A 57523-nucleotide genomic window follows, 5' to 3' on the forward strand; every position below is an offset into this window, starting at 1 on the left:
GAGAAGAAGTCGTGGTTCTCGTCGGCGTTGGGGCTCAATGCCGACAGGATCGCCGGGTTGACGTCGGTCTCGTCCTTGGGGAAAAGCGCCTCGTACCCGAGGTTCATCAGGGCCTTGTTCGCGTTGTACCGCAGGAACTTCTTGACGTCCTCGGTCAGGCCAACCTCGTCGTAGAGGTCCTGGGTGTATTCGACCTCGTTATCGTAGAGCTCGAACAGCAACTCGTACGTGTAGTCCTTCATCTCGGCCTTGCGGGCCTCGTCCGCCTGCGCCAGACCCTTCTGGAACTTGTAGCCGATGTAGTAGCCGTGCACGGCCTCGTCGCGGATGATCAGCCGGATCATGTCGGCGGTGTTGGTGAGCTTGGCGCGGCTGCTCCAGTACATCGGCAGGTAGAAGCCCGAGTAGAACAGGAAGCTCTCCAGCAGCGTCGAGGCCACCTTGCGCTTCAGCGGATCGTCACCCTTGTAGAAGTTCATGACGATCTCGGCCTTGCGCTGCAGGTTGGGGTTCTCCTCCGACCAGCGGAACGCCTCGTCGATCTCCACGGTCGAGCACAGCGTGGAGAAGATGTTGCTGTAGCTCTTGGCGTGCACCGACTCCATGAACGCGATGTTGGTGTACACCGCCTCCTCGTGCGGCGTGATCGCATCCGGGATCAGGCTGACGGCGCCGACGGTGCCCTGGATGGTGTCCAGAAGCGTCAGGCCGGTGAAGACCCGCATGGTCAGCTGCTTCTCGTGGGCGTTCAGCGTGCCCCAGGACGGAATGTCGTTGGACACCGGCACCTTCTCCGGCAACCAGAAGTTGCCGGTCAGACGCTCCCAGACCTCGGCGTCCTTCTCGTCGTGAATGCGGTTCCAGTTGATGGCCGAGACTCGGTCGATCAGCTTCATTCCCTCGGACACCTTTGACCCCAATTCAGAACGTGACGAGTATCTGCTCTGACACTACAACTGGGGTACGACGACGCGCTGCAACACAACAACTTGTGTTGGCGTGTCGTGTCGCCGACACCCTCACCGACCGCTGAACTCGTACTCATCGGCCTTGAATCGGCGGGTCGCCAACCAGTACTGCCAGGTCATGCCGCCCCACAGGACCCGGTTGACGCCGTGGGAGTCCATGTACCAGCTCCGGCAACCTCCGGTGTTCCACACCGTCTTGGCGAGATCGTCCTGCAGCTCGCCGTTGAAGTCGGCCTGTGCGCTGCGGGTGGGCGCCACCGCCTGGGCGCGCGCCTTGTCGACGGCGGCGATCGCCTGCGCCACGTACCGGATCTGAGACTCGATCATGAACACCACCGAGTTGTGGCCGAGGCCGGTGTTCGGACCGAGCAGGAAGAACAGGTTGGGCATGTCGGCGACGGCGACGCCCCGGTGCGCCTCGACGCCGTTGCGGTTCCAACGGTCCACGAGATCCTCTCCACCGGAACCCTTGATGTCGACGTAGGAGTACGAATCGGTGACGTGGAACCCCGTCGCGAACACCACCACGTCGACCGGATGCTCAACACCGTCGCCGGTGACGATGCCGTCGCGCGTCATCCGCACGATGGGTTCGGTGATCACCTGGGTCTTGGGGTTCGCGATGCCGCGATAGTAGGTGTCGGAGTTGAGGATTCGCTTGCAGCCGGCCCGATAGTTCGGCGTCAGCTTGCGGCGCAACGCCTTGTCCTTGACGGCGCGGCGGATGTTCCACTTGCCCAGCCAGGCACCGACTCTGAGCAACTCGGGCTGCTTCGTCATCCCGAAGCCCACCACCTCGTGCATCCAGTAGATGCCCACCCGCATCGCGGCCCTGGTGCCGGGCACGTCGGTGAACGTCCGCCGGACCCACTTTGGCAGCGCGTTGTTCGGCCGCGGCATCACCCACGGTGGCGTGCGTTGGTACACCTGAAGTTCGGCGACGTCCTTGACGATCTCGGGCACCAACTGGATGGCGCTGGCACCGGTGCCGATGACGGCGACCCGCTTGCCGGTGATGTCCAGGGAGTGGTCCCACTGCGCCGAGTGGAAGGACGCGCCGGCGAAGTCGTCGCGCCCCTCGATGTCGGGGATCAGCGGGATGTGCAGTGCGCCGGCACCCGAGATGAGGAACTGCGTGACGTACTCCTGCCCGCCCTCGGTGAAGACGTGCCACCGCATCTCCGCGTCGTCCCAGTACGCGCGGTTGACGTGCGAGTTGAAGCGGACGTACCGACGCAGTCCGTACTTTTCGGTGACGCCCTTCAAGTAGTCGAAGATCTCGGGTTGGAGTGACCACATGTGGCTCCAGTCGGGCTTCGGCTCGAAGGAGAACGAGTACATGTGCGAGGGGATGTCGCAGGCGCAGCCGGGGTAGGTGTTGTCACGCCAGGTGCCGCCGATCTCGTCGGCCTTCTCGAGGATCACGAAGTCGACGCCCTGCTTCTGCAGCGCGATGCCCATGCCGAGGCCGGAGAATCCGGTACCGATGATGACGGCGCGGGTGCGGACGGGGTTCTTCTGCGCCGACACGGCGCCTGCCTCTTCGGCAATGGTCATGGCGACAACGATACCTGGGAACGCGGGTACCGGATATCAGGCCACGGATTCGCGGCGGCGAACCCCCTCGTGGAGGGGCAGTTCGGGGTCGATCTTGATGCCCAGCAGCTCACAGGTGCCGTTGATCGCGCCCAACATGATCGTCGTCATGTGCGCGATGAACTCCTCCGGCGGCATCCGCCGGGGGCTGTCGGCGCCGGGGCCGAGCCACCATTCCGTGGCAGCCGCGGCGGAACCGAACGTCGTGAACGCGGCCAGCTCGATCGCCGCGCCGTCGAGTTCCATCTCGCGGAGCTCGTCGTTGAACATGGCGGCCATCGCCAGCGTGATGTCACGCCCCTCGTTGAGTGCCCGCATCGTCGACTCGCTCTGTTCGGCGAAGCGGCCCTGAATCAGGAACCGGCACACGTTGGGATGTTCGTCGACCATGTACACGTACTGCTCGACGCTGCGCCGGATCACCTCGCGAGCGGGGTCGGCCGACACGTTGATGGCCGGGAAGATGGCCGCCCACAGCATGTCTCGCAGCCGTTCGCCGATCGCCTGGAACAGGTCGGACTTGTCGGTGAAGTGCCGGTAGATCTTCGGCTTCGCCGTGCCCGCCTCCTCGGCGATCTCACGAAGGGAGAGCTCGGGGCCGAGGTGGTCGATGGCGCGGAAGGCGGCGTCGACGATCTCGGCGCGCACCTTCTTGCGATGCTCGCGCCAACGCTCGCTGCGCGCATCGACCTTCACGCCGGGTTGGGTCCCCGGATGGGGCCGAGACGGTCTGCGCACGGACTCACTGTACCGGCTGAGAGGTGCTGACCTGCCAAGACCGCGCCGGGACCGCCGAGCCGACGGCCCAGCCGAGTAGGACATTCGTCACCGTGCTCGACAGAGGCCCTCATCGGGCGCGGGTACCATTTCCTCCGGATATACCCCAGCTACACGAGACGAGACTCATGACGCAGCGTTACGACCTGGTGATTGCCGGCGGAGGGCCTTCCGGCGCCGCCGCAGCATGGCAGGCAGCGCTGACGGGCGCCAAGGTAGTCGTCCTGGACAAGGCCGAGTTCCCCCGCGACAAGCCGTGCGGCGACGGACTGACGGCCCGTGCGGTCAGCTACCTGCAGAAGATGGGCCTCGCCGAAGAGGTCGACAAGTTCCACCGGGTCAACCGGGTGACGGTGTACAGCCCCTCGCAGTGGGAGTTGTCCTTTCCGACCCGCCCCGGGATGCCGAACCACGGGTACGTCGCACCCCGCCCCCAGCTGGACACCCTGCTGCTCAAGCACGCCGAGGCCGCAGGTGCCGAGATCCGGCAGTCGTGCGAGGTGACGGGCCCCGAACTCGACGCCAACGGTCGCGTCGTCGGCGTCGTCCTCAAGAGCGGCGAGAAGGTCCTCGGTGACGCCGTCATCGCGGCCGACGGGGCGTACTCCCCCATCAAGCGGGCCTTGAAGATCGACTCGGAGTACAACGGCTACTCGGCGATCGCGATTCGCGCGGAGATGCCCGCCAACAAGCCGGACTCCGACTCGCTGGACATCTACCTCAACCTGAAGTTCCAGGGCGACCAGCTGCCGGGCTACGCGTGGGTGTTCCCGTTCGGTGGCGGGCGCATCAACATCGGCCTGGGTTACGTCAACAGCTACAAGAACTGGCAGCAGATCAACGCAACCCAGTTCATGGGCGAGTTCATGCGTACGCTGCCGCGCGAATGGGACCTGCCGCCCATCGAGGAGTTGAAGAAGGACAAGCTGGTGCGGGCCTGGCGGTTGCCGATGGGCTTCACCGCGTGGCCGCCGTGGCGTCCCGGTGTGCTCTTCACCGGTGACTCGCTCGGCGCGGGCAAGCCGGCGTCGGGCGCGGGCATCTCCAAGGCGCTCGAGTCGGGCCTCGCCGCTGGCGAGTGCGCGATCGCGGCGCTGCTCAATGGCGGGCCGGACGACTTCACCAACTACGCCCAGCGCATGGAAGCCGCCTGGGGTAAGGAGTACCGGCGCGGCCGCTACTTCCACAAGCTCGCGGGCATCCCCGCCGTGGCGAACAGCGGCATCAAGTTGATCGACAACGCGTTCTTCCGGGACCGCATGCTCAAGGCGCTGTACAAGAAGGAACAGGGTCCGCAGCACAAGGTGAAATAGGTCGCCCGAACCCACCGCCACGCCCACTGTCTTACCCGCTGTGCGATTTCGTTCGCGACTCGCCGCTAAGAGCGTATGAGAACGCATGACCACCACGCGTTGGCGTGACGATGTGCCAGCGTTTCTTCGCAGAATGTTCGGCGTCGGCAAGCTGCCCGAAGAACTGCGCTCTCAACTCGAATCCGAGGGCGTGACGATCTCGGCGTGAATCTCGCGGTGATCCGCCGATTCAGCGGGTCGGTCCCCGGCTTGCACTCCAGCGCCTCTATCTCGCGAACGTCCGGGGCCGCTTGTCTTCACCTCGCAGCGCGTCGTGGCGACATTGGGAATTCGGTCCGATCCGGCGGCCCGGGCCGTCGACTGCCGCTGGGACGCCACCGAACCCAGGCCGATGAAGATCGACATAGGTGCTGACGGCCTGACACTCGACCTGGACGTCCATTGGGTGGACCGCAGCTTTCAAGGTCAACTGTCACTGCACTACAAGCACGACATCCCGGCCGAATTCGTCTGCCGCGCGCTCGGAGTCCGCGTGCCGAAGACGCCAAGACAGTAGTGCCGGGCGCAACCAGTCCGCAGAAAAGTGTCGTGTCTGGCCGCTTCGATCACTCCTACCCGTGAACGCCCCGCACCGAGAGGCGACACACGTAGGAGGACGCCATGTCCATCGTTCGACTCACCCACCGGATCCTGGCCTCGACCGCCATTGCGGCAGGACTCGCGCTCGGCCTCGCCGCCGGCGCCACTGCACAGCCCGTCTCCAGTAACGACGAGGACGACTTTCTGCAATGCGTCGTCGACCATCAAGACACCGACGGAATCGGTATCTGCTGCGTCGTCTACGGCGGGGATTACGACGAGCAGTCCGGCGAGTGCTTCATCGGCCCGGCTACGCCGGCTCCGACGTCGACGACCACCCGCCCTGCCAAGAAGCCCGTGCTGACGAACGTCTCGCGGCCGTTTCCTGTGGCAGTCGGCCGCCGGGCCTAGCCGTCACCCGGCGAACGCGTGCTGCACACTCTCGGCGACGGGCTCGAAGCCGATTCTCCGGTAGATACGGTTCGACACCGGGTTGGCGTTGTCGGCGAACAACACCACGTCGCGAGCGCCGTTGCGCTGGGCGTGCCGCACCGCCTCGGCGGTCACCGCTGCGCCGTAGCCGTGGCCTCTGCTCTCGGGCGGTGTGTAGACCGGACCGATCCGCGACATCCCGAGCAGACAGCCGTGGACCCGCGCCATCGCGACCGGTGTTCCGTCCACGGTCCACAGCACGACGTGCCCGCCGGCGTCGGCGATGCCGGTGACCAGTCCCCGGCTCGCCTCGGGGTTCGACGCGGACTCGAACGCCTCGACGAAGAACGCGTCGAGCCACCCGACGAGCAACTCGGAGTCCTCGTCTTGGGCAAGCCCCGGTTCGCCGACGACTCCACTGGGCGGGACCAGCTCGCCGAGGCGGTACAGCGTCTCCTCGAACGACGTCGAGGTGTTCGCACCCGTGGCCTCGGTCCATGCTCGACTGAAAGTCTCTGCGGTAGCAGGTGTTCCGCGCACGGCGGGCAGGTCGGCCCGCACCGGCGCGAGCGCTGCCGCCACTTCCTTCGCCAACGTGGGTGGCAGCCCGTTGACCAGAAGCACCGCATCCCGCATCTGCAGCGCCGCGCCGACGGCGCCATCGCAATCGAAGGCCGCCAACAGGAGTTGATCGGTGGGCCACCGCGAGGTGCGCAAAGTGGTGAGTTCGGTGGTGAACCGCACCGGATCCCGGCGGTAGACCCAGCGTGCAACCGGGCCGAAGCCATCAGGCGACGCGTATAGGTGAACGTTCACGCCTTCGAGACTGAACGACCCGGCCGCCGAATTCCACTGATTTTCCGGCGGCCGGACGTGGCGCTACTGGCGAGTCCCCGTTACTGAGTCCAGTCCGTTTTAGAGTGTTTTAGAGTCGGGTTGTTTGGTTTCGGATTCAGTTGATCTGGCAGGGCCGAATGCCGGTGGTGGCGGTGGCTGCGCTCGTGTTTGAAGTCCCTGATGACCACCCGAGCCTCGAAAAGCTCTGTGCTGCAACCTAATATGTATCTAACTCCGAACGATCAGCTCGCACCCTCGGCGCCATTGGGAAGCCGGCTCATCCGGCGATCCCGGCGCCATGTGTTCCGCATCGGTTCGGGCCTACCGCCTGCCCAGGCGGGCCCAGGCAGGCTCGAGGTCTGAGCGGCGTTGGCCGCGGCCTGTACCGAGGTGTTGTCGCGGCTGAGGTGCACGCGCAGATCCGGGCCGGCGCCGCCAGTGCGGTCACACGATGTGCAGACGCGGGTCGGGGCCGTCGTCGTCTCGGATAGGTGCCTTACGCTTCTGGCCTTCGTCCGTCACTTTCTCCGCGCTGGCGATCGTCCACTCCAGCCGACGCCGGGGCGTCGACGCTAAGCGGCGAGCGGGCTACCGGTTGCGGAACGCGTCGACCGCGGTGGGCAGGGTCGCGAAGATCCGGTCCTCGCCCACCCGGCCAAGGAATCCCGCAACCTCCAGATCATCCCGCAGGTCTTGTTTGACCCGCGCCATCGCGAACACGATTCCGCGCCGGTTCAGATCGCGGCGCAACTGCTCCAGGGCATCGACGGCGGTCAGATCGGGGTCGACATTGGCTTCGGCGTTGAGCACGAACCATTCGACCGGGCCGGGACTCTGATCGACGGCCGCGATCGCCCGCTCACGGAAGTTCTCGGCGTTGGCGAAGAACAACGGTGCGTCGTAGCGGTACACGACAAGTCCCGGCACCGGCACCGCGTCCGAGTAGTCGTCGACGTCGTGCATGCCCGCCAATCCCGGGACGTAGCCGAGCACGCCGTCATGCGGACGGGCCACGCGGCGCAACAGGTCGAGAATCGACAGCGCTATCGCCACTAGAACCCCGTAAAGCACGCCGATGCCCAGTACCGCCGCGGTGGTGGCCAACGCCAGAAGCAGCTCGCTTCGGCGGAAACGGGCCAGGCGGGCGAACTCACCGATGTCGATGAGCCGCCACGCGGCATAGATGACCAGCGCCCCCAGCGCCGGCATCGGAAAGTGCTCCAGCACTCCGCGTCCGCCGAACATGATCAGCACCACGGAGGCCAGCATGACCAGCGAATACACCTGGGTGCGGCTGCCAACGGTGTCACCGAGTGCGGTGCGGCTGCCGCTGGAACTGACCGGAAAACCCTGTGTGACGCCGGCAGTCAGGTTGCACAGGCCCAGCGCCCGCAGTTCGGCGTTGACGTCGATGTTCTGACGCTTGCGCGCGGCGAAGGTACGCGCCGTCAGCGTGTTGTCGGAGAACGCCACCATGGCCACCCCGACCGCGGGAATCAGCAGGGCGGTCAGGTCGGCCCCGCTGACTCCCGGCAGCCCGGGCGCCGGCAACCCGGCCGGGATGTCGCCGACGACGCGAATCCCCTTCTCATCCAGCGCAAACAGCGCCACCGCCGCGGCCGCCGCCAGGACCGCGAACAGCGCACCCGGGAAGCGCGGAAACAGCCGGTTGGCCACGAGCAACAGCGTCAGCACCCCGGCCGACAGCGCGAGGGTCGGCGGGTGCCACTCCCTGACGTGCGCGGCGAAGGAGCGCACCTGCTCGACGAACTCCTCACCGCTGACCGGCACGCCGGTGACCTTGCCGAGCTGGCCACCGATCATGATGACCGCCACGCCGGTCATATAGCCGACCAGGACGGGACGGGACAACAGGTCGGCTAGAAATCCCAACCGGCACAGGCCGGCGACCAGGCAGATCCCGCCGACCAGCAGCGCCAGCACGGCGGCCATCGCCGCGTAGCGGCCGGGATCCCCGACGACCAGCGGGGCCAGGGCGCTCGCCGTCATCAGCGCGGTGGTGGACTCGGGTCCGACCGAAAGCTGCCTCGACGAGCCCAGCAGCGCGTACACCGCCATCGGCGCCAGCGACGCCCACAACCCGGCCACCGGCGGTAGACCGGCAACGGTGGCATAGGCCATCACCTGGGGCACCAGGTAGGCGGCCACGGTGATTCCGGCCATCACGTCGCCGCCCAGCCACCGGCGGCGGTAGTGCCGCAGCGTGACCAGGCCGGGAGTCCACGCCGACGCGATCGATGTCATCACCGGTGATTGTGCACCGGACATGCAGAGCCCTCGTCACCCGGGCGTCGTGATGATGGCGCGCCGACGTCGCCGCCAGGCCCGGATCACCGCTGTGCCCACGGCAAACACACCCAGGGTCAGCACCCATGGCCACGCGCTGAGTGACGACAATCGTCAGCAAATGGCTTTCGGGTAGGCGTTTCGCACGCCCACGTGATACGGGCAACTCTCAACCTGTGGTTGAGATTTGTGACTCTGAACTGCAGTTGTTCTGAGCCGATGACGGGAATCGAACCCGCGTATTCAGCTTGGGAAAAGTAATGTCTTGTTCACTACGGGCCAACCGGCTCAACTGGAGCGCCTCTCAGGCGCCGATCCGCTCGTATGCATCCACGAGTCGACCTTGTCTGAGCGAGTCCTAGCCAAGGGATGCGGTCATGAGTACCACCCTTATCGGCGGAAAGCCGGAAACCAACGACCACCGGAGCGGCGAGATCGACGCGATCGTCGACACCGCCGCGATCGCGGACGGAGAGTTTCGCAGGCTCAACCAGGAGCAGGTCGACCGGATCGTCGAGGCGATGGTGCGCGCCGGGGTCCGCGCGGCGGCCGAGCTGGCGAGCGTGGCGATCGAGGAGACCGGTTTCGGTGTTTTCGAGTGGCGAGTCCCCGTTACTGAGTCCACCCGGAGTTAGAGTTGAATTAGAGTCGGGTTCGTTGTACCGGATTCAGTTGATCTCGCAGGCCACCGGGGTGTGGGTGTGCCGGCATCCGGCAGCGTACTCGGCCGGCGTTCGGCCCAGCGCTGAATGCCGGTGTCGGTGATTATGTTCGTGCTTGAAATCACCGATCACCACCCGGGCTTCGAGCAGGGTGTTCCAGTGGTTGCGGTTGAGGCACTCCTTCCGTAGCCGGTTGTTAAACGATTCGATGTACCCGTTATTCCACGGCGTAACGGGCGGGATGTAGGACGTGCCGACCTTGCCGTCGCAAAACTGTTGCAGCGCTTGAGAAATGAACTCCGGACCATAATCCATCCGCAGCACCTTCGGCGGACCGCCAGCAGCGGCGAACACCGTGTCAAGCTCGGTCACGAGCCGTTCGGCGGTGATCGATCTCTCGACCATGTGCAGCAGTGACTCGCGAGTGTGTTCGTCGATCACCGAGGCGGTCTTGATCGCTTTGCCATCGATGGTGGAGTCGAACTGGAAGTCGATCGCCCACACCACGTTCGGGGCGTCGGCCTCCATCGGCGGGATCGACGACACCCCGGCCCGCTTCCGAGGCGAGACAACCTTCACCTGGAGTCCTTCTTCGCGCCACAGCCGGTGGATCTTGTTGACCTCGCGGCGCTCGTCGTAGCGCAACGCCGCCCAGGCACGCCGGAACCCATGACACGGGTGTTTGGTGGCATAGGAGCGCAGCCAGGCCCGCATGTCGGCATCGGGATCGGCCGGGGTCTGTGCGAGCGGGAGGCGTCGGTGGTGAAGCGGGTAAGCCCAACCGCCATGCACGCCAACCGTTCCGACATGCTCAACGTGTCCTTGAGCATGTCCACGGCGCGGCGCTTGGCGGCTGGGCTCAGAATTTTTCCCTTCGCTACCTCCCGCAGCGCGTCTTTGACCAGTTCGGCCTCGGCCAGCAGCCGTTTGAGGCGGGCGTTCTGCTCGCGCAGCTCCTTGAGTTCTTCGGCGGCGTCGGTGTCCATCCCGCCGTAAGCGCGGCGCCAGTTGTACAGCGTGGCCGCCGAGACACCGAGTTCGGCGGCGATCTCCTCACCGGTCTTACCTGCCGCGGTCAGCTCATCGGCACGCCGCAGCTTGCGCACGATGTCCTCCGCGGAATGCCGCTTCCGGCCAGCCATCTATTCATCGTCCCTTCCAGCCCGACATCGGGCCACGAGACTCCAAATCAAGCTGGACTCATTCAGCGGGAACACGTCACTACAGCATGCAGCTGACGCAGCCCTCGACTTCTGTTCCCTCCAAGGCCATTTGGCGCAGGCGGATGTAGTACAGCGTCTTGATGCCCTTGCGCCACGCGTAGATCTGCGCCTTGTTGACGTCACGCGTGCTGGCGGTGTCCTTGAAGAACAGCGTCAGGCTCAACCCCTGATCCACGTGCTGGGTGGCCGCGGCGTAGGTGTCGATGATCTTCTCGTAACCGATCTCGTACGCGTCCTGGTAGTACTCCAGGTTCTCGTTCGTCAGGTACGGCGCCGGGTAGTAGACGCGGCCGATCTTGCCTTCCTTGCGGATCTCGATCTTGCTGGCCACCGGGTGGATCGAGCTGGTCGAGTAGTTGATGTAGGAGATCGACCCCGTCGGCGGGACGGCCTGCAGGTTCTGGTTATAGATCCCGTGCGTCTGCACCGAGTCCTTCAACCGCACCCAATCCTCCTGGGTCGGAATGCGAATTCCCGCCTCGGAGAACAGCTCGCGGACCCGCGCGGTAGCAGGCTCCCACGGCTGCTCGGTGTACTTGTCGAAGAACTCGCCCGACTTGTACTTCGAGCGTTCGAAGCCCCCGAACGCCCTGCCGCGTTCGATCGCGATGCGATTGCTCGCCCGCAGTGCGTGGTAGAGCACCGTGTAGAAGTACATGTTGGTGAAGTCGACGCCCTCTTCGGAGCCGTAGAGGATCCGCTCGCGCGCGAGGTATCCGTGCAGGTTCATCTGCCCGAGGCCGATCGCGTGAGAGTCGTTGTTGCCCTGCTCGATCGACGGCACCGACCAGATGTGGGTCTGATCGCTCACGGCGGTCAGCGCGCGGATGGACACCTCGATGGTCTGCGCGAAGTCCGGCGAGTCCATGGCCTTGGCGATGTTGAGCGAGCCGAGGTTGCAGGAGATGTCCTTGCCCACCTTGGCGTAGGTCAGGTCCTCGTTGAACAGCGACGGCGTCGACACCTGCAGGATCTCGGAGCACAGGTTGCTGTGCGTGATCTTGCCCTCGATGGGGTTGGCCCGGTTCACCGTGTCCTCGTACATGATGTACGGGTAGCCGGACTCGAACTGCAGCTCGGCCAGCGTCTGGAAGAACTCGCGCGCCTTGATCTTGGTCTTGCGGATGCGCGCGTCGTCGACCATCTCGTAGTACTTCTCGGTCACCGAGATGTCGGCGAACGGGATGCCGTGGACACGCTCGACGTCGTACGGCGAGAACAGGTACATGTCCTCGTTGCGCTTCGCGAGCTCGAACGTGATGTCGGGGATGACCACACCGAGGCTGAGGGTCTTGATGCGGATCTTCTCGTCGGCGTTCTCACGCTTGGTGTCGAGGAACCGGTAGATGTCGGGGTGGTGCGCATGCAGGTAGACCGCACCCGCACCCTGCCTGGCGCCGAGCTGGTTGGCGTAGGAGAACGAGTCCTCCAGCAGCTTCATGATCGGGATGACGCCCGAGGACTGGTTCTCGATGTTCTTGATCGGGGCGCCGTGCTCGCGAATGTTGCTCAGCAGCAACGCGACTCCGCCACCGCGCTTGGACAGCTGCAGCGCCGAGTTGATGGAGCGCCCGATGGACTCCATGTTGTCCTCGATGCGTAGCAGGAAGCAGTTGTGCACGACCGTGCCGCGAATCGTGTACGTATGCGTGCCCTCGACGTGAAGGTTGTACACCTTCTCCGGAGTTTCCTGCGTAGGCGTCGCTTCGCGGATTCCGTACACATGGCGACCATGCACGACCTGGTATGTCCTGCGGGACGAACCCTTTCGGCCTACGTAGTTGTGCAGGTTCTTGCCGACATCGAAGATGAACTCCTCGTTCGTGCCGGGCAATCCAGGCACGAAGACCTGTCCCGTCACGTTGCCTGCCCGATTGACGTAATCGCGAACGGTGGAAACGATCCCCAGCCGACGAAGAAGCAGCTGTACCTGATCGATCAACTCCGGATTCACGAGGTCGAGCATCATCCCGCCGGTGGTGCTGCACCCGTCCCCGCGGAACAACCCGGCCAGCAGTCCACGCTGGAATTCTTCATCGGCTGTGAGGGCATCATGGGACAGCCGCTTGAAGCGGTATCCGGTTCCAACCATGGAGAGCATCAGTGACGACACGGTCCTGCTGTTGCACACCATGCGGACCGATTGGTCCGAAACGCTCTCGTGGACGGCCAGGTCGGCGGCGAACACCCGCTTGAAGGCTGTTGCCAACTCTTGCTGGTATGCGAGTTCGTGTGCGCCGAGCGTGAAGTGAATGCCATTGGGCATCAGTCCGTCTGAACCCGCCCTCTTGGAAACGTAACCTTCGGATACGTACCAGCCCAGGATGAGCCCCAGGTCGTACGATTCTTCGACATAGCGGTTCACCGAAACGAAGCTCATCCGATGACGCTGTTTGCTGCGGTGCTTCAAGTCCGAGTTCACCTTGCGGATCAGGCCGTCCACGTCTTCGTGAACACCTGGGCCGACGTGCAACATCAAGTCATAGACGCGCCGCTCGCGCCGCTCCAACGGTGCTGCAGTCACGATGAAGTCTGTGGGTTGAATATCTTTGGCAGCTAGCCATACGAATCCATTGAACGGATCGGCGCCATCGCCTTCGATGAGAGTCTCGACCTCACGCGTCGTCCACACCAGAATTGGATGCTCCGGTGTGCATCGGATCGGCTCTCTGTGCCCGAAGTGTGAGATGGACACCAGAGCTTGCTCATTGGGGTTCTCAACGACGTCTTCCACGAAGGAATAGGACCCGTCGTGCGAGAGCACCCGGTCACCCGCCTGCAGCGTCTCGATCGCCTTTGGGCCCTCGGGGGTATCCACTGGAGTTCCGGCTGGGAAGCAGCTGACCGGCTCGCCGCGCTGCTTCTTGCCCGAGTTGAGGAACGTCGGGGTGGCCGGCTGGAACCGTCCGTCGATGATCTCGTCGACCAGCTTCTCGGCCAGCATGGTGTCACCGGCGGCCAGGGTGAGCGACACCATCACCACACGGTCCTCGAAGCGCTCGAGGTAGCGCTTCCCGTCGAACGTCTTCAGCGTGTAGGACGTGTAGTACTTGAACGCTCCGAGGAACGTCGGGAAGCGGAACTTCTTGGCATACGCGCGATCCAGCAGCGTCTTGACGAAGTTGCGCGAGTACTGGTCGAGCACCTCGCGCTCGTAGTAGTTCTCCTTGACCAGGTAGTCGAGCTTCTCGTCCTGGTTGTGGAAGAACACCGTGTTCTGGTTGACGTGCTGCAGGAAATACTGGTTCGCCGCTTCCCGGTCCTTGTCGAACTGGATCTTGCCGTCGGCGTCGTACAGATTGAGCATCGCGTTCAGCGCGTGGTAATCCGTCTCCCCGGGCAACGCGTGGGGTCCGGCGGTTACAGGTTCTGCAGTGACGGTTGGGGACACGTCTGGTCCTTCCAGAAGTCGGTGAGGCCCGCACGGACGGCGAAGACGTCGTCCGTGGTGCCCATCAGTTCGAAGCGGTAGAGGAACGGAACGCCGCACTTGCGGGAGACGACGACCCCCGCGTAGCCGAATTCGGCGCCGAAGTTGGTATTGCCCGCGGCGATCACGCCGCGGATCAACGCCCGGTTGTGTTCGTTGTTGAGGAAGGCGATCACCTGCTTGGGGACGTAGCCCCCGCGGTCGGGATCGGGACCGTTGGCGTGCCCACCGCCGTAGGTGGGTAGCACCAGCACGTAGGGCTCATCGACTTCGATGCGTTCGCGCAGCGGAATTCTGGTGGCGGGCATCTCGAGCTTCTCGACGAAGCGGTGGGTGTTCTCCGAGACGCTGGAGAAGTAGACGAGCTTGCTCATCACATTCCCCCTTCTGCCCGCCCGATACCCCTTATGCCGTGACCGCGACCGCTCCGAACAGCGACTTGATCCGGTCCGGCCGGAAGCCCGACCAGTGGTCGTTGCCCGCCACGACGACGGGCGCCTGCAGGTAACCCAGCGCCATGACGTAGTCACGCGCCTCGGCGTCCAGGCTGATGTCGACCTTCTCGTAGGCAATGCCCTGCTTGTCGAGCGCCTTGTAGGTGGCGTTGCACTGCACGCACGCGGGCTTGGTGTAGACGGTGACTGTCATCTTCGGCACGGCTCCTCTGCGAGAACTGGTCTGACTGGCTACTGCTATCCCCTGAAGTTCAGCAGCCCGCAGACCCGTGAAATTCCTGCCGTCCGAAGCTGCTCGACCAGCGGTTGGTTGACCCGACCCGCCGGATTCGAGAGTTCCGGCCGACCTCCGAAATCTGGGGCCTGTCGGTCTGCAAGACACTACACCTAGTGTCCGACAATCAGAAGAGATACAAGATGTTCTGAACGACATTGATGAAATTCCCTGGTCGTAAGCCCTGAGCCTTGTTCAGAGCGGCGTGTCGCACGTCACAGACGCCACCTGTCGCACTGTGCAATCTGGTCTACCACCGGCCACCGACAGGCTTCTCGAGACGCCCGTCGGCAGCAAAGCCGCCGACGGACCCCCCGTCGGGGCTCGTCGGCGGCTTTGCGGCGGGTGGGGTCAGCCGAGCTCGGCGACCAGCTTGCCGACCACGTCGCGGACCTGCTGAACCACGTCGGCGTTCTCTCGCGGGTGCTTGCCGTCGAAGACCTTGGCGGGCACCGAGAGCTTCACGTCCTCGATCACCCGTGGGCCGGCGATGCCGAACGACTTGCGCGTCTCGTCGTGCGCCCACACGCCGCCGTACTGGCCGAGCGCCGAGCCGACGACCGCCAACGGCTTGCCCTTGAGCGCTCCGTCGCCGAAGGGCCGCGACAACCAGTCGATCGCGTTCTTCAGCACTCCGGGGATGCTGCCGTTGTACTCCGGCGTCACGACCAGCGCGGCGTCCGCTTCTGCCGCGGCCAGGCGCAGCGCCTGCACGGACTCGGCGACTCCTTCGCCGTCGACGTCCTCGTTGTAGAAAGGCAGCTCGCCCAGCCGGTCGAAGAGCTGCAGCGACACGCCTGCCGGCGCCGACTCAGCGGCCACTTCGGCCAGTTGGCGGTTCACCGACGCCGCGCGCAGACTGCCCACGAGTACTAGAATCTTTACGTCCGCCATGTTTCCTCGGCCCTTTCGGTCAGTTCGTTCCGATCCTCGCACAGGATAACCGGACCTCGGTCCGATTCATTCCGGCTGAGCTAAAGTGCAGGCATGAGCGTTGGTGACGGGCTGGTCGGGCTGCCGGTCACCGATTCTGCACCGACGGAGCGTGGCGACGCCGCGCGCAACCGCGTCCTGCTTCTAGCGGCCGCCCGTCGGCTGATCGACGAGCACGGCGCAGACACCGTGACGATGGACGACGTCGCCGCCGCCGCAGGGGTCGGCAAGGGCACCCTGTTCCGACGCTTCGGCAGCCGCGCCGGTCTCATGATCGTGCTCCTCGACGAGGACGAGAAGGCCGAACAGCAGGCGTTCATGTTCGGGCCCCCACCGCTGGGGCCTGGCGCGCCGCCGCTGGCGCGACTGCTGGCCTACGGCCGCGAGCGCTTGCGGTTCACCTGGGATCACCGCGTTTTGCTCTCGGACGCCAACAGCGATCCGCAGACGCGGTTCAACGCGCCCGCCACTCTGCACCGCACCCACGTCCGGATGCTGCTCGAGACCGCGGGCACGACGGGTGATCTCGACGCGCAGACCGATGCGCTACTGGCACTGCTCGACGCCCACCACGTCGTCCATCAGGTCAACGATCTGGGCCGCAGCCTCGAGCAGCAGGGCGACGCGTGGGAAAGCTTGGCGCGCAAGCTCTGTGGTCGATGAGCGCTCGCGCGAAGAGCAGAGGGCACCAGTGAGCGCTCGCGCGAAGAGCAGACGGGTCGGCTAGACGCCATGTGGGTGCTGCACGTCGACCTAGACCAGTTCCTCGCGTCGGTCGAACTGCGACGGCGCCCCGAACTCGTCGGCCTGCCGGTCATCGTCGGCGGGAACGGCGATCCGGGCGAACCTCGCAAGGTGGTGACGTGCGCGTCCTACGAAGCGCGTGAATTCGGCGTGCATGCGGGCATGCCGCTGCGCGCAGCCGCCCGCAAGTGCCCCGAGGCGACCTTCCTCCCGTCGGATCCCGCCGCCTACGACGAGGCGTCCGAACAGGTGATGGGATTGCTTCGAGATCTCGGCCATCCCCTCGAGGTGTGGGGCTGGGACGAGGCGTACCTCGGCGCCGCCGTAGCGGATCCGTACGAACTGGCCGAGCGCATCCGCCACGTCGTCGAAGCCGAGACGGGACTCTCGTGCTCGGTGGGCATCAGCGACAACAAACAGCGAGCCAAGGTGGCGACCGGATTCGGCAAGCCGGCCGGCGTCTACCGACTGACCGACGACAACTGGATGACGGTCATGGGCGACCGCGGCGTCGATGCGCTCTGGGGCGTAGGCCCCAAGACCGCCAAACGGCTTGCCGGCCTTGGCATCACCACCGTCGCCGACCTTGCCGCCACCGATGCCGAGGTACTCGTCTCGAGGTTCGGACCGACGACGGGGTTGTGGATTCTGTTGCTGGCCAAGGGCGGCGGGGACGGAGAAGTCAGTGCCGAACCGTGGGTGCCCAGGTCGCGTAGTCACGTCGTCACCTTTCCCGAAGATCTCACCGAGCGAGCCGAGATGGACACGGCGATCGTCGACCTTGCTCGCCAGACGCTCGACGAGGTCGTCGCGCAGGGCCGCACGGTGACCCGCGTTGCCGTGACCGTGCGCACCAACACGTTCTTCACCAGGACCAAGATTCGCAAGCTCGGTGTCGCGAGCACCGACGAGTCGGTCGTCGTCGACACCGCGCTGTCGGTCTTCGATAAGTTCGAGCTGGATCGTCCGGTGCGACTTCTCGGCGTCCGTCTCGAACTGGCCATGCCGCCCGCGGCTGCCCCGGCTGTCGTCGAGGGCACCTAGCCTCGAGCACATGTTGCACACCGTCGCGATCCGCGGTTACCGATCGATGCGCGAGGTCGTCGTTCCGCTCACGGGTCTCACCGTCGTCACGGGCGCCAACGGGACGGGCAAGTCGTCGGTGTATCGGGCGCTGCGACTCCTCTCCGACTGCGGTCGCGGCGAGGTGATCGGTTCATTGGCCCGCGAGGGCGGCCTGGAGTCGGTGTTGTGGGCGGGTCCCGAACACGTCGGCGGGGCGCGCCGCACCGGACGGAGCGAGGGCACCACGCGCACTCGACCGGTGTCACTCGAACTCGGTTTCGCCTCAGACGATTTCGGCTACCTGATCGATCTCGGCCTGCCGCAGGACGCAGGTCACCGCTCGTTCTTCGCCCGTGATCCGGAGATCAAGCGCGAAGCGGTGTTCGCGGGTCCACGGTTGCGGCCGAGCTCGACGTTGGTCAGCCGGGTCCGCGACTACGCCGAGGTCGCGGCCGAATCCGGCCGCGGATTCGACGAGCTCACAAGGTCCCTACCCGCCTACCGCAGCGTCCTCGCGGAGTACGCGCACCCCGGCGCACTGCCCGAGCTCGCCTCCGTTCGAGATCGACTGCGCGACTGGCGGTTCTACGACGGGTTCCGGGTCGACCCCGACGCACCGGCGCGTCGGCCTCGCGTCGGCACACGCACTCCGGTGCTGTCCGACGACGGCAGCGATCTGGCCGCCGCCGTCCAGACGATCGTCGAGGCCGGGTTCGACGACCTGCCACGAGCCGTCGCCGACGCCTTCGACGGAGCCGAGGTGTCGGTCGCGGTGCAAGACGGTCTCTTCGAGTTGCAGCTGCACCAACGTGGCATGCTGAGGCCGCTCCGCGCCGCCGAGTTGTCCGACGGCACCTTGCGATTCCTCCTGTGGGGTGCGGCGCTCCTCAGCCCGAGGCCGCCGTCGCTGATGGTGCTCAACGAACCCGAGACGTCCCTGCACCCCGACCTGGTGACACCGCTTGCGGCGATGATCCGCGCGGCCGCAGCAGGCACTCAAGTCGTGGTCGTCACGCATTCACGCGCGATGCGCGAGCATCTCGACACCGACGATTCCGGCGAGATCGAGCTCTACAAGGAGTGGGGCGAGACCCGGGTCGCCGACCAGACGATGCTCACCGCGCCTCAATGGGACTGGGGCAAGCGCTGACCGACGCGCTGGGGCTCAACCGGTCTTGGACGGCCGCAGTGCGCGGGTGAAGATCACGTTCACCCGCCGCATCGCGACGCTGTAGGGCCACCACGCGACCCGCTTGAACGCGTACAGGGCGCGGATGTCGTGGGAGGTGTAGATGAGGAAACGGTTGCGCGACATGCCGCGAAGCATCTTGTCGGCCACCAACTCCGGCGTGACGGCGTGCCCGCTGAACCGGTCCACCCACTTGCGCACCTGCGGGTGGTCACGGTCCACTCCCGCGATCTCGACGGAGTGGACCAGCGGCGTCCGCACCGCCCCCGGCACCACGACGGATACCCCGATGCCGTGCCGGGCCAGATCGAAGCGCAGCACCTCGCTGACACCGAGCAGACCGTACTTGCTCGCGCTGTAGGCGGCGTGCCAGGGCAGTGCCACCAGGCCGGCCGCGGACGCGACGTTGACCAGGCTCCCTCCGTTTCCAGCGAGAACCATTGGCGGCACGAACGATTCGATGACGTGGATGGGTCCCATCAGGTTGATGGCGACCATCGACTCCCAGTGCCGGTGACTCAGATGGCTCACCGTGCCCCACGCGGACACCCCGGCGATGTTCATCACGATGTCCATGCTCGGGTGCGCGCTATGGATGTCCGCGGCAAAGGCCGCGACCTCCTCGTAGTTCGAGATGTCGAGCGCGCGGTGGGCACTCACCGTGGCCCCGAGAGCGCGGACGTCCGCGACCGTCTCCTCAAGGCCCTCGGCATTGCGGTCGGTGAGGAACAGTTCGGCGCCCTCGGCGGCCAACTTCAGTGCCGTCGACCGCCCGATTCCGCTCGCGGCACCCGTGAGGAAACACCGCTTGCCCGCAAAAGATTGCGCCATGGTCGTGACCTTAATCGACCGCCACCGACGGATCAGGTTCCGGGCACGCTCCTGCCACCCCACAGGGCGTTGAGCCACAACTGTTCGACCACGGCGATGGCACGGTCGGGGTCGGTCTTGCGCCCGACGAAGCCGCTGTCGTGCGACAGCGTCATTGCCGTGGTTGCGGTGAGCATGCGGACCAGCGCGGGCAGATCGTCGGTAATGGGCCTGGCACCCGAGTCCTGGCGGATGAGGCCGACGATCTTGTCGATCACGGTGTCCTCGAAGTCGTTCATGATCTCGCGGATCTGCGCATCGGTGTTCTGGGCGAGCGTGCAGGCGCGCATGATCGGGTCATTGCTCGCGAACACCGCCGCCGCGCTGCCCACCATGCGCTTGGCGAACTCGGACGGCGTCTCGTCCGGCTCGCGGGGAGCGAAGTCGTGGGTGAGCTTGTCGAGCTCCTCCATCGCGTCTGCGACGATCACCGCGAGCACCGCATACTTCGAGTCGAAGTAGAAGTAGAAGCCCGATCGCGCGACGCCCGCGCGCTCGCTGATCATGCTGACCGACAGGTCCGAGAAGGCCTTGAACTCCAGCAACTCCCGGACCGCGCCCAGGATCGCCTCACGCTGCCGGTCACCGCGGCTGCGGCGGACCTCGCGGGGGACGGATTCGGTGCTCATCACGGACAACCTTCGCACTGCCGACACGCCAGATCAAAACTTGACATGCGTCAAGTGTGGCCTACAGGATGGGCCTAGCGAGTGAGATCGACCACACACGTCCTTAGCCTAGGAGCTTGCCAATGGCGACCATCAGTACCCCGGAGTATTTGCTCGACCAAGCGAAGCGGCGGTTCACGCCGTCCATCAACAACTTCCCCGGCATGGGCGCCCTGGAACGCAAACTGCTCCGCACCGAGTTCAACCAGACCGTCCTGGCCGAACCGCCCGCAGGCAGTGACCTCAAACCGGTGATGGGCGACGCGGGCCTGCCGATCCTCGGCCACATCGTCGAGATGTTCCGTGGTGGCCCCGAGTACCTGATGCACCTCTACCGGACAAAGGGCCAGGTCTACTACGCCGACTCCCCCGTTTTGCCCGCGGTGACGGCACTGGGACCCGATGCCGCTCAGGCCATCTACTCCAACCGCAACAAGGACTTCTCGCAGGAGGGGTGGATACCCGTCATCGGGCCGTTCTTCCACCGCGGCTTGATGCTCCTGGACTTCGACGAGCACATGTTCCACCGGCGGATCATGCAGGAGGCCTTCGTCCGCACCCGGTTGGTCGGCTACACCGAGCAGGTCGACACCGTGGTGTCGAAGGTCATCGCCAACGACTGGGTCGCCAACGACCCCCGCTTCCTGCTCTATCCCGCCATGAAGCAGATGACCCTCGACATCGCCTCGATGGTGTTCACGGGCCACGAGCCGGGCACCGACCACGAACTGGTGACCAAGGTCAACAATGCCTTCACCACGACGGTCCGCGCGGGCAACGCGATCATCCGCACCGGCGTGCCGCCGTTCACCTGGTGGCGCGGTCTGCAGGCCCGCAAGCTCCTGGAGAACTACTTCGAAGCCCGGGTGAAGGAACGTCGCGGCGCCGAGGGCTCGGACCTTCTGACGGTGCTCTGCCAGACCGAGGACGAGGACGGCAACAAGTTCTCCGACGCCGACGTCGTCAACCACATGATCTTCCTGATGATGGCCGCGCACGACACCTCGACCTCGACGTCGACCACGATGGCCTACTTCCTCGCCGAGAACCCCGAGTGGCAGGACCGCTGCCGCGACGAGTCCGACCGCCTCGGTGACGGGCCCGTCGACATCGAGTCGTTGGAGAAGCTCGAGTCGCTCGACCTGGTGATGAACGAGTCGATCCGCCTGGTCACTCCCGTGCAGTGGGCGATGCGGCGGGCGGTGCGCGACACGGACCTGCTCGGCTATCACATTCCCAAGGGCACCAACGTCATTGCGTATCCCGGCCTGAACCACCGCCTGCCGGAGTTCTGGACCGATCCGATGAAGTTCGACCCCGGCCGATTCGCCGAACCGCGCAGCGAGCACAAGAAGCACCGCTACGCCTTCACGCCCTTCGGCGGCGGTTCGCACAAGTGCATCGGCATGATGTTCGGCCAGCTCGAGGTGAAGGTCATCATGCACCGACTGCTGCGCAAGTACCGGCTGGAGTTGGCGCATCCCGGTCGCGAGGCGAAGTGGGACTACGGCGGCATGCCCGTGCCGATGGACGGCATGCCGATCGTCCTGCGCCCGCTGCGCTGAGGTGGCCAGGGATCTGAGCTCGGCCGCGCGCGCCGCGGCCGTGGGGCTGGGAGTGTGGCTCCTACGCGCCAGCCTGAGCTAGGCGGTTCGCGCAGGCCATCACCGCGCGCAGCGCCGACTGCGTGGGGTCCTCCGACCAGCCCATCGCCCACTCATCGCGGACACCGTCGGTGCCCCGGATGAACGTCGCCGTGCTTCCGTCGACGTGCCGTTGGTGAAACGCCCGTATCTCGACGCGAATGCCTCGCTCGTGGAGCATCGCGGTCAGGGCGGCGACGGGCCCACTCGCCGCCACGTTCGACGTGCCCATGCGATCGCCGATGGCGATCGTGGCCTGGTAGTTGCGCGCCTGGGGGCCCAGTCGGGTGGCCGGCCGGTCGACATCAGTGCACTGCCAGTGGCCGAGTCGCAGCGGCCCTGACGTCGGCGTATACCTGGCGTGGAATGCGTCGTCGGACATCGAATCGGCCTCCGCGCGCAGCGCCCGAGGTAACGGACCGTCGAACTGCGCGGCAAATGAAGGGGATGCGCCGATGGCGGATTGTGTCGAGGAGGTGGAGAACACGAGCCGGTCTTCTCTTGTCAGAGGGACTGACCGACGGTGTATCAACGACCCACAGCGAGGGGTCGGTCTGAGTCAGACCCCGCTGTGGGTGGCTACTACGAGTCGCTTCGGCACGTGAGACACGGTAGTAGCCGAACGGCCGCGTGCGCAACACGATTGACCGCGAGGTTTTCCATCGACGGTCGACGCCGTTCGAGTGAATTGAGAATTCATTCAATTCCTTAACCGGTAGGTGCCCCGTGCCGCAACACGTTCCCGACGGTCCCGCGACACCGCTATACGAGATCAAGGCCAATCTCTTCAAGGCGCTCGCACACCCAGCGCGGATCAGGACACTGGAGATTCTGTCGGCCCGTGAAAGTCCGACGCCGGTCAGCGAGATCCTGGCAGCGACGGCCCATCGAGCCGACACTTCTGTCCCAGCACCTCGCCGTCCTCAAGCGGCACCACGTGGTGCGCAGCCGTCGGGTGGCGAACGCGGTGTACTACGAGCTCGCCCACTCGAAGATCTCGGAGCTGCTGCTGATCGCTCGCGCCTTCCTCGCTGACAACCTGCAGGCAAGCAGGGACCAGCTCGATGCCTTGAATGCGCTTCCGCCCCTCGGCACGTCCCGATGATGGCCGGCGCGGCCCGCACGTTGACCCGGCTACTGCCGCACCGCTCCGACTACGCCGAGTTGCCCCGGTCGTGGCGCCGCGGCGTCGTGGGAGGTGCCACCGTCGGCGTAGTTGCACTGCCTCTGGCACTGGCATTCGGGATCAGCTCGGGGGTGGGCGCCGCCGCTGGCCTCGTCACCGCAGTGGTGGCCGGGTTGGTGGCTGCGGTCTTCGGGGGTTCCAACGTCCAGGTGTCGGGTCCGACCGGAGCCATGGCGGTTGTGCTCGCGCCCATCGTGAGCCAGTACGGCCTCGGCAGCATCGCGTTGGTGACCGTACTGGCCGGTGTGATGGTGGTGGCCGCCGGTGGCACCGGGCTCGGGAGAGCGGTGACGTTCATCCCATGGCCCGTGATCGAGGGCTTCACTCTCGGCATCGCGATCATCATCTTCCTGCAGCAGGTGCCCGCGGCGTTGGGGCGCAGCGCAACCGCGGGCCGGAGCCCACTCGTGGGGGCGTGGGACGTCGTCCGCCACGTCGACTGGGCGATCGCGGGCACCACTCTCGCGGTTGCAGGGCTGGTCGCGGCGCTGATGATCGGTCTGCCCCGGCTGCACCGCGCCATCCCGGAATCGTTGGTCGCCGTGCTCGCCGCGACGGTCCTGGTGGTCGTCGCGCACGTGCCCGTCGGACGGATCGGAGAACTGCCGTCACACTTGCCCACTCCGGTGCTGCCGGTCGCCGATCTAGGCGCATCGAAGGCGCTCTTCGGCGCGGCACTGGCGATCGCAGCGCTCGCGGGAATCGAGTCGCTGCTGTCGGCGCGCGTGGCCGCGACCATGTCGCCCACCGGTCCGTATGACCCGAACCGCGAGTTGGTCGGTCAGGGCATGGCGTCGGTGGCGTCGGGAGTGTTCGGCGGTATGCCTGCGACCGGGGCCATCGCGCGCACGGCAGTCAACGTGCGGTCCGGCGGTGTCACCCGCGTTTCCGCCATCGTCCACTCGCTGCTGCTGCTCTGTGTCGTGTACTTCGCGACCGGTCGGGTGTCTGCGATTCCGCTGTGCGCACTCTCGGCCGTGCTGATGGTGACGTCGTTTCGGATGATCTCGTCGAGGACGGTCGCGAGGATCCTGCGCTCCACCCGGGCGGATGCCTTGACCTTCGTGCTCACGGCCGTCGTCACGGTGTGCTTCGACCTCATCGAGGCGGTGCAGATCGGAATCGTGGTCGCGGCGGTGTTCGCGTTGCGTTCCGTGGCACGCCGCAGCAGCGTCACGCGCGAGGAACTGCCTGGTCCGCACCACGCCGGCGACGAGAGAATTGCACTCTTGCGCCTCGATGGCGCGATGTTCTTTGGCGTCGCCGAACGGATTTCGAACACCATCACAGATGCCGATCAGCCCGAAGTGAAGGTAGTCATCATCCGCATGTCCACGTTGGGAATGCTGGACGCGACGGGTGCGCATACCCTGGCCCAGATCGCCGATGAGCTGGAGTCGCGCGGGATCACCGTCATCATCAAGGGTGTCCAGGCCGAACACCTGGATCTGCTGACCAACGTCGGCGTCATTGATTCCCTGCGTCACGAAAACCACCTGATCGACACGCTCGACAGTGCGATCGCCCATGCCCGGCTACACGCCGCCGACCCGTCGATGCGTTGAGGCCGAGCCGCACGAAGGGGATCGGCGTCGAATAGGGTCGTGCCGACATGGGTTGGTGGGATGCGGCACTGCTCTTCGTCGCCGGGATTGGCGGCGGCCTGGTAGGCAGCATCGCCGGGCTGGCCTCGCTCACGACGTATCCCGCCCTGCTGCTGATCGGGCTGCCGCCGGTGACGGCGAACGTGACGAACACCGTGGCCCTGGTGTTCAACGGCGTCGGATCGGTGTCGGCGTCGCTGCCCGAGCTGCGCGGCCAGCGCTCCGCACTGAAGCGGCTGGTGCCCGCGGCGCTGGTCGGTGGCGCGGCGGGTGCCGCGTTGTTGTTGGCGATCCCCGCAAAGGGATTCGAGAACGTCGTGCCGATCCTGCTGGCCGCGTCGGCCGTGCTGATCGCCCTCCCCGAGCGAGATCGGGTCGCGGGCGCCCCGCGCGGTGCCTCCCGAATTCTGTTGGAGGGCATCGCGGTCCTCGCGATCTGCGTGTACGGCGGCTTCTTCGGCGCCGCGGCCGGGGTGCTGTTGCTCGCCTTGTTCCTTCGCACGGGCAGCGAGTCCCTGGCTCGTGCCAACGCCACCAAGAACGTCGTCCTTGGAGTGGCGAACGGTGTTGCGGCAGTGATCTTCATCGCGTTCGCTCCGATCCACTGGCTGGCCGTGGCCCCCCTGGGCGTTGGTTGTCTGCTGGGCTCGCGGCTCGGTCCGGCGATCGTCCGGCGTGCGCCCGCGACTCCGCTGCGACTGATGATCGCCGCAGCGGGACTGGCACTCGCCGTCAAACTCGGCCTCGACACCTATCGCTAGACGAACGGGTCGTCGCCCTTGGCCACCCTTGTGCCCAACTCGATCAGCGACATCGCCGACGCGTGCAGGCGTTGGCCTGCGTCCCAGCTGGCCTGGCCGGCCAGGTAGCGCGACCAGGTGCCCTCGATGACGATGCCGAGCTTGAAGCAGGCCAACGCCTTGAACCAGTCGAGCTGGGACGTCTTTCGACCGCCGGCGGCGGTGTACGCGTCGAGCAGTTCGCTGCGACTCGCGAGGCCGCCCAGGGCTGCCAGTTCGGAGCCGGCATCGATGGTGTTGGGTTCGGACGGCCAGCAGACCAGCATCCACCCGAGGTCGAGAAGCGGGTCCCCGACGGTGCACATCTCCCAGTCGATGAGGGCCGCGAGTTCGGGTCGGTCACGGCGCAGCAGCACGTTGTTCAGATGGGCATCGCCGTGCATGATGCCGGGTTCGCCGTCATCGGGCCGGTTGTCCTCGAGCCACTCCGCCAACGGGGTGACCCCGGGCAGCGAACCCGGGTCGTAGGCCTCGTGCCGATAGCTCTCGAGCAGGCGCAAGAACTGCGGAACCTGGCGCACCAGAAAGGATCCCGGTCGTCGGATCGCGGCCAGCGGGCTGCCCTCCCATGCCACGTTGCCCAGCTCGGCCAGGCCGGCAGCGTAGGCCAGGCCGACGTCATGCCTGGCGCCTGGGTCGTCGACGTACGCTTGCGCCATCTCATTACCCGGGTTGAAGCCGTCGACCTCCTCCATCAGGTAGAACACCACGCCGAGCACGTCGAGCTCGTCACAGCCTGCGATGAATTCCGGATGCGGGACCGGGGTGCCCGCCAGCGTCGCCAGGACCGCGATCTCGCGCAGCATCGTCTTGTCGCTCGTCGGACGGGGATGCTGCGGCGGGCGCCGCAGCACCATCGGGCGATCATCGACTCGTAGGCGCACCACGATGTTCTGACTGCCGCCGGTCAGCGGTTCGACGTCGGTCACCTGCGAGCCGAGGCCCGTCTCGCGGACCCACTCTTGAAGCGCCTTCTGGTCGTCGTCGGTCAGCGTCGGGCTCGCGGGGACGTCATCGGCCATGGCTGACATCGTCGCCCCAACACCGCCAGGCCGCCAGAGGTTCCACCGAAGTCGTTGGCCCTCAGTCGGTTCCAGGTCCCATCGCCGCGGCGCTGGCCGCGATCATGAGCTGGACGGCGTCGTTGCGCGACAGCGAGGTCAACATCTGCATGCCAGCACGCATGGTCTCGCCGACCAGGTGTGTCGGTCCGTTGCCGAGGTTTTCGAAGGCCTCCGCAATCACCTCGTCGACGGTGGCGGCCTCCGTCGGCGACTCGTCCTCGGTCGTCGTGCCGCGGTCCCGCTCCAGACGCCGCAGGGCCGGCGTATCGGTCTTCCCGAGAATCAGGCCGAGCACGTCGACGCCCTTTTCGTGGAGTTCACTCCAGAGGGCTTCGGCGAACACCATGTCGAACGCCTTCGTCGCACCGTAGGCGACCATGTTCGGTGCGCCGACGAAACCGGCGCCCGAGCCGCGCAGGACGATGCCACCACTGCCCCGCGCTACCATCGCCGGAGCGAAGTGGTGGCACAGTTGGACGGGCGTCGTGCAGTTCCGTTGGATCATCGCCTCCGCCGTCGCCACCGGGTTGGCCAGGAACGGCTGGAAGTCGGGGTCTGCGCCCGCGCAGTAGACGAGGAATCCCACGTCGAGGTCCGCAGTCGCGTCGGCGATCGCCTTGGCGGCGTCCGCGCGGGCGAGATCGACTGCCAGCGTTCGTGTTCGAACACCACGTCGGGATTCGATGCCCGCCGCAACCTCGTCGAGGACCTCCTGCCGGCGGGCCAGCAGCACGACGCTCGTGCCGCGCTCGGCAAGTGCCTCGGCGAACGCTGCGCCCACCCCGTCCGAGGCGCCTGCGACGACCGCCCACGGTCCGTACTTCTCGGCAAAGCTCACGAGCCCTCTCCTACTGAGATGACGCGTACCGGCGTGAAGCGACGGCGGGCGATCCGCCATCCCGCGTCGGTGCGGACGATGTCGTCGTCGTAGAACCCGATGGCGTTGACGCCAGAGTTGGCCTCGCCGAACGTGATCAGGCCATCGACGTAAGTGCGCGCCTCAGCCTTGTCGCCGTCGACCACGATGACCTGGTTGGTGAGCCGGTGCATGGTGTGGCCCGCCATCGCGTGCGACGTCTCCATGATCTCGCTGACGGCGTCGACGCCGCGCCACGTGCCGATCTCGCCATAGTCCAGTTCGCAGTCATCGGTGAACGCAGTGCGGAACAGCGGCCAGTCGCCACGGTCGATGCCAGTTACATACCTGAGCAGGACGTCCGAGATGTCCTGGCGGTCTTCGCGTTCGGTCACTGAACATCTCCGTTCGGGTCGGCGATGATCCGCGACGTAAGCACATGAGACCGGCTGTCTGCCGGACCGTCAACCGTGCCAGACGTATGCCCGACAGGCGCCAGGAGTCAAGCATTCGAGGTTCGACGTCGGCTCATCCTGGCGGCCGACGCCATCGGAGGCTAAGCGGAAGAGGGGGTGGCGGCATTGACCCGTTCGGCGGCGAATGCTGCTGCCTGACTGGTCAATCCGGCTTCGACGTAGAGGCTGTGGGCGGGGCGATCATCCCCTGGGGAGCAGACGGGGTCGGCACCGTTGCAGAGGTCGACCGTCTTGGGCCCGTACAGCGGGCTCAGCGCGGTCAGGGGGCGGCCGAACTTCGCCGACGGGTTGCCGAGGACCACGACCGCGGCGACGTGGTCGGCGACCTCCGGCGGCATGAGGTTGGTGAAGCCGAACACCGGACCCGGTGCCGCGGTGATGAAGTCGACCACGGCCGCGCCCTGCGAGTATCCGCCGAGCACGATCTTGGCGTCAGGGCACGAGGCCACGGTGGCATGGACGTGGGCGCTGGCGTCGTTGGCGCCGTCGGCCGCCTGCATGAAGTCGTAGGACGCGGGGTAGTTCACCGCGTACGCGCTGACGGTCTTGCCCTTGAGGTCGCCCTTGAGCGAGTCGACGAAGGCCTGGCCCTCGGCCCCGAGCCCGACGGCCTCCGCGGTTCCGCGGGCGAACACGACTTCCACGTCCGAGCATCCCGGGGCGGCCGACGCCGCGGGTGTGCCGAGACCGATCAGGCCGGCGGCGATCAGCCCGCCGGTGGCCATGCCCGCCAGCAGCGCATGTGTCTTCGACTGAACGGACATGGGGTTGCTCCTCGGTGTTCTTCGTCGATGATGCGGTTACCTAGACGAACTCCGTAACCATCGATTCAATTCCACACCGAAGAAGGACCGCGGCAAGTGGGGCTAGCACCCAAAACCGCCTTCCCGCTGTCAAGAAGCGGGCCACGCACGCAGCGGGGATTGCCAGCGCGAACATCAAGTGCGACTGGCGAACTGATCACCGCTTCGTGGCGACCACCACGAGGTAAGCCCACTCCATGGTCGGCGACCCGGCCAGTGCCTCGTCTCCGATTCGGGCAATGTCGGCGTCGAGGGCCGCAATCCGCCCCTCGTCGTCGCCGAGTCCGCGGTACGCCGCGATCGTCGGTCCGTAGTTGGCCTTGAAGTATTCCCGGAACTGTTCGCCGTTGGCGAATAGGTCGACGGGCAAGCCTCGGCGCTCGGTCACGACGTCGGCGACCCGGTCGCCGAGCAGTCCGCGGACGTGGTCCGCACTTCCCCACAGGGGCGGTGACGACGCACCAGCGGCCGGCGGAGCCACGTACGGCTTCATCGTGGCGAACAGCCTGCCGATGAACCCCTCTGGCGTCCAGCTGAGCAGGCCGATCGTCCCGCCGGGCCGGCACACCCGGATCAGTTCGTCGGCCGCCTGCTGATGGTGCGGCGCGAACATCACTCCGATGCACGACAACACCGCGTCGAACTCACCGTCGGCGAAGGGCAGCGCCTCGGCGTTGGCCTCGTGCCACTCGAGCGCAGTCCCCCGCTGCGCGGCAATGGCGCGACCCTGCTCCAGAAGCCGGGGACACAGATCGCTCGCGATGACAGTCGCCCCCTCGTTTGCCGCGGCGATCGCGGCATTACCCGTCCCCGCGGCCACGTCGAGCACGCGGTCACCGCGGCCCACGCCGGTCGCCGCCACCAACGTCGGCCCCAAGGACGCGACCAGTCCATCGGCGATGGCACGATAGTCACCCAGCGCCCACAGCGCACGATGCTTGGCTTCGAGTTCTCGGTCTTGCACTACGGCACTCATCATCGTTCCTCCCTGTCTGGTGCAGACATCGTCGCTCCGGAGGATGTGGTCGATCTAGTTACAAATCTGTACCACCACTGGTTCGATGTTCGTACCAGGCTTCTTCGTCGGTAGTTGGACAGGGACGGAGGTGACGACGTGTCCGGATATGGCCAGTTCTGTCCGATGTCGAAGGCGATGGAACTGCTCGACGAACGGTGGACGCTGCTCGTCGTGCGCGAATTGCTTCTCGGTAGTCGCCATTTCAACGATCTCAGGCGCGGCGTGCCGAAGATGTCTCCCGCGCTGCTTTCCAAGCGCCTAAAGTCGCTCACCCGCGCGGGTGTCGTGGAGCGTGCCGAGATCGATGGTCGCACCACCTATTCGCTGACCCAGTGCGGTCAGGAACTCGGCGAGGTGGTCGAGGCGCTGGGGCGATGGGGTGTGCGCTGGGTCGGCGAGTTGGGCGAAGCGGACCTCGACCCACACTTGCTGATGTGGGACATCCACCGCACGGTGTCGATCGACGAGTGGCCCCGCTCGCGGACCACCGTCGCCTTCCACCTCGACGGCACGGCGGTCAAGGCGTCGCGGTGGTGGCTGGTGGTGGTCGACGGCCACGCCGACGTCTGCGACGTCGACCCCGGTTACGAGGTGAGCGGCACGGTGGAAACCAGCCTGTTGACGCTCACCCGGATTTGGCGCGGCGACGTCGGCTGGTCGCACGCGCTGCTCGACGGCAGTGTGGCCGTGTCCGGACCGGCCGAGGTTCGTCGCGCCATCCCCGCGTGGATCGGCCAGGGGACCAAGGCCGCCGTGCCGAGACCGACCCGAACGTCGGGTGGCTAAGCCTGGTACGAGAGACAGCCCTGCGCACCGTCGATGACGCCCGCGCGAAACGCGCGAGTCCGATCGAATCCGGCTCCCTGGCGGTCCACGTCGCCTTCACCGCGGAACAGCAGCAGCGCCTTGATTCCCTCGTCGAGGTCACCCGGCGAGATGTGGTAAGTGCTGGTGGCCTCACGGTTGTAGAGGATGACGCTGGCGGTGTAGGCGCCCGCGAGGCAATCGCCGCGCAGGGTGGACGTCTTCTCGTCGGAGTCGTCACCCAGTCGGCTGAGCGCCGCCAGCCCGTACTGGGTGGCCAGCAGCGTCGCGACTGCGTAGTCGCCGCCCTCGTCGTAGATCTGCGGCATGCTCTCGACGTTGTCCCAACCGACGTAATCGTCTGGTACGCAATAGAAGAGCACGTACCCCTTGGCGGACTGGCCGCCACAGTCCGGCGGGCTCGACGGGTCGAACGGCTCGAGGCCCTTCATCGGCGGCCAGGCCTGTCCCTCGGTCAGTTCCGGGTAGACCTGGGTCCAGTAGTCCTCGAGGTCATACGGCACACCGTTGACGATCGAGTCGTACGGGGCGTTGCCCTCGCTCGCCTCGTCCTCGGCGTCGTTGAAGGGAAGTTCGAGCACGATCGGCTCGCCGTCCTTGTACTCCTTGCACCTCTCGGCGCCGTTGTCGTAGCCGTCCTGGAAGGCACTGACCCTGTCGAAGCCGCTGCCGTGGGCCGACGGGTCCTGCGCACTGGTGCCCGGGGTGTCGCGCAGATCCAGGATGCCTGCCAGCGATCTGTCGAGGTCCGCGCCCGACACCTCGAAGACCCCGTCGTCCTGGGCGTGCTTGGCCCATCCACCGGCGAAGCAGTCCGCCTGCAGCTCCGAGCTGACCGTCAGCTCGTTCTGGTCGAAGAAGCCCGATCGCTGCTGCATGGCGTGTCCCCACTCGTGCGCGAGGACGACGGGGATGACGAAGTCGCCGTACTTCTTCTGGAGCTCGGGAAGCAGTCCGGCGGCGTCCCAGGCCACCGAATCGTCGAGCTTGCAGTAGAACGCGTTGCCCGCGACGTCGCCGTAGTTCGATGCGCAGGCGGGCCCCGATTCCGAGTCCGGCGTCAACGCGTACAAGCCGCCCTCGACCGGCTTGTAGTCCTCGCCGTAGAGCTTGGGGAACTGATCGGTCCAATACGTCTGCAGATCGGCGATGGCCTCCATCGCGAGCTTGTTCACCGCAGTGGACGGGTCGCCCTCGATCTTGATGTTGCTGGTGTCGGGCTTCTTCGCTGCCGACGGGCTGGGCACCTCGGGTTTCACACCTCCTCCGCACCCCGCGACCACCAAGACCGCAGCAAAGATCGCCAACCCACCCTTGATCATGAAAAAACAGTAGCGGGAGCGGCTCGATTGCGGAAGCCATGGCCGCCAATCGGTCGAGGAGCCGCCGCGACATGTTGGTGGTGACCAGGTCGAGCAACTCGTCGGCGCGCCCCGCCATGATGGTCCGGATCGCGTACAGGGAGAAGCCCTTCGCCTGTTCGGCACTGATGGCGGGCGGGATCGAGAGCTCCTGACGGGCCGTCAAAACGTCCACGATCGCCGGCCCGTCATGGGCGAACACGTCCGTCAACGCTTGCTCCAGCTCGCCGGGGTGCTCGACGCGCCGCCCGAAAGCACCGAGCGCACGGCCGACGGCGGCAAAGTCCGGATTGACGAGCTCCGTTCCGAAGTTGACGATGCCCGCGGCCTTCATCTCCAGCTCGACGAAGTTCAACGACGAATTGTTGAAGACGATCACCTTGACCGGCAACCGGTTCTGCAGAAGCGTCATGAGCTCACCGGGAGAGCCGACGTCCAACGGTGAACACCGCGTCGTCGGCCGCCAGCTGGTTGGCAAGTCCCGCAACGTATTCCGGGCGGATGGTGGTGCGATCGCGATCGTTGACCGCCAACCCGTCCATCGCCTTGCGGGTCTTGGCGTAGTGGCGCAGCGAGCGGTCGAGGTGCTCGCGCGACGACTTCTGCGTCAGCAGCTGTTGCAGCGCCGCCAACGTGCCGGCGACGGTCCCGACCAGTCCGAGGTTGATTAGCCTGCGGCGGAACAGGTTTCGGTCGCGAACGTCGACCTGCACGATAACGATGCAGGCGTTCTCGGGATGTGCGCGGCGATGATCTGAGTTGCGACGGTCGCCATTCGGTCCCTCCCCCTACGCGATTTCGGCGCGGAAACGTTCGCGTGGCGACTGTTTGCGCGCCGAAATCACCCTACGTGGGGGCTTACTTCGGGGCGAAGCGTTGACCGGCGTCCAAGCGGATGCACTGGCCGTTGAGCATCGGGTTGTCCACGATCGCCAGCGCCAGCTTGGCGTACTCCTCCGGCTTGCCGAGGCGCTTCGGGAACGCCGCATCCTTGGTCAGCGCGCTGGCGAACTCGTCGGGGATGCCCTTGGTCAGGCCGGTGGCGAACAGGCTCGGCGCGATGGCCAGGACCCGGATGCCCAGGCTGCCCAGGTCGCGCGCCATGGTCAGGCACATCCCGGCGATCGCGGCCTTGGAGGCGGTGTAGGCCACCTGTCCGATCTGCCCCTCGAAGGCGGCGATCGACGCCGTGTTGATGATGACGCCGCGCTCCTCGGCCTCGTCGTCGACGGGCTCCTGCTTGCTCATCTGCCAGGCCGCGAGGCGGCTGATGTTGAACGTGCCGATTAGGTTGAGATCGACGCTCGCCCGGAACGACTCCAGGGGATGCGGGCCGTTCTTGCTGATGGTGCGCTCGCCGATGCCACCGCCCGCCGTGGTCACGATGACGTGCAGTCCGCCGAGTCCGTCGATCGCCTGCTGCAATACGTCTTCGGTGCCTGCGAAGTCGGTCACGTCGACCTCGTGGAAGCTCGCACCGATCCCGGCGGCGACGTCCCTGCCCCGACGCATCACCCACGATGATCGCCTTCTTGCCCGAGATCTTCATTAGCTCCCTTTCCAAAATGAGGTCAGACTGTAAAGCAACCTAACCGACGTCACTTTCCGGTAAGGCCTTCGGGTGGCGAAGTGGGTACCTTGGCGTCATGGCCGATACGGCTACCCGCCCGGAAGTGCCCAGCGACGTTCGTCCGAGTGGACTCACGGGTGTCGCCGCCGCGGCGGTGGCACTGGGAGTGGCTCAATTGAGCGCGGTTCCCTTCGGCCCACAGGCCGACTCCAGAACCGCGATCGGCTCGGCCGTCATCGACTTGACGCCGGGCCCGGTCAAGGAATGGGCTATCCAACTGTTCGGCACGTCCGACAAGCTGGCGCTGTCCATCCTGGTGTTGGTCGTCATCGCGGTGATCGCCGCCCTCACCGCGCAGTACGAGACACGTCGCAGACCCGTCGGCAGCATCGCGATAGTAGTTGCCGGGGCACTCGGCTGTGCCGCCGTAATCAGCCGGGCAGGCGCAACGCCGGTCGACGTGGTCCCCACGGTGATCGGCACGGTGTGCGGCGTGCTCGTGCTCCGGTTGCTCGTCTCCGGGCGTATCGCCAATGCGGCACCGCCGGCGGATGCGCCGTCGAGCGACTCGCCCGACCGGGGTCGACGGCTGTCGTTGGTGACGCTCGGTTTCATCGGCGCGGGAGCCGTCGCGGGTGTTGCGGGCGCGGTGCTCAACCGGCTGAACTCGTCGGTGGCGGGCGACCGCACGGCCTTCACCCTGCCGACCGCGGGCAGCACCGTGCCCGTCGCACCGCCTCCGTCAGTCCAGCCGCCCGGAGTGGCCCTGCCACCGTTCATCACTCCGAACGCCGACTTCTACCGCATCGACACCGCGTTGAGCGTGCCGCAACTCACCCGTGCGGACTGGCGTCTGAAGATTCACGGCATGGTCGATCGCGAAGTCACGTACACCTTCGACGATCTGCAACGGTTCGAGGTCGTCGAGCGAGTCGTGACACTGACGTGCGTCTCCAATCCCGTCGGCGGCGACCTCATCTCCAATGCCAAGTGGACGGGCTACCGCGTTCGAGACCTGTTGGCGGGGGCGGGCATTCAACCCGACGCCGACATGGTGATGTCGACGTCGATCGACGGGTTCACCGCGGGCACGCCGGTCGAGGCACTCACCGACCAGCGTGACGCCCTCCTGGCGATCGGCATGAACGACGCACCGCTGCCCATCGAGCACGGTTATCCGGCCCGCCTGGTCGTGCCCGGGTTGTACGGCTACGTCTCGGCGACCAAGTGGATCGTCGACCTGGAGCTCACCCGCTTCGATCGCGCCCAGGCGTACTGGACCCGGCTCGGGTGGTCGGCGCGCGGGCCGATCAAGACCCAGTCGAAGATCGAGGTCCCGAAGCGCGGTCAGGTCGTGCCCCGCGGCCCGGTCACCTTCGGCGGCGTGGCCTGGGCGCAACAGCGGGGCATCAAGGCGGTCGAGGTGCGCATCGACGACGGGCCCTGGCGGCCGGCGGAGCTCGGGGCGAGCTATTCGAACGACACCTGGCGGCTGTGGAGTTTTCCCTGGCAGCCCAATGACCCTGGCTCGCACGCGATTACGGTGCGCGCGACCGATGGCACCGGCACCGTACAGACCTCCGAGACCGCCGACGTGGTACCCGACGGGGCGACCGGCTGGCACACGGTGACGTTCGACGTCGCCTGACGCCGACCACCACCCGCGTTGCCCGACCTTCATGCCAAGCTGGTCACGTGCTGCTCGTCGCCGTCGCCACCACGTCCGCCGAGGTCGGTGCCGTCTCGGCGCGCTCGGCCAAGATCAGTCGCATCGCGGACCTGCTGACCGCAGCCGCCGCGGCGGCCGATCCCGATCTCGTCGCCGTCGTGGTCGCCTGGCTCTCCGGTGAGTTGCCCCAGCGTCAGATCGGCGTGGGCTGGGCCGCTCTCCGCGCGCTGCCGCCCGCCGCCGCGGAGCCCTCGTTGACGGTGTCGGGCGTCCACGCCACGTTCACCGAGATCGGGCTCGTCTCGGGCAAGGGCTCGCAGGTCCGTCGGTCCGAGTTGCTGACTGGGCTGTTCGAAGCGTCCACCGAGGCTGAGCAGACGTTCCTGCGCCGCCTTCTCAGCGGCGAGTTGCGCCAAGGCGCCCTCGTCGGCGTGATGGCAGACGCCGTCGCCAAGGCCGCCGGCGTTCCTGCGGCCGAGGTTCGACGGGCCGCGATGCTGGGCGGCGATCTACCGACCGTCGCGGCGGCGGCCCTGACCCACGGCAGGGCCGCCCTCGCCGAGTTCGCCCTCCAAGTCGGCCGCCCGGTCGGTCCCATGCTCGCCCAGACGGCGACCGGAGTAGAGGATGCACTCGAAAAGCTCGGCGGGACAGCCGTCTTCGAGGCCAAGCTTGACGGCGCCCGGGTTCAGATTCACCGCGCCGGTGACATCGTGTCGATCTACACCCGCAGCCTCGATGACATCACGGCACGGCTACCCGAGGTGGTCGACGCCGCCCTCGCCCTCCCGATCGACGAGTTCATTGCCGACGCGGAAGCGATCGCCCTGCGACCCGACGGCCGGCCACACCGGTTCCAGGTGACGGCGTCACGGTTCGGGCGCGGCGGTGGCCGCGGTGGGCGAGACCGGACGGCCGACGTCGAGGCGGCCCGAGCCGCCCAGCCGCTGTCGGTGTTCTTCTTCGACCTGTTGCGTCTCGACGGCGCCGACCTGCTGGACCTGCCGACGACGGAGCGACTCGCCGCCCTCGATGCGATCGTGCCTGCCGCGCAACGAGTCGACCGAGTGAGCACCTCCGAGGGTGAGGCCGCGGCGACCTTCCTCGCGGCGACCCTGCAGGCCGGGCACGAAGGGGTGATGGCGAAGTCGCCGACCGCGCCGTACGAGGCGGGTCGTCGCGGCGCCGGCTGGCTCAAGGTCAAACCCGTGCACACCCTCGACCTCGTCGTGCTGGCGGTCGAGTGGGGCTCGGGCAGGCGCACCGGCAAGCTCTCCAACATCCACCTCGGTGCGCGCGACCCGGCGACGGGCGGATTCATCATGCTGGGCAAGACGTTCAAGGGCATGACGGACGAGATGCTGGCCTGGCAGACCGTCCGGTTCACCGAGCTCGCCGAAGGTCCGACGGACGGCTACGTCGTCAAGGTGCGACCCGAGCAGGTGGTCGAGATCGCCCTCGACGGGGTGCAGACGTCGAGCCGGTACCCGGGCGGAATGGCACTGCGCTTCGCGCGCGTGCTGCGCTACCGAGACGACAAGGGCCCCGCCGACGCCGACACCATCGGTACCGTGCGGACCCTGTACGAGACCTGAACGAATGGGGGCGTTTCCGCCAAACGACCCTGCCCGCGGTGAAAGGATCGGGCCATGGCCTCACCCCCATTACCGGCCGCCGCGGAACGTCTGGAAGAAACCGACGGCGACCTCACCTATGTCCGCACCGACGCCGGCCTGCCGCCGGTGGCGATCATCGACCGCTCACCGATCACCGCGAAACACAAGATCGTCTTCGCCGTCATCGCACTCGTCGGAGCGGTCGCCTGGGCGATCATCGCCTTCTTCCGCGGCGAGACGGTGAGTGCGGTCTGGTTCGTCATCGCCGCGATCTGCACCTACGTCATCGGTTTCCGGTTCTATGCCCGCCTCATCGAGATGAAGATCGTCAAACCCCGCGACGAGCAGGCCACCCCAGCCGAGGTGTTCGAGAACGGCACTGACTACATGCCCACCGACCGGAGGGTGCTGTTCGGTCACCACTTCGCTGCGATCGCGGGCGCAGGACCCCTGGTCGGGCCGGTGCTCGCCATGCAGATGGGCTACCTCCCGGGCACCATCTGGATCATCGTCGGCGCGGTGGTGGCTGGCTGCGTGCAGGACTACCTGGTGCTGTCGATCTCGGTCCGGCGCCGCGGCCGCTCCCTCGGCCAGATGGCGCGCGACGAGTTGGGTACGGTCGGCGGCGTCGCCGCGATCGTGGGCGTGCTGGTGATCATGGTGATCCTGCTGGCGGTGCTCGCCCTCGTCGTCGTCAATGCCCTCGCCGAAAGCCCGTGGGGCGTGTTCTCCATCGCGATGACCATCCCGATCGCCGTCTTCATGGGCCTCTACCTTCGGTTCCTGCGACCGGGTCGGGTCTCGGAGGTCTCGCTGATCGGTGTCGTGCTGTTGCTGCTGGCCGTGGTGTCCGGCGGTTGGGTGGCTGAAACCGCTTGGGGCGTCGACTGGTTCACCCTCTCGAAGGTGACGCTGTCGTGGTGCATCATCGTCTACGGCCTCGCCGCGTCGGTGTTGCCGGTCTGGCTGTTGCTGGCCCCGCGTGACTATCTGTCGACCTTCATGAAGGTCGGTACCATCATCCTGCTCGCCATCGGCATTCTCATCGCCCGCCCGATCATGGAGGCGCCCGCGGTCTCGACGTTCGCCAGCAGTGGTACGGGGCCGGTGTTCGCTGGTTCTCTGTTTCCGTTCCTGTTCATCACCATCGCGTGCGGCGCACTTTCCGGCTTCCACGCGCTCATCTCCTCCGGCACGACGCCCAAGCTGCTGGAGAAGGAAAGCCAGATGCGGCTGATCGGCTACGGCGGCATGCTGACGGAGTCCTTCGTCGCGATCATGGCGCTGATCACCGCCGCCATCATCAACCAGCACCTCTACTTCGCCATCAACGCGCCCACCGCGCAGACCGGGACCACCGCGCAGACCGCGGCCGACTACGTCAACGGCCTCGGGCTGTCGGGATCCCCGATCACCGGTGACGAGATCACCGCAGCGGCGGAGGGCGTGGGCGAGGACACGATCGTCTCGCGCACGGGCGGCGCGCCCACCCTGGCATTCGGCATGTCCGAGGTGTTGCACCAGGTCTTCGGCGGCACGGGCCTCAAGGCGTTCTGGTACCACTTCGCGATCATGTTCGAGGCGCTGTTCATCCTCACCACGGTCGACGCGGGCACCCGTGTCGCGCGGTTCATGTTGTCCGACGGCCTGGCCAATCTCGGTGGGCCACTGAAGAAGTTGCGCAATCCGAGCTGGCGCGTCGGTGCGTGGGCCTGCAGCATCATCGTGGTGGCCGCGTGGGGCAGCATCCTGCTGATGGGCGTCACCGATCCCCTGGGCGGCATCAACACGCTGTTCCCGTTGTTCGGCATCGCCAACCAGCTGCTGGCCGCCATCGCGCTGACCGTCGTCACGGTCGTGGTGATCAAGCGCGGACTGCTGAAATGGGCGTGGATTCCAGGTATTCCGCTCGGGTGGGACCTGATCGTGACGATGACGGCTTCTTGGCAGAAGATCTTCTCCGGTGATCCGAAGCTCGGCTACTGGACTCAGCACTTCCAGTACCGCGACGCCAAGGACGCGGGCAAGACGGCGTTCGGCGCGGCCAAGAACTCGGACCAGCTCGACGCCGTCATCCGCAACACGTTCATCCAGGGCACACTGTCGATCGTGTTCGCCGTCCTGGTGGTGATCGTGTTCGCCGCCGGAGTCGTCATGGCGCTCAAGGCCATCCGGGGAACTGGACGCCCGCTGAGTGAGGAAGAACCCGTGCCGTCGCGCATCTTCGCCCCCTCGGGCATGATCCCGACCGCCGCCGAGAAGGAGGTGCAGAAGCAATGGGACGCGTTACCTCAATCGGCCGCCAGATCGGTTGGTACTGGAGCTCACTGATGGGCGACAACCACTATCAGCGCTACGTCGCCCATCGGGCGCGCACCCATCCCGGCGAACCCGTGATGTCCGAACGGGACTACTGGCGGATGCGCCACGACGCCACGGAGCGCAACCCGCAGTCCCGCTGCTGCTGACCAATCTCTCTCGCTCTCTCGCGCGAGCGTGCGTGTCTGCGGCCGACACGCCGCGTCAGAACCCGACTTCACGCACGCTCGCGCCTGCCTAGTCAGAACAACTCGTAGCGGATCGGCAGATGCTTGAGGCCGCCGACGAAGATCGTCGCCGTGTGTTCGGGTTCGCCGGCCAACGCGATCGACTTCAGTCGCGGAACCAGCGCCGAGAAGAAGCTGTTCATCTCCATCCGAGCCAACGCCGCACCGAGGCAGAAGTGCACGCCGTAACCGAACGCCACGTGCTTGTTAAGGTCGGGCCCGATGTCGAAGCGAAACGGGTCGGTGAATACGTCCTCGTCGCGGTTGCCCGACGGATGGGAGAGCAGCACCGACTCCCCGGCCGCGATCGGCACACCACGAATCATGTTGTCCTTGCTCGCCGTTCGCATGAACTCCTTGACCGGGGTGACCCAGCGGATCATCTCCTCGCTCGCCAGCCCCATCAGGCTCGGCTCGTCGATGAGCCGAAGTAGCTGGTCGGGGTTCTCGATGAGCGCCTGCACCCCGCCGGAGATGGTCGCGCTCGTCGTGTCGTGGCCCGCGGTCGCGATGATCACGTAGTACGACACCGTGTCGACGTCGGACAGCGACTCACCATCGACGAGGGCGTTCGCGATCGCTGACGCCAGATCCTCGGTGGGCTGCTCGCGGCGCGCGGCAGTCAGCGCCGTGAAGTACCCGAACATGTCGAGCAGCACGGCGAGCTGGTCCTCCTTGGAAGCGCCCGCGCTGAACTCCGCATCGTCGTTGCCGAACAGTTCCTGGGTGTACTGCAGCATGCGTGGGAAGTCCGACTCGGGCACCCCCAACAGCGACATGATCACGAACAGCGGGAAGTTCACCGCCACTTCCTGCACGAAGTCGCATTCCGGACCCACGCCGCCATGTGGTCGACGTACCGCGTCGCAAGCTCGTCCACGCGAAGTTTCATGGCGCGCATGGCCTTCGGGCGGAACCAGTCGACGCCGATCGCCCGCACCACGCGGTGCTGCGGATCGTCCACGTGGATCAGCGTGCTGATGCCGACGCCGGCTTGGAGTTCGTCGGACTCCGCGGTCATCAGGACGGGCCGAGGCGAGTTGGTGAACACGTCGTTCGCGCGCTCGATCGCCATGATGTCGGCGTGCTTGGTGACGGCCCAGAACGGTCGATAGTTCGGCACGTCGACCCAGGACACGGGCGCCGTGGCGCGCAGATGACTGAGCGCTCGGTGCAGGGCCGCCTCGTCGGTGTAGGCGAGCGGGTCCGCCAGCAGCTTGGCGGCCTCGTCCATGATCGGCGTGCTCATCGATTGCTCCTATCGCTCTCGTTCCCAACCACTCCCGCTGCCGCACTCCCCTTGCGCACTTCGTCGAGCACCTCGTCGATGGCCTCCTCCGACAGTCCGGCCGGGAAGGCGGGAAGCACCCGGTCGATGACGCCTTCGCAACGCACCCTCAGCGCCGCAGCCACGTCCGACAGTGGAGCGACGACGGCGAACGCCTGCAGTACGTCCTCGTCGACGAGTGCCCCCCATGGCATCCCATCGTCCTTCCCTCGACATCCGGTGCAACTCGGTGTGCAGGTCACCCCACCCGTGGAGATCGAGGACCCTGCGGTAGGCGGGCGTCGAGCCGTAGAAGGCGATCTGCTTGCGGGTGGCCGTGGCGGCCTGCACCATGTGATCCTCCGTCTCGCCGCTGACGACGAAGACGGGACACGACACCTGAAAGGCGTTGCGATCGCGTCCTGCTCGTTGCAGGCCCCGCAACAGCGCCGGCATCGTGACCTCGTCGGAGTAGCGCTTCGTGGTGAACGCGTGAGCCAGCAGACCGTCGGCGACCTCACCGCTCATCTCCGTCATCGCCTCACCCACGGCGGCGATGAACACCTTCGGAAACTCGTGCGGCATCGGTTCCGGGGTGAACATCGGGGTCATCAACCGATGCGTGTAGAACTCGCCGTCGGAATGCCAGCCTGCTACCGTCCTGCCACGCGGTCCAGATCGCCTGCAGCGCTTGGACGAACTCCCGCATGCGTCGGACCGGATGGCTCCACGGCATGCTGAAGCGCTTCTCGACGTGTGCGCGCACCTGGGTGCCGAGGCCCAGGTTGAACCGTCCGGCGGAGTAGGACTGCAGATCCCAGCCGAGATTGGCGACACTCATCGGGTTGCGTGCGAAGGCGACGGCGATGCTGGTTCCGACCTGGAGACGCGACGTGTGCTCGGCGGCCAGCGTCACCGGTAGGAACCGATCATGGTTGATCTCGCCCGCCCAGCAGCCGTCGTAGCCACGCCGTTCGAGTGCCCCGACCATCGCTGGGACTCGGCTGAGTTCACTGGGTATGTCCCGGTCGATCTTGAGCCCCCAGCCCCGCTCACCGCAGTGGTCGACGCTACAGTAAGCAATTCAGTATGGTCAACGCCGATACCGCGGACGGCATCGGCACCCACCTGTGAGGATGGCTCCCGTGACGAAGGCGCAGGATTGGCAGGACACCCTCGACGACCTCGAGCGGCGCCGCAACCACACCTGGGCGATGGTGGCACCGAGCGACTCGCCAGGCACCACGACAAGGGCAAGCTCGACGCCCGCGCCCGCCTCGACCGACTGCTCGACAAGGGGTCGTTCCGCGAAATCGGCACCCTGGTCGGCGGTGAGATCGCCGCCGACGGCATCGTCGTCGGCTCCGGACTGCTCAACGGCTCACGCGTCATGGTCGGCGCGGAAGACTTCACCACGTTGGCGGGCAGCATCGGCCCCGGTGGCAACTCCAAGCGCTACCGCATCGCCGAACTCGCTCTGCAGAACCGGATTCCGCTCGTGATGCTGCTCGAAGGCGCAGGCTTCCGGCCCACCGGCGGTCACTACGGGCGCACGCCGACCGACCTGCTCGCGCAGGCGAAGTGCTCGGGACGCGTTCCCACCGTCGCTGCCGTGCTTGGTCCGTCAGCGGGGCACGGTGCGCTGGTGGCTCCGGTGTGCGACTTCAGGATCATGAGCCGCCAGGGCGCGATCTTCACCGCGGGACCGCCGGTGGTCAAGGAGTCGACGGGAGAGGACATCTCGAAGGAGGATCTCGGCGGCCCGAACGTCGCGCTCCAAAGTGGGGTGATCCACAACGTCGGCGGGGACGACGAGTCCGTGATCGACGACATTCGTCGATACCTGTCCTATTTCCCGCCCAGCGCCTGGTCCTATCCCCCCGCACAACCCGCCGACGAGTCGACGGCCCCACGGCCCACCCCCGAACTACTCGACGTCATCTCGCAGGACAACCGCCGGGTGTACGACATGCGCGCCGTGCTGAACGTGATCTTCGATCGCCCAGACTGGTTCGAGGTGCAGCCGCGATTCGGCAGGGCCATCATCTGCGGGCTCGCCCACCTCGGCGGCCATCCGGTCGCCGTCGTCGCCAATCAACCAGAGGTGATGGCCGGTTCTATCGATTCGGATGCCGCCGACGAGGCCGCGCACTTCATCATGGTCGCCGACTCGTTCCACCTGCCGAGCGTGTTCCTCGCCGACAACCCCGGCATGATGCCGGGCAGCCGATCGGAGAGCGCGGGCGCATTGCGCAGCGGTGCAAGAATGTTCGCGGCACAGACCACGGCTACCACGCTGAAGCTGCACGTCACCCTGCGCAAGGCCTACGGATTCGGGTCCATGGTCATGTCCCTGCTGGGATTCGACGACCAGGTCGCGACGTGCGCCTACCCCGGCGCCACGATGAACGCCACGAGCGCCGCTGCGCTGAGTCTTGCCACGCACGCGGAGGACGATTTCAGCAGCAAGCTACGCGACGCCGAACTCGAGGCGTCCTATCGTTCGGCCGAGCATCTCGGCTTCGACGAACTGATCGATCCGCGCGAGACCCGTGACGCTCTGCTGGCGGGCCTGCAGCGCGGCCTCTCGAGCAGACAGGCCGCCGCGAAACCCGTCAATCGCACCGTCATCCTGCCGTGACGTCGCTTCGGGATGCCGTCCTCGGCGCGTGGGAGTTGGTGTCGTTCGTCGCTCGTGATCCCGCTACCGGCGAGGAGCGCCACCCGCTCGGCAGCGCACCTCGGGGCCTGATCCTCTACACCGCAGACGGATTCACGTCGGCCCAGCTGGCGAAGTCGGACATGAGCCAGTACGTCGCGTACGGCGGCCGATTCACCGTCGACGAGGCGACGTCGACCCTTCACCACGAGGTGACCATGTCGATGATGCCGGAACTGTTGGCGCAGGCGCAGTTTCGGCAGGCGAGTGTCGACGGCGACCTCCTGACGCTGTCCGCCACCACCACGGACGCGGGGGGCACCGCGACGCACGCCCGCCTAATGTGGCGGCGGGCCTAGCCTGGATTTTGCATGAAAGTCGCCGTGAAACGGGTGTTAATTAGCGAAAGTGCCTGTCCTGCAGGGAATAATGAGACTTCTCTAGGGTCCAGAATTCCGGCGGGAAGGCACTTCGCAAGTGAAGAGTATCGCAGCGGTTTCCCGGGTGAAAGTGTCCGCCGACGGCCGCGGAGTCGTGTCGCATGCCGGGACCGGGATGCTGCGCGAGTGCGCGGAGTTGACCGGGCTCCCGGCGCGGGTCACCGCGGTGCTGGCCGACACCTACCGCGGTCCGTGGACCCATGCCCCCGGTGCGGTGTTCGCTGATCTGGCCGCCGCGGTCGCCGGCGGGGCGAACTGCATCGACTCCGTCGGGCAGAGCTGCGGTGATCGCGAACACGTCTTCGGCCCGGCCGCCTCGACGACCACGATGTGGCGCCTGGTCGATGCCCGGGTCGACGCCGCGCATCTGCCCGGCATCCGGGCGGCCCGCGCCCATGCCCGCCAGCAGGCGTGGGCGGCCGGGGCGGCCCCCGAACCGGGGCAACCGCTGATCCTCGACATTGATGCCACCATCACCATCGACCATTCCGATGGTAAGCAGAAAGCGGCCCCGACGTGGAAGAAGACGTTCGGCCATCACCCGTTGCTGGTGTTCCTGGACCGCCCCGAGATCGCCGGCGGTGAAGCGCTGGCCGGGCTGCTGCGCCCCGGCAACGCCGGGTCCAACACTGCCGCTGATCACCTCACCGTGCTGCGGTGGGCCCTTGAGTCGCTACCGGCCGGCTACCGGCCCACCCCCGAGTATGCCGGCGGGCCCAAAATTCTGGTGCGCTGCGATTCCGCCGGGGCTACCCACAGCTTCGCCACGGCCTGCCGAACCGCCGGGGTGGGGTTCTACTTCGGCTACGCCGTGGACATCCGGGTACGGGACGCCGCGGAAACCCTCACCGAGGGCCACTGCTGGTACCCGGCGATCGAGGCCGGCGATGACCTGCGCGAGGGCGCCTGGGTCGCCGAGGCCACCGACCTGGTCGACATGAGCGGCTGGCCGGCCGGGACCCGGCTGATCCTGCGCAAGGAACGCCCGCATCCCGGCGCGCAACTGAACTTCACCGACTCCGACGGGCACCGCGTCACCGCCTTCATCACCGACACCGGCCACGGTGTCATCCCGGGCCAGATCGGCGGCCTGGAACTACGCCACCGCCAACACGCCCGGGTGGAGGACCGGATCCGTCAAGCCAAGGCCACCGGCCTGCGCAACCTGCCCTGTCACCGCGCCGACGCGAACGCCGCCTGGCTGGAAATCATCCTGGCAGCAACCGATTTGGTGGCCTGGACGAAATTGATCGGCTTCACCGACCACCCCACACTCGCCACCTGCGAGATCGACACCTTCCGCTACCGGGTCCTGCACGTCGCCGCCCGCATCACCCGCGGCGCCCGCCAAACCCGGCTACGCATCGACGCCACCTGGCGCTGGGCCACCGCCATCACCGCAGCCTGGCAACGACTCCGGGCCGCCTTCCCCTGACCACCCCAACACCTTGCCCCACCGACCCGAAAGACCAACCGGCCCTTGGAAAGCCCGCCCACCGAGCGACACCGGCCGATCACCCAACGCCCACCCACCAAAACAACCTCTACAAGCCCGCCCGAACCGGCAATCACACCGTCAGCACCGCCGCGCGAAAAATCGAGGCTAGGACGCCCGGTACGCCGTGACGATCGGTTCCAGTTCGTCGGGCGTGGCACCGTGCAGGATCACCGCGTCGGCGCCGTAGTCGAACTCCTGGCGGATCCGATCGACGCACTGCTGCGCCGTTCCCGTCGCCGATGGCTCGAGCCACTCGTCCGGGATCAGGGTCGCGATGTGCTCGATCTGCGCGGCCGTCGCCTTGTGGTCGATGCCACCGGGCACCGACGTCACCACGGGATCCTCCCGGAAGCGTTGGAGCACAGCCGGATCCCACCCGTTGGTGGACACCAGCAGATCGCCATAGCCCTGGAGGTAGGTCGCCAGCCGGGCGACCGTCTTCTTCAACCGCAACTCCTCCGGTAGATGGTCACCGACGGTGGCGAAGCAGGACCACACCTTCACGCCGTCCGGGTCGCGGCCCGCCTTCTCGGCCGCGTCCTTGACGGTCTTCACGCTGCGCTGCAAGGTCTCCGGGGTGAAGTAGGTGTGCAGGATGACGTCGTCGAACTCACGTCCCCCCAGTGCCAGCGTCTGCGGGCCGAAGGCCACCAGACCCAACCGGATGTCCTCGTCGAAGTCGGGATCCAAGAACAGCAACTGGTACTTGCCGATCGGCCCGTCGTGGTTGAACACCACCTCGCCATGCCAAAGCTTGCGCATCACCTGGGCGAAGTCCTCCATTTGGGCCGTGGTGACCGCAGGCACCCCGAAGGCGTCGTACATCGCCGCAATCCCGCGGCCAATGCCGAGCGTGAATCGCCCACCGGACAGTCGATGCATCGTGGTGGCCCACGATCCGGTGATCAGCGGGTGGCGAGTGTTGTGATTGGTTGCGGCGGTGGCGATCTGCATGCGGTTCGTCACCGCACACGCCGCACCCACCAGCGACGAGGCCTCCTTGACGTTCCACCGCTCCGAGATGAACGCTGTTCCGAAGCCGAGTTCCTCACCGCGTCGAGCCTCGTCCATCAGCGATGCCGGACCCTCACCACCCGCCCCGGCCAGCAGGTAGTACCCCAGTTCGTCGAGCACCCGTTCGCTCATTCCCATACTCCCAGCTTGTAGCCGCAGTTCCAGACTTCGACGATCTGACCGTTGACGACGCGGAACACCTCGATGCTCGCGACCTTCACTTCGTTGTCGCCCTTGGCCATGGTCGAATCCCACACCATGGCGACGTGCTCGCCGTCGCCGCCGTCGATGACGATGTTCAGGTCGAACCGCAACGAGTCCATCTCGGCCCAGGTGTCGGTGACCCGCTTGAGTGCCTGTGCCCGAGTCAGCGTGTGCGATTCGCCGACGTCGTGACGAACCATGGTGTCGGCGATCAACTCCTCGGCCAAGTCGAACCTCTTCCCGTTCCATAGTTCGAGGTTGTAGGCCTCCACCACTTCACGCGCAGACCGAATCGGACTAGTCATCGAACACCTCCACTGCGTCGATGTCGTCGATGGTGGCCGCGGCGCGGTCGACCGTTCGGGCAACACATCCCAACCCACCAGAGCGACGACGGGCAACACGATCATGTACGCCACTGCGAACCGGTAGTGCCGCTACGCATCGTCGAACCCGTAGCCCCGCACACCCAGGGCGACGAGGCGGTTCAGATAGGTCCTGACCAGTTCCTCGTCATGACCCGACCGGATGGAGGTCGGCAAGCCCTGGCTGACCAGATACCCGAGGTCGATCTTGCACCGGTCGCCGGCGAAGAACACGTTGTCCGCGCGAATGTCGCCGTGTACCAGCATGCCCTGCTCGGTCAGCACGGAGAGTGCGATGGCGGCCCTGTCGGGGAAGCGTTCCGCGTGGCGGGTGACTCGGGATGAGACGTCCGCGTCCGAATGTGCGCGGCTGCCGAGACGGCTCAGTTCGTCGACGGCCTCGTCGAGGACGGTCTGCGACCGGCCGACGAGGGCCACCCGCGCACCGTCCTCCGCGAGACATCGTGCCGTCGCCAACCCCATGCCTCGCCGGCCACCGACGGCGGTGGCGCATGCGAAGCCCAGATCCACGGCGCGGCCCGGTGTGCGAGCGTCAAGAACCAGTCCAGTTCGGCGCTCGCTTCTCCGCGAACGCCGTCGCACCCTCCATGGCGTCCTTCGACGAGAAGACCGGCATGATCAGTTCCTGTTGCTTCTTCCACATCTCGTCTTCGCTCCAACCGGCAGACTTCACGATGACATCCTTGGTCACCGCCACGGCCAGCGGTCCGTTGGCCGAAATGCGTTCGGCGAGAGCCAATGCGCCTGCGAGTGCTTCACCAGGTTCGGTGAGGACGTTGACGAATCCCCACTGGGCCGCCTGCTCGGCCGTGAAGCTCTCACCGGTCAACGCCAGTTCGAGGGCCTTCTGGTAGGGAATCCGGTGGGGCAGTCGCAGCAGTCCGCCGCCCGCCGCCACCAGGCCACGCTTGACCTCGGGGATGCCGAACTTCGCGACCTTCGACGCCACCACCAGATCGGTCGCCAGCACGATCTCGGTCCCACCGGCAAGCGCATAGCCCTCGACGGCCGCGATCACCGGCTTGCGCGGTGGTCGTTCGGTGAAGCCGATCCCCCGTCCGGGTATCGACGGGACCTCGCCTGCCAAGAACGCCTTCAGGTCCATCCCGGCGCAGAAGTTGCCGCCGGCCCCCGTCACGATCGCCACCGACAGCTCGGGGGTGCCGTCGAGTTCGTCCATCGCGTCGGCGAGGCCCTGTGCGACGGCCAGATTGAAGGCGTTGCGTGCCTCCGGTCGATTGATCGTGATGACGAGCGTGCGCCCTTGGCGCTCGGTCAGAACTTCGTCGGCCACGTTGCCCCTCTTGTCCATTCGATTGCTTCGAGACCCGTTACCCGGTGAAACTTACTATGGGCATTTCGATAGCCTCCGACGGGGCGAATCCGCTGGCCGCTCGAGGCCCCGACATCGCCTCCGCCAAACGACGACGGCCTATCGAATGCCTACCGGTAAGGTTCACGGTGGTGTTCGCGGGGTCGACACGCATTCGTCGTCAGAGGTCACGGATGCGTTTTCGGTAGATTGTGTTCCGCCGAACCCGAGCGAGTCATCCGATGGAGGTGCCAGGTGGCCAAGCAAGTGACCGCCGAAAAGCGTCAACGACGCGAGCGCGGCTCCATCAATCCCGACGACATCATCAAGGGCGCGTTCGAGCTCGCCGAGACGGTCGGCATCGACAACCTCAGCATGCCGTCGCTGGGCAAGCACCTCGGGGTGGGCGTGACGAGCATCTACTGGTACTTCCGCAAGAAGGATGATCTGCTCAACGCCATGACCGATCGCGCACTCAGGCAGTACGTGTTCGCCACCCCGTACGTCGAGGCCAAGGACTGGCGCGAGACGCTGCGCAACCACGCGCGCGTCATGCGAAAGACAATCCTGGGCAACCCGATTCTGTGCGACCTCATTCTGATCCGATCGGCCCTCAGCCCGCGGGCCGCCAAGCTCGGCGTGATCGCCGTGGAGAAGGCCATCGTAAGCCTGGCCGAGGCCGGGCTATCCCCGCAGGACGCCTTCGACACGTACTCCGCCGTCTCGGTGCATGTACGCGGATCCGTGGTGCTGCAACGTCTCTACGACAAGAACCGGTCCACCGCCGATGGACCCGGCGACTTCGAAGAGGCGATGGTCATCGACCCAGAGACCGCGCCACTGCTGGCCAAGGTCACCAATGAAGGTCACCGGATCGGCGCGTCCGACGAGAAGAACTTCGAGTACGGCCTCGATTGCATCCTCGACCATGCCGAACGGTTGATCGACGAACAGTTGTCGGCGAAGTCGGCTACGGCGCGACGTCGCAAGGCGACCACCCCGCGACGCAAGGCCGACACCCGCTGAGGCTGGTCCTCAGACCTCCACCACGACGGCGCCGCCCTGGCCGCCACCCGCGCACATCGCGGCCACGCCGATACCGCCACCAAGACGCTGCAGCTCGTAGATCAGCGTGGTCACCATGCGCGCACCGGACGCCGCGATCGGATGCCCGAGGCTGCAACCGCTTCCGGAGAAGTTCACCAGCTCCTCGTCGAGGCCGTACTCCTTGCAGGCGGCGATGGGGACCGACGCAAAGGCCTCGTTGATCTCCCACAGCGCGACGTCGGACGGCTTCAGCCCGGCCCGGTCGAGCACCTTGCCGATGACCTTCACCGCGCCCAGTCCCGTGTCGCGGGGCGGAACGCCCGCGGCGCCCCAGGCCTTCACCGTGGCCATCACCGACAACCCCTCGGCAACGGCGTAGTCGAGATCGACCACGGCGACGGCCGCACACGCATCGTTTGTTCCGCTGCTGTTGCCCGCGGTGATGGAGAAGCCCTCGATCTCGGGGTGCAGCACCTTGAGCCCGGCGAGCTTCTCCGCGGTGGTGTCGCGGCGCGGATGCTCATCGACGCTGAACTCGATGACGGAGCCGTCCGGCATCTCGATCTTCAACTGAATGATCTCGTCGGCGAACTTGCCCGCGTCCATTGCGGCGATCGAGCCGCCCACGCGTCCATCTGCTCGCGGGTGATGCCCAGCGCCTGAGCGGTGTTCTCCATCCCACTGTGATCGACATGTCCTTGGCGGGCGCGTCCGGCGTCTCAACGTGCGTCGGCGGCATCCACCGCTCCTCGAACTTCAACTCCGGGCCGGGGATGCGCCAGTTCGTCAGAGGCGTCATGGAGAGTGACTGCACCCCGCCGGCGATCAGTGCGCGTTCCATGCCGGAGCCGATCTGCGCCGACGCATTGCCGATGGCAGTGAGGCTGCCTGCGCAATGCCGTTTACCGATTGGCCGGGCACGTGCGACATCCCGGTCGCGTCCGCCGCATAGCGGGCCAGGTCACCGCCGCCGTAGTGCGATTCGGCGAAGATGATGTCATCGATGTCGGCCGGATCGATGCCGGACCTGCGGACCACCTCGGGCAGGACTGTCGTGATCAGCGTCTCGGGGGGCGTGTTGACCAGCGTGCCCTTGAAGGACCGACCGATCGCAGTACGGACGGCTCCACGATGACGGGGTGTTGACATATCTCACGACCTAGGGTTTCGGCGTTGACGACGTTACAAAAGTAGCAGTGATTGTATCGCGATGACCAAGTGATGACGGTCACTCCGGCTCCAGCAAGTGCAAGTGCTCGTCGCGTATAGGAAACGCCTCCTTGGTCCCGTGCTGGGCGCGGGTCTTGACGAAACTGAACTCGCACTCGGCGAACTGCAGGTTGGTGCCCGACTCTGCTCGACGAGGCGGCGCGATCACGACCCCGACGCAGAATTCGGCACAGCGGCGGCTTCCACGATGACCCCGCGCTCGACGAGATGCTCGGTCAGCGGCGCCACGCCGATGGTGAAGTGCTCGGCCATCGCCATCCGCGCCCGGCCGGCGTCGCGCCGTTCGAACGCGGCGATGACACGGCGATGGTCCCTGGTCGACTGCTTGGGCCACCCTGACAGTGTCGGGAAGACCGACTCGGGCGCGTATCGCGTGATGCCGGACATGAACTGGGTCAGCTTCGGCGAGTCCGCTGCCACGTTGATCAGTCGGTGGAATTCGTGATTCAGCCGCACGGTGCGGTCCAGGTCGCCGCCGGCATAGGCCTCCTCCAGCTCGTCCTGAATGACCCGCAACGCCGAGAGCTGCTCATCAGTGATGTTCTCCGCCGCACGCGCCGCCAACTCGCCGCCGATGAAGGCCTGCACGATGGCGACGTCGGCCATGTCTCTGGCCGTCAGCTCGAGCACCATGAAGCCCCGCCGCGGCTGCTGCACCAACAGTCCCTCGGCACAGAGGTTGAGAAGGGCCTCGCGCACGGGCGTCACGCTGATGCCGAGTTCGACCGCGAGCTGATCGAGTCGCAGATACTCCCCGGCACGATAGGTGCCGTCGAAGATCCGCCTTCGGACGTAGCGGGCGACGTCGTCGGACAGTTGCGGTCGGGCTGCGAACCCGGGATCAGAGCTGATACTCACGCAACAGGCTCTTGCTGATGATCGTCTTTTGAATCTCGCTGGTGCCCTCGCCGATCAACAGGAACGGGGCATCGCGCATCAGCCGCTCGATCTCGTACTCCTTGGAGTAGCCGTACCCACCGTGGATGCGGAAGCTCTGTTCGGTGACTTCCGAGCAGTACTCGCTGGCAAGGTATTTCGCCATCCCGGCCGCCACGTCATTGCGCTCGCCGGAGTCCTTCAGACGCGCCGCGTTGACCATCATCAGATGGGCGGCTTCGACCTTGGTGGCCATCTCCGCGAGTTGGAAGGCAATGGCCTGGTGTTCGGCGATCGGCTTGCCGAACGTGCTGCGCTGCTGCGCGTAGCGGATGGCGAGCTCGAAGGCCCTAATGCCCACCCCGCACGCCCGCGCCGACACGTTGACGCGACCGACCTCGACACCGTCCATCATCTGGAAGAAGCCCTGCCCGGGCAGTTCACCAAGCACGTCGGCATCGTCTGCGTGATATCCGTCGAAGACCAACTCGGTGGTGTCGATGCCCTTGTAGCCCAACTTGTCGAGCTTCCCGGGAATGACCAGTCCCGGCAGCACCTCACCGAAGCCGGCCGGCTTCTCGATCAGGAAGGCGGTGAGATTGCGGTGCGGCTTGTCCGCTCCCTCATCGGTCTTCACCAGCGCCGCAACGAGAGTGGAGCTGCCACCATTGGTCAGCCACATCTTCTGGCCGTTGATCGTGTAACCGCCGTTCGCGTCGCGGACGGCCTTCGTGCGGATGGCGGCGACGTCGGAGCCAAGCTCTGGCTCGGACATCGAGAACGCGCCACGAACCTCACCGGTCGCCATCCGCGGCAGGAAGCGCTGCTTCTGTTCATCGGTACCGTGCTGGCGGATCATGTACGCGACGATGAAGTGCGTGTTGATGACGCCTGACACGCTCATCCAGCCGCGCGCCAACTCTTCGACGCACAGGGCGTAGGTGAGCAGTGACTCCCCTAGGCCCCCGTACTCCTCGGGGATCATCAGCCCGAACAGGCCCATCTCGGACATCTTGTCGACGATGGCCTGGGGGTATTCGTCGGCGTGCTCGAGCGCCTGAGCGTGCGGAATGACCTCCTTGTCCACGAACTTCCGTACAGTGGCGACGATCTCAGCCTGAATCTCGGTCAGCCCGGCCGTCTGCGCGAGTCTGGTCATGCTCCAACCCTTTCGAAGACGGCGGCCAGTCCTTGACCCCCGCCGATACACATGGTCTCCAGCCCGTACCGGGCGTCACGCCGGTGAAGTTCCCGTGCGAGCGTCGCGAGCATCCGCCCTCCGGTGGCCCCCACGGGATGGCCGAGCGAGATGCCCGAGCCCTGGACGTTGGTGCGATCCAGATCCGTCGAGGTGAACTTCCACTCCCGCATCACCGCCAGCGCCTGCGCGGCGAACGCCTCATTCAGTTCGATGAGATCAATCTCGGCCAGCGTCAGGCCCGCCTTGGCCAGGGCCAGCTCCGTCGCCGGGACGGGGCCGATGCCCATGACGTTCGGCGGCACTCCCGCGACGCCCCAGGAGACCAGCCGCACCAGGGGCCTCAGCCCCAGCTCGGCGGCCTTCTCCGCGGTGGCCACGATGCACATGGAGGCCGCGTCGTTCTGACCGCTGGCATTGCCCGCCGTCACGGTGGACTCCGGATCCTGCTTGCCAAGAAGGGGTTTGAGCTTACTCAGCGACTCCACCGAGGTGTCCGCACGAGGATGCTCATCGGTGTCGATCACCGTTTCATTCCGGGCGGCACCTTGCCGCATGGTGACCGTGACCGGGATGATCTGGTCGGCCAGTAGGCCGTCCTTCTGCGCGGCCACGGCGCGACGGTGCGAGGTGACGGCCAACTCGTCCTGCTCCTCGCGCGGAATTCCGTACTGCCTGCGCAGGTTCTCGGCGGTTTCGATCATGCCGCCGGGCACCGGGTAGTCACGGCCGCCTGCGGTGGTCCGGCCGCGGTTCAGCGCGTCGTGCACCTTCACCCCGCCGCGTGATCCACCCCAGCGCATGTCAGTCGAGTGAAAAACCACGTTGCTCATGGATTCCGCGCCGCCCGCGACGACCAGGTCGTTCTGCCCAGTGGCCACCTGCATGCACGCCTGGATGACGGCCTGCAGGCCCGATCCGCAGCGCCGATCGAGTTGCATGCCCGGCACCGTCACCGGCAAGCCGGCGTCGAGCGCGACGACGCGGCCGATCGCGGGCGCCTCCATGCTCGGATAGCAGTGCCCCAGGATGACGTCCTGAACGGCATCGGGCGCGATACCCGTGCGCGCCAGCAGCCCCTTCAACGCCGCGACGCCAAGGTCGACGGCGGTCAAGGACTTGAACATGCCGCCGTAGCGGCCGATCGGGGTCCGGACCGGTTCGCAAATCACCGCGGTAGTCATCAGATATGCCTGCCGCCAGTCACTTCGAGCACCGTGCCGGTCATGTACGACGACAGGTCCGAGGCGAGGAAGAGCGCGACCTTGGCGACCTCCGCGGGCTCACCGGCGCGGGCCATCGGTATCTCAGCCAACTTGGCGTCCCAGATCCGTTGCGGCATGGCCTCTGTCATCGCCGAGCGGATCAGACCCGGTTGAATGGCGTTGATCCGCACGCCGAGATGCGCGACCTCCTTGGCCGCCGCCTTGGTCAGGCCGACGATGCCCGCCTTGGCAGCGGAGTAGTTGGTCTGGCCGATGAGGCCCACCTTGCCCGAGATCGACGAGATGTTGACGATCGCTCCGCTCTTGTTCTCCCGCATGACGTCTGCGGCCTTGCGGGTGCCGTTCCAGGTGCCCTTGAGGTGCACTGAGATGACCTGATCGAACTGCTCCTCGGTCATCTTGCGCATGGTGGCATCCCGCGTGATGCCCGCGTTGTTGACCATGACGTCGAGGCCCCCGAACGTGTCCACCGCCGCCGCGATGAGTGCTTCGACCTCGACGGCGTTCGTCACGTCGCAGCGCACCGCCGTCGCCACCTCGCGCCCGCCCAGCTTCTCGACCGCCGCCTCGGTGGCGGCCAGGTCGAGATCACCGAGCACCACCCGTGCGCCCTCGGCGACGAAGCACTCGGCGATCGCGAAGCCGATCCCCTGCGCGCCGCCGGTGACCACCGCGGTCCGTCCCTCGAGCAATGGCATCTGGTGCCCGTCCCTTCCTCGGCCTCCTGGTTCCAACATAAAATATGATATTTCTTGTATCAAACCATCCCCTCCCCGTCATGAGAAACCCGCGCATGGCAGACCCCGCCGTCGGCAGCCAGGTGAGCGATCAGGACTTCCGGGACATCCTCGACGCAACGCGCGACTTCGTCCGCTCCGTGGTGATGCCCCGCGAGTTGGAGATCATGAACGGGAACGGGGTGCCCGATGACATCCGCGAGCAGACGAAGAAGGATGGGGCTCTTTGGCTATGCGATCCCGCAGGAGTGGGGTGGGCTCGGCCTGAACATCGCCCAGGACGTCGAGCTGGCCTTGGAGTTCGGCTACACGACGCTGGCCCTGCGGTCGATGTTCGGGACCAACAACGGCATCGCCGGCCAGGTTCTGGTCGGCTTCGGCACCGATGGGCAGAAGGCACGCTGGCTGGAGGGGATCGCGTCGGGTGACGTCGTCGCGTCGTTCGCCCTGACCGAGCCGGGTGCGGGATCGAATCCAGCAGGGTTGCGCACCAAGGCCGTTCGCGACGGAGACGAGTGGGTGATCACCGGACGCAAGCAGTACATCACCAACGCGCCGACGGCCAACCTCTTCATCGTCTTCGCCCGCACCCGTCCCGCTGATGCTACGGCCCTGGCATCGCGGTGTTCCTGGTGCCCGCCGACGCCGCCGGCGTGGAGGTCGGTGCCAAGGACGCCAAGATGGGTCAGGAAGGCGCCTGGACCTCCGACGTCATCCTCGAGGAAGTGCGGGTAAGCGACGATGCGCTCATCGGCGGGTCCGTCGACGTGGGTTACCGGGCCGCCATGACCTCCTTGGCTAGGGGCCGCATCCACATCGCCGCACTTTCTGTCGGCGCCGCTCAGCGCGCCCTCGACGAGTCGGTCGCCTACGCCGCCACGGCGACCCAGGGGGGCACGCCGATCGGCAACTTCCAACTCGTCCAGGCGATGATCGCCAACATGCAAACCGGGGTGATGGCGGGCCGCGCACTGGTGCGCGATGCTGCCAGAATGTGGCTCACCGGCGAGGATCGCCGCATCGCGCCGTCGACCGCGAAGCTGTTCTGCACCGAGATGGTCGGCCGGGTCGCCGATCTCGCGGTCCAAGTTCACGGCGGCGCAGGGTACATGCGTGACGTCCCCGTCGAGAGGATCTATCGGGACGTGCGACTGCTACGGCTCTACGAGGGCACCAGTGAGATCCAGCGCCTCATCATCGGCGGCGGGCTCGTCAAGGCGGCCCAGCGGGAGCCGTAGCAATCAGCGCGCCAAGATCAGGCCAGGTAGCGGACGATCGACTCCGCCACCGCGGCCGGCTTGGCCGAGTCCTCGATCTCGACGGTGATCGTCGTGGTGGCCTGTACCGCCCCCTCGAGTTGGTTGATCGCCGTGATCTCGCCACGCGCGCGAATCTTCGCGCCCACCTTCACCGGCGTGATGAACCGCACCTTGTTGTAGCCGTAGTTGACGGCCAGCGCGACGTTGTCGACCCGGTAGAGCTGGTGGGAGAAGTGCGGCAGCAACGAAAGTGTGAGCAAACCATGCGCGATAGTGGCACCGAACGGTCCGCCGGCTGCCCGCTCGGGGTCGACGTGGATCCACTGGTGGTCGTCGGTGGCCTCGGCGAAGAGGTTCACGCGGTCTTGGCTGATCTCCATCCAGTCCGTGGGTCCGAGTTGGCTGCCAAGTGCTGCCGCAAAATCGTTTAGATCGCTGAAAACCTTCACGTTCGCTCCTCTCACAGGGCCGTGACCAAGAAATGCGGCCGGTATTGTTCCTCCATCGCCGACCAGGTCATAACAATGACATAGATGCGCAATAATTTGCCTGCGATTGGCCAGCTATTCGCCACGGAACCTATCAGATGCCGACAACCTGCACAGATGTTAATTAACCGCCATTGCCGAAATTGACCTCTGGTTAGCCGATCATCATGCCAGCTAAACGGCGGACTACTTGACTTCAGAAAACATCCGAATCCTAGCTGGGAACGCGCGATCGTGGGACTGATACTTGTTTCGCGACACCTATCACCCCCCACTGGAATGACCGCGGCCAGCGACGACTTCACACCTCTCCGGCTGCCCTACGAATGAGGCCTGAATGCACCCCCAACCGCTCGAATTCGGATACTGGGCCGACTGCGCACTCTCCGAGAACATCAGTTGGTGGGACGCCGAGGCCGACTGCACAATGGTGGTGTCGCGGCCCGACGTGGATCGCACGCTATGGGAGGAGTACCTCCGTGGCGCCGAGCAAAGCTACCGCCGCCACGGCGTCGAACGGGCGATCGACGTCGCCGCCATCGCGGACGGTACAGACACCGCGATGTTCTGGGTGACTCTCGACTCTTCGGGACGGGTGATCGGCGGCCTTCGCGCCAAGGGACCTCTCGTGTCGGCCGACGACTCCCACGCGACGGTCGAGTGGTCCGGACAGCCGGGGCTTCCCGCCGTGCGCAAGATGATCGAAGACCGCATTCCTTTCGGCGTCCTCGAAATGAAGGCCGCCTGGATAGCCGACGATCGGGAGACCGCGCGGCGGCTGTCCAGAGCGTTGGCGCGCAGTGGTTTTCATGCCATGGCACTAATGGGCATACAGTTCTGTATGGCGACCTCGGCCCCATACATACTGGACAGCTGGCGCACGTCGGGAGGGGTGGTGGCACCGATCGCCGCCACGCCGTATCCCGACGAGCGATACCGCACCAAGATGATGTGGTGGGATCAGCGGACGTTCGCCAACCATGCCGAGCCGCATCAAGTCTCGAAGATTCTTCAGGAGATGACGCTGGCGTCGGCGCAGCTGTCCGCCCAGGTTTCGGACTGGGCAATCGCACGGTGATCGGATTCGACGACGCCGCGCCGGAATCCGCTCGGGTGCTGGACGCAACAGTCGGCGAAGATGCCCAACTGCTGGCACGGCTGCGGGCAGATCCCGTGATCGACTACGTCGACTCTTGGGCCGCGCAGAACGCGGCGCTGGAGCGGATGGAGGTAATCGAGCCCGACATCCTCGAGGAGTCACCCCGTTTCGCCTACTACCCATGGCGTCGCACGGTGGTGAAGATCCTCGGGCCCAGGTCGTTC

The 57523-nt window shown here is 66.1% G+C and carries 48 protein-coding genes and 11 pseudogenes (1 of these 59 cut by a window edge); 24 read left to right on the forward strand and 35 right to left on the reverse strand.

The window, feature by feature from the left end:
• From nrdF to VET27_RS04675, 3 genes are all read right to left on the reverse strand, one after another.
• A partial coding sequence (nrdF, locus tag VET27_RS04665) for a class 1b ribonucleoside-diphosphate reductase subunit beta (protein WP_526515623.1) occupies nt 1-896 on the reverse strand: 896 nt, incomplete at its 3' end.
• Nucleotides 897-1019: 123 nt separating this feature from the next.
• Nucleotides 1020-2525, reverse strand: a complete 1506-nt coding sequence (locus VET27_RS04670) for a flavin-containing monooxygenase (protein WP_526515625.1) — start codon at nt 2523-2525, stop codon at nt 1020-1022.
• 36 nt (nt 2526-2561) lie between these two features.
• Nucleotides 2562-3302: a TetR/AcrR family transcriptional regulator gene (locus VET27_RS04675; RefSeq protein WP_526515627.1), complete on the reverse strand. Its 741-nt coding sequence runs from the start codon at nt 3300-3302 to the stop codon at nt 2562-2564.
• A 167-nt stretch (nt 3303-3469) separates the two neighbouring features.
• Between VET27_RS04675 and VET27_RS04680 the strand changes: the two genes are divergently transcribed.
• The 4 genes from VET27_RS04680 to VET27_RS04695 all read left to right on the forward strand — a co-directional run bounded on the left by VET27_RS04680 (nt 3470) and on the right by VET27_RS04695 (nt 5644).
• Entirely contained in the window at nt 3470-4654 is a 1185-nt protein-coding gene (locus VET27_RS04680; protein WP_526515629.1) for an NAD(P)/FAD-dependent oxidoreductase, read from the forward strand.
• Nucleotides 4655-4739: 85 nt separating this feature from the next.
• Entirely contained in the window at nt 4740-4862 is a 123-nt protein-coding gene (locus VET27_RS04685) for a hypothetical protein (protein WP_526515631.1), read from the forward strand.
• Between the two features lie 105 nt (nt 4863-4967).
• On the forward strand, nt 4968-5210 hold the full coding sequence (locus VET27_RS04690) for a hypothetical protein (RefSeq protein WP_526515633.1): 243 nt from the start codon (nt 4968-4970) through the stop codon (nt 5208-5210).
• Nucleotides 5211-5314: 104 nt separating this feature from the next.
• Complete coding sequence (locus VET27_RS04695; RefSeq protein ID WP_526515635.1) at nt 5315-5644, forward strand: hypothetical protein; 330 nt, start codon at nt 5315-5317, stop codon at nt 5642-5644.
• A gap of 3 nt (nt 5645-5647) precedes the next feature.
• Here VET27_RS04695 and VET27_RS04700 read toward each other — a convergent pair whose 3' ends face one another.
• Nucleotides 5648-6481, reverse strand: coding sequence for a GNAT family N-acetyltransferase (locus VET27_RS04700; RefSeq protein ID WP_526515637.1), 834 nt, complete (start codon nt 6479-6481; stop codon nt 5648-5650).
• 609 nt (nt 6482-7090) lie between these two features.
• Nucleotides 7091-8767, reverse strand: a complete 1677-nt coding sequence (gene sulP, locus VET27_RS04705; protein WP_526515639.1) for a sulfate permease — start codon at nt 8765-8767, stop codon at nt 7091-7093.
• 419 nt (nt 8768-9186) lie between these two features.
• Between sulP and VET27_RS04710 the strand changes: the two are divergent.
• A pseudogene (locus VET27_RS04710) lies at nt 9187-9417 on the forward strand (hypothetical protein); the annotation flags it as partial.
• A gap of 60 nt (nt 9418-9477) precedes the next feature.
• Here VET27_RS04710 and VET27_RS04715 read toward each other — a convergent pair.
• The 5 genes from VET27_RS04715 to VET27_RS04735 all read right to left on the reverse strand — a co-directional run bounded on the left by VET27_RS04715 (nt 9478) and on the right by VET27_RS04735 (nt 15747).
• Nucleotides 9478-10613, reverse strand: a protein-coding gene (locus VET27_RS04715) for an IS3 family transposase (RefSeq protein WP_526515641.1) whose coding sequence is annotated in 2 segments (ribosomal slippage) — nt 9478-10232 and nt 10232-10613 — 1137 coding nt in all. Because the reading frame shifts where the segments join, the coding sequence is not laid out codon by codon here.
• Between the two features lie 79 nt (nt 10614-10692).
• Nucleotides 10693-14085, reverse strand: coding sequence for a class 1b ribonucleoside-diphosphate reductase subunit alpha (gene nrdE, locus VET27_RS04720; protein WP_526515643.1), 3393 nt, complete (start codon nt 14083-14085; stop codon nt 10693-10695).
• Nucleotides 14055-14498 carry a class Ib ribonucleoside-diphosphate reductase assembly flavoprotein NrdI gene (gene nrdI / locus VET27_RS04725; protein ID WP_526515645.1) on the reverse strand — a complete coding sequence of 148 codons (444 nt, stop codon included), beginning with the start codon at nt 14496-14498 and terminating at the stop codon, nt 14055-14057. Before nrdI ends, nrdE begins: the two co-directional genes overlap by 31 nt.
• A 31-nt stretch (nt 14499-14529) precedes the next feature.
• Nucleotides 14530-14772, reverse strand: a complete 243-nt coding sequence (locus VET27_RS04730; protein ID WP_526515647.1) for a redoxin NrdH — start codon at nt 14770-14772, stop codon at nt 14530-14532.
• A gap of 432 nt (nt 14773-15204) precedes the next feature.
• Entirely contained in the window at nt 15205-15747 is a 543-nt protein-coding gene (locus VET27_RS04735) for an NADPH-dependent FMN reductase (protein WP_526515649.1), read from the reverse strand.
• 93 nt (nt 15748-15840) lie between these two features.
• On the opposite strand from VET27_RS04735, the gene VET27_RS04740 reads away from it, so the two are divergent.
• From VET27_RS04740 to VET27_RS04750, 3 genes are all read left to right on the forward strand, one after another.
• Nucleotides 15841-16449 (forward strand): TetR/AcrR family transcriptional regulator, encoded by a 609-nt coding sequence (locus VET27_RS04740; RefSeq protein WP_526515651.1) that lies wholly within the window; start codon nt 15841-15843, stop codon nt 16447-16449.
• A 69-nt stretch (nt 16450-16518) separates the two neighbouring features.
• Nucleotides 16519-17574, forward strand: coding sequence for a DNA polymerase IV (locus VET27_RS04745; RefSeq protein ID WP_526515653.1), 1056 nt, complete (start codon nt 16519-16521; stop codon nt 17572-17574).
• A gap of 10 nt (nt 17575-17584) precedes the next feature.
• Nucleotides 17585-18745 (forward strand): AAA family ATPase, encoded by a 1161-nt coding sequence (locus VET27_RS04750; RefSeq protein WP_526515655.1) that lies wholly within the window; start codon nt 17585-17587, stop codon nt 18743-18745.
• A 15-nt stretch (nt 18746-18760) separates the two neighbouring features.
• Here the strand turns inward: VET27_RS04750 and VET27_RS04755 are convergent, their stop codons facing one another.
• Both VET27_RS04755 and VET27_RS04760 read right to left on the reverse strand, forming a co-directional pair.
• A complete protein-coding gene (locus tag VET27_RS04755) occupies nt 18761-19615 on the reverse strand; it encodes an SDR family oxidoreductase (protein ID WP_526515657.1) in 855 nt (284 codons plus the stop codon).
• A gap of 32 nt (nt 19616-19647) precedes the next feature.
• On the reverse strand, nt 19648-20283 hold the full coding sequence (locus tag VET27_RS04760) for a TetR/AcrR family transcriptional regulator (RefSeq protein WP_526515659.1): 636 nt from the start codon (nt 20281-20283) through the stop codon (nt 19648-19650).
• A gap of 122 nt (nt 20284-20405) precedes the next feature.
• Between VET27_RS04760 and VET27_RS04765 the strand changes: the two genes are divergently transcribed.
• Nucleotides 20406-21887, forward strand: a complete 1482-nt coding sequence (locus tag VET27_RS04765; protein ID WP_526515661.1) for a cytochrome P450 — start codon at nt 20406-20408, stop codon at nt 21885-21887.
• A 61-nt stretch (nt 21888-21948) separates the two neighbouring features.
• Here VET27_RS04765 and VET27_RS04770 read toward each other — a convergent pair whose 3' ends face one another.
• Entirely contained in the window at nt 21949-22422 is a 474-nt protein-coding gene (locus VET27_RS04770) for a homocitrate synthase (RefSeq protein WP_526515748.1), read from the reverse strand.
• A gap of 269 nt (nt 22423-22691) precedes the next feature.
• On the opposite strand from VET27_RS04770, the pseudogene VET27_RS04775 reads away from it, so the two are divergent.
• The 3 genes and pseudogenes from VET27_RS04775 to VET27_RS04785 all read left to right on the forward strand — a co-directional run bounded on the left by VET27_RS04775 (nt 22692) and on the right by VET27_RS04785 (nt 25516).
• Nucleotides 22692-23070 (forward strand): annotated as a pseudogene (locus tag VET27_RS04775) (ArsR/SmtB family transcription factor).
• Nucleotides 23067-24716: a SulP family inorganic anion transporter gene (locus VET27_RS04780; RefSeq protein WP_526515663.1), complete on the forward strand. Its 1650-nt coding sequence runs from the start codon at nt 23067-23069 to the stop codon at nt 24714-24716. Before VET27_RS04775 ends, VET27_RS04780 begins: the two are co-directional and overlap by 4 nt.
• A 47-nt stretch (nt 24717-24763) precedes the next feature.
• Nucleotides 24764-25516 carry a sulfite exporter TauE/SafE family protein gene (locus tag VET27_RS04785; protein WP_526515665.1) on the forward strand — a complete coding sequence of 251 codons (753 nt, stop codon included), beginning with the start codon at nt 24764-24766 and terminating at the stop codon, nt 25514-25516.
• Here the strand turns inward: VET27_RS04785 and VET27_RS04790 are convergent.
• The 5 genes from VET27_RS04790 to VET27_RS04810 form a co-directional block, all read right to left on the reverse strand.
• Nucleotides 25513-26577 carry a phosphotransferase family protein gene (locus tag VET27_RS04790; protein WP_526515667.1) on the reverse strand — a complete coding sequence of 355 codons (1065 nt, stop codon included), beginning with the start codon at nt 26575-26577 and terminating at the stop codon, nt 25513-25515. The two genes, VET27_RS04785 and VET27_RS04790, sit on opposite strands and share 4 nt — an antisense overlap.
• Before the next feature lie 61 nt (nt 26578-26638).
• Entirely contained in the window at nt 26639-27457 is an 819-nt protein-coding gene (locus VET27_RS04795) for an SDR family NAD(P)-dependent oxidoreductase (RefSeq protein ID WP_526515669.1), read from the reverse strand.
• Nucleotides 27454-27870: a nuclear transport factor 2 family protein gene (locus VET27_RS04800; protein ID WP_526515671.1), complete on the reverse strand. Its 417-nt coding sequence runs from the start codon at nt 27868-27870 to the stop codon at nt 27454-27456. The genes VET27_RS04795 and VET27_RS04800 overlap by 4 nt, the downstream gene beginning before the upstream one ends.
• A 161-nt stretch (nt 27871-28031) precedes the next feature.
• Nucleotides 28032-28715: a cutinase family protein gene (locus VET27_RS04805; protein WP_526515673.1), complete on the reverse strand. Its 684-nt coding sequence runs from the start codon at nt 28713-28715 to the stop codon at nt 28032-28034.
• Nucleotides 28716-28911: 196 nt separating this feature from the next.
• A complete protein-coding gene (locus VET27_RS04810) occupies nt 28912-29730 on the reverse strand; it encodes a methyltransferase domain-containing protein (RefSeq protein ID WP_526515675.1) in 819 nt (272 codons plus the stop codon).
• Between the two features lie 138 nt (nt 29731-29868).
• Between VET27_RS04810 and VET27_RS04815 the strand changes: the two genes are divergently transcribed.
• The gene (locus VET27_RS04815; protein ID WP_526515677.1) at nt 29869-30558 is read left to right on the forward strand and encodes a winged helix-turn-helix transcriptional regulator; all 690 of its coding nucleotides are present in this window, start codon (nt 29869-29871) and stop codon (nt 30556-30558) included.
• Here VET27_RS04815 and VET27_RS04820 read toward each other — a convergent pair.
• The 3 genes and pseudogenes from VET27_RS04820 to VET27_RS04830 form a co-directional block, all read right to left on the reverse strand.
• Nucleotides 30555-31919, reverse strand: a complete 1365-nt coding sequence (locus VET27_RS04820) for a neutral zinc metallopeptidase (protein ID WP_526515678.1) — start codon at nt 31917-31919, stop codon at nt 30555-30557. The two genes, VET27_RS04815 and VET27_RS04820, sit on opposite strands and share 4 nt — an antisense overlap.
• Nucleotides 31920-31971: 52 nt before the next feature.
• Nucleotides 31972-32710, reverse strand: a pseudogene (locus tag VET27_RS04825) (thiamine pyrophosphate-dependent enzyme); the annotation flags it as partial.
• Between the two features lie 106 nt (nt 32711-32816).
• Nucleotides 32817-33464: pseudogene (locus VET27_RS04830) on the reverse strand (SDR family NAD(P)-dependent oxidoreductase); the annotation flags it as partial.
• A gap of 140 nt (nt 33465-33604) precedes the next feature.
• Here VET27_RS04830 and VET27_RS04835 point away from each other — a divergent pair.
• The 4 genes from VET27_RS04835 to VET27_RS04850 are packed head-to-tail and all read left to right on the forward strand — an operon-like array spanning nt 33605 to nt 39281.
• Nucleotides 33605-35176: a molybdopterin-dependent oxidoreductase gene (locus VET27_RS04835; RefSeq protein ID WP_526515680.1), complete on the forward strand. Its 1572-nt coding sequence runs from the start codon at nt 33605-33607 to the stop codon at nt 35174-35176.
• A 47-nt stretch (nt 35177-35223) separates the two neighbouring features.
• Entirely contained in the window at nt 35224-36792 is a 1569-nt protein-coding gene (locus VET27_RS04840) for an ATP-dependent DNA ligase (RefSeq protein ID WP_526515682.1), read from the forward strand.
• A gap of 54 nt (nt 36793-36846) precedes the next feature.
• The gene (locus VET27_RS04845) at nt 36847-39144 is read left to right on the forward strand and encodes a carbon starvation CstA family protein (protein WP_526515684.1); all 2298 of its coding nucleotides are present in this window, start codon (nt 36847-36849) and stop codon (nt 39142-39144) included.
• A complete protein-coding gene (locus VET27_RS04850; protein WP_526515686.1) occupies nt 39090-39281 on the forward strand; it encodes a YbdD/YjiX family protein in 192 nt (63 codons plus the stop codon). The genes VET27_RS04845 and VET27_RS04850 overlap by 55 nt, the downstream gene beginning before the upstream one ends.
• Nucleotides 39282-39373: 92 nt before the next feature.
• Here VET27_RS04850 and VET27_RS04855 read toward each other — a convergent pair.
• From VET27_RS04855 to VET27_RS04865, 3 genes and pseudogenes are all read right to left on the reverse strand, one after another.
• A pseudogene (locus tag VET27_RS04855) lies at nt 39374-40608 on the reverse strand (cytochrome P450).
• Nucleotides 40605-40841 (reverse strand): hypothetical protein, encoded by a 237-nt coding sequence (locus VET27_RS04860; RefSeq protein ID WP_526515752.1) that lies wholly within the window; start codon nt 40839-40841, stop codon nt 40605-40607. Before VET27_RS04860 ends, VET27_RS04855 begins: the two are co-directional and overlap by 4 nt.
• A gap of 40 nt (nt 40842-40881) precedes the next feature.
• A pseudogene (locus VET27_RS04865) lies at nt 40882-41617 on the reverse strand (TIGR03617 family F420-dependent LLM class oxidoreductase); the annotation flags it as partial.
• A 154-nt stretch (nt 41618-41771) separates the two neighbouring features.
• Between VET27_RS04865 and VET27_RS04870 the strand changes: the two are divergent.
• The 3 genes and pseudogenes from VET27_RS04870 to VET27_RS04880 all read left to right on the forward strand — a co-directional run bounded on the left by VET27_RS04870 (nt 41772) and on the right by VET27_RS04880 (nt 45160).
• Nucleotides 41772-43267, forward strand: a pseudogene (locus VET27_RS04870) (acyl-CoA carboxylase subunit beta).
• A complete protein-coding gene (locus tag VET27_RS04875; protein ID WP_526515688.1) occupies nt 43264-43644 on the forward strand; it encodes a lipocalin-like domain-containing protein in 381 nt (126 codons plus the stop codon). Before VET27_RS04870 ends, VET27_RS04875 begins: the two are co-directional and overlap by 4 nt.
• Before the next feature lie 118 nt (nt 43645-43762).
• Complete coding sequence (locus tag VET27_RS04880; protein ID WP_526515690.1) at nt 43763-45160, forward strand: IS1380 family transposase; 1398 nt, start codon at nt 43763-43765, stop codon at nt 45158-45160.
• 168 nt (nt 45161-45328) lie between these two features.
• On the opposite strand, the gene VET27_RS04885 is transcribed toward VET27_RS04880, so the two are convergent.
• The 4 genes and pseudogenes from VET27_RS04885 to VET27_RS04900 all read right to left on the reverse strand — a co-directional run bounded on the left by VET27_RS04885 (nt 45329) and on the right by VET27_RS04900 (nt 48121).
• Complete coding sequence (locus tag VET27_RS04885; RefSeq protein WP_526515692.1) at nt 45329-46369, reverse strand: TIGR03857 family LLM class F420-dependent oxidoreductase; 1041 nt, start codon at nt 46367-46369, stop codon at nt 45329-45331.
• Nucleotides 46366-46746 (reverse strand): nuclear transport factor 2 family protein, encoded by a 381-nt coding sequence (locus tag VET27_RS04890; RefSeq protein ID WP_526515694.1) that lies wholly within the window; start codon nt 46744-46746, stop codon nt 46366-46368. Before VET27_RS04890 ends, VET27_RS04885 begins: the two co-directional genes overlap by 4 nt.
• A gap of 429 nt (nt 46747-47175) precedes the next feature.
• Nucleotides 47176-47337: pseudogene (locus tag VET27_RS04895) on the reverse strand (SDR family NAD(P)-dependent oxidoreductase); the annotation flags it as partial.
• Nucleotides 47338-47359: 22 nt separating this feature from the next.
• Nucleotides 47360-48121: an enoyl-CoA hydratase/isomerase family protein gene (locus VET27_RS04900; protein ID WP_526515696.1), complete on the reverse strand. Its 762-nt coding sequence runs from the start codon at nt 48119-48121 to the stop codon at nt 47360-47362.
• 273 nt (nt 48122-48394) lie between these two features.
• Here VET27_RS04900 and VET27_RS04905 point away from each other — a divergent pair, with 273 nt between their 5' ends.
• Complete coding sequence (locus VET27_RS04905; RefSeq protein WP_526515698.1) at nt 48395-49165, forward strand: TetR/AcrR family transcriptional regulator; 771 nt, start codon at nt 48395-48397, stop codon at nt 49163-49165.
• Nucleotides 49166-49174: 9 nt separating this feature from the next.
• On the opposite strand, the pseudogene VET27_RS04910 reads toward VET27_RS04905, so the two are convergent.
• From VET27_RS04910 to fabG, 6 genes and pseudogenes are all read right to left on the reverse strand, one after another.
• Nucleotides 49175-50335, reverse strand: a pseudogene (locus tag VET27_RS04910) (thiolase family protein).
• 79 nt (nt 50336-50414) lie between these two features.
• Nucleotides 50415-50534: pseudogene (locus tag VET27_RS04915) on the reverse strand (enoyl-CoA hydratase/isomerase family protein); the annotation flags it as partial.
• A 26-nt stretch (nt 50535-50560) separates the two neighbouring features.
• The gene (locus VET27_RS04920; protein WP_526515700.1) at nt 50561-51274 is read right to left on the reverse strand and encodes a GntR family transcriptional regulator; all 714 of its coding nucleotides are present in this window, start codon (nt 51272-51274) and stop codon (nt 50561-50563) included.
• On the reverse strand, nt 51258-52451 hold the full coding sequence (locus VET27_RS04925; protein WP_526515702.1) for an acyl-CoA dehydrogenase family protein: 1194 nt from the start codon (nt 52449-52451) through the stop codon (nt 51258-51260). The genes VET27_RS04920 and VET27_RS04925 overlap by 17 nt, the downstream gene beginning before the upstream one ends.
• A complete protein-coding gene (locus VET27_RS04930) occupies nt 52448-53674 on the reverse strand; it encodes a thiolase family protein (protein ID WP_526515704.1) in 1227 nt (408 codons plus the stop codon). The genes VET27_RS04925 and VET27_RS04930 overlap by 4 nt, the downstream gene beginning before the upstream one ends.
• Nucleotides 53674-54414, reverse strand: coding sequence for a 3-oxoacyl-ACP reductase FabG (gene fabG, locus VET27_RS04935; protein ID WP_526515706.1), 741 nt, complete (start codon nt 54412-54414; stop codon nt 53674-53676). The genes VET27_RS04930 and fabG overlap by 1 nt, the downstream gene beginning before the upstream one ends.
• A gap of 95 nt (nt 54415-54509) precedes the next feature.
• Here fabG and VET27_RS04940 point away from each other — a divergent pair.
• Nucleotides 54510-55691 (forward strand): annotated as a pseudogene (locus tag VET27_RS04940) (acyl-CoA dehydrogenase family protein).
• A 17-nt stretch (nt 55692-55708) separates the two neighbouring features.
• Here the strand turns inward: VET27_RS04940 and VET27_RS04945 are convergent.
• The gene (locus VET27_RS04945; protein ID WP_526515708.1) at nt 55709-56161 is read right to left on the reverse strand and encodes a MaoC family dehydratase; all 453 of its coding nucleotides are present in this window, start codon (nt 56159-56161) and stop codon (nt 55709-55711) included.
• Between the two features lie 376 nt (nt 56162-56537).
• Between VET27_RS04945 and VET27_RS04950 the strand changes: the two genes are divergently transcribed.
• Both VET27_RS04950 and VET27_RS04955 read left to right on the forward strand, forming a co-directional pair.
• Nucleotides 56538-57278 carry a hypothetical protein gene (locus tag VET27_RS04950; RefSeq protein ID WP_526515710.1) on the forward strand — a complete coding sequence of 247 codons (741 nt, stop codon included), beginning with the start codon at nt 56538-56540 and terminating at the stop codon, nt 57276-57278.
• Nucleotides 57275-57523 carry the 5' end (the start) of an Rv1355c family protein gene (locus VET27_RS04955; RefSeq protein WP_526515712.1) on the forward strand. 1893 nt of this gene lie beyond the right edge of the window, so the window shows 249 of its 2142 coding nt (coding positions 1-249); it begins with the start codon at nt 57275-57277; the stop codon falls past the right edge of the window. Before VET27_RS04950 ends, VET27_RS04955 begins: the two co-directional genes overlap by 4 nt.

Origin of the sequence: Mycobacterium sp. (genome assembly GCF_035633495.1) — a bacterium.
In the GTDB taxonomy this organism is placed as follows: Bacteria; Actinomycetota; Actinomycetes; order Mycobacteriales; family Mycobacteriaceae; genus Mycobacterium.

Bases quoted from the DNA above. Each gene is read 5' to 3' on its own strand.
- VET27_RS04670 (WP_526515625.1), bottom strand. From the start codon at position 2,525: ATGACCATTGCCGAAGAGGCAGGCGCCGTGTCGGCGCAGAAGAACCCC.
- VET27_RS04680 (WP_526515629.1), top strand. From the start codon at position 3,470: ATGACGCAGCGTTACGACCTGGTGATTGCCGGCGGAGGGCCTTCCGGC.
- VET27_RS04685 (WP_526515631.1), top strand. From the start codon at position 4,740: ATGACCACCACGCGTTGGCGTGACGATGTGCCAGCGTTTCTTCGCAGA.
- VET27_RS04695 (WP_526515635.1), top strand. From the start codon at position 5,315: ATGTCCATCGTTCGACTCACCCACCGGATCCTGGCCTCGACCGCCATT.
- sulP (WP_526515639.1), bottom strand. From the start codon at position 8,767: ATGACATCGATCGCGTCGGCGTGGACTCCCGGCCTGGTCACGCTGCGG.
- nrdI (WP_526515645.1), bottom strand. From the start codon at position 14,498: ATGAGCAAGCTCGTCTACTTCTCCAGCGTCTCGGAGAACACCCACCGC.
- VET27_RS04730 (WP_526515647.1), bottom strand. From the start codon at position 14,772: ATGACAGTCACCGTCTACACCAAGCCCGCGTGCGTGCAGTGCAACGCC.
- VET27_RS04735 (WP_526515649.1), bottom strand. From the start codon at position 15,747: ATGGCGGACGTAAAGATTCTAGTACTCGTGGGCAGTCTGCGCGCGGCG.
- VET27_RS04740 (WP_526515651.1), top strand. From the start codon at position 15,841: ATGAGCGTTGGTGACGGGCTGGTCGGGCTGCCGGTCACCGATTCTGCA.
- VET27_RS04745 (WP_526515653.1), top strand. From the start codon at position 16,519: ATGTGGGTGCTGCACGTCGACCTAGACCAGTTCCTCGCGTCGGTCGAA.
- VET27_RS04750 (WP_526515655.1), top strand. From the start codon at position 17,585: ATGTTGCACACCGTCGCGATCCGCGGTTACCGATCGATGCGCGAGGTC.
- VET27_RS04755 (WP_526515657.1), bottom strand. From the start codon at position 19,615: ATGGCGCAATCTTTTGCGGGCAAGCGGTGTTTCCTCACGGGTGCCGCG.
- VET27_RS04760 (WP_526515659.1), bottom strand. From the start codon at position 20,283: ATGAGCACCGAATCCGTCCCCCGCGAGGTCCGCCGCAGCCGCGGTGAC.
- VET27_RS04765 (WP_526515661.1), top strand. From the start codon at position 20,406: ATGGCGACCATCAGTACCCCGGAGTATTTGCTCGACCAAGCGAAGCGG.
- VET27_RS04780 (WP_526515663.1), top strand. From the start codon at position 23,067: ATGATGGCCGGCGCGGCCCGCACGTTGACCCGGCTACTGCCGCACCGC.
- VET27_RS04785 (WP_526515665.1), top strand. From the start codon at position 24,764: ATGGGTTGGTGGGATGCGGCACTGCTCTTCGTCGCCGGGATTGGCGGC.
- VET27_RS04790 (WP_526515667.1), bottom strand. From the start codon at position 26,577: ATGGCCGATGACGTCCCCGCGAGCCCGACGCTGACCGACGACGACCAG.
- VET27_RS04805 (WP_526515673.1), bottom strand. From the start codon at position 28,715: ATGTCCGTTCAGTCGAAGACACATGCGCTGCTGGCGGGCATGGCCACC.
- VET27_RS04810 (WP_526515675.1), bottom strand. From the start codon at position 29,730: ATGAGTGCCGTAGTGCAAGACCGAGAACTCGAAGCCAAGCATCGTGCG.
- VET27_RS04820 (WP_526515678.1), bottom strand. From the start codon at position 31,919: ATGATCAAGGGTGGGTTGGCGATCTTTGCTGCGGTCTTGGTGGTCGCG.
- VET27_RS04835 (WP_526515680.1), top strand. From the start codon at position 33,605: ATGGCCGATACGGCTACCCGCCCGGAAGTGCCCAGCGACGTTCGTCCG.
- VET27_RS04845 (WP_526515684.1), top strand. From the start codon at position 36,847: ATGGCCTCACCCCCATTACCGGCCGCCGCGGAACGTCTGGAAGAAACC.
- VET27_RS04850 (WP_526515686.1), top strand. From the start codon at position 39,090: ATGGGACGCGTTACCTCAATCGGCCGCCAGATCGGTTGGTACTGGAGC.
- VET27_RS04860 (WP_526515752.1), bottom strand. From the start codon at position 40,841: ATGCCATGGGGGGCACTCGTCGACGAGGACGTACTGCAGGCGTTCGCC.
- VET27_RS04885 (WP_526515692.1), bottom strand. From the start codon at position 46,369: ATGAGCGAACGGGTGCTCGACGAACTGGGGTACTACCTGCTGGCCGGG.
- VET27_RS04890 (WP_526515694.1), bottom strand. From the start codon at position 46,746: ATGACTAGTCCGATTCGGTCTGCGCGTGAAGTGGTGGAGGCCTACAAC.
- VET27_RS04925 (WP_526515702.1), bottom strand. From the start codon at position 52,451: ATGACCAGACTCGCGCAGACGGCCGGGCTGACCGAGATTCAGGCTGAG.
- VET27_RS04930 (WP_526515704.1), bottom strand. From the start codon at position 53,674: ATGACTACCGCGGTGATTTGCGAACCGGTCCGGACCCCGATCGGCCGC.
- fabG (WP_526515706.1), bottom strand. From the start codon at position 54,414: ATGCCATTGCTCGAGGGACGGACCGCGGTGGTCACCGGCGGCGCGCAG.
- VET27_RS04950 (WP_526515710.1), top strand. From the start codon at position 56,538: ATGCACCCCCAACCGCTCGAATTCGGATACTGGGCCGACTGCGCACTC.